Raw genomic sequence first — 56,873 nt, forward strand, 5'->3', positions numbered from 1 at the left:
GCATTCCATACTGTTCCAATGCTTTCTTGAGTTGTCTTTGCCATAAACTCGTTACCTGCCACAATAGGAACCCGGAACTTTCTTCGGCCTTTTCTACACTAAATGTATTGTCTGATGATTTCATTTTTAAGCATTTTAGAGGTGATAAAGATAAAATCATTTTGGTTGATTTCAAAGAAGCCAAAACGGAACGGATAACCCCATGATTTTTTATCAGTAATGAATTCCAGATTTTCGATAAGCGGAAGAATAGAAGTTTCCCGGCATTCAGAGAATTGGATGTTTCGTCGGAAAGGACTGAAATTTTCTGTCATTTGAAATGGGTATACTTCATCATCACTAACTTTGCCGACAGCTGTAAATACCTGACATTTTTCATTTCCCTGCATGGTGAATTTTGAAGAATAGATGAGAAGACAGTCGCCTTTTTTCATCCGTTTCAAAGGGCCTTGCTTTCCGTGACAGACTTGAATAAAGCCCCCATTAATGCCACGTATCGTGTGCTCTTTTGAGACAGCAGCTATCCAATATCTTGTTGTACTCATAATCTTGAGGCTGCATTTACCTGGTCCTGCATATCATTTGGCATAGTATCGGCTATTTTTTGAGCAACTATTTTGACCCAAAGGAAACTTAATAGACCTTTTACGGTTATTGTGCTTGTCATTTTGAGTCCGTTTTCCGTTTCTTCAAAAAGATGTTCCCCGTACATTTTGGCTAAAGGAAATTTTGTAAAGTCGGTAAAACTTCTGTTTTCAGTTGTTTCGACTAATTTAATTTTTACATTGGGACCTCCTTTAGGTCGGAGTATGAAATAATTCCCAGCTGTAAATGTGCCTTCCATTTTGGCAAATTCGATTCCCTTATCCCAAGTATGCCAATTGTTTACATTAGCAAAAAGCTGCCATATTTGCTCTTTTGTAACTTTTTTAGTAATGATAGAGTGTGATCTTGTCCACATAGATTTGTTTTTAATAATTCATATATAATAAGTGCAAATATAATATGTGCACTTATTATACGCAAATTATTTTTTAGCTAAAGAATGAACATCAAATACAATTAAATGAATATCAAAATGATTAATACCAAGGGGCTAATTTTGTCAGTTCATGATCTCTTATTTCTCTAAGATCCCGATCAGTATAAACAGGAATCCTCAAAATACAGGACAGGTTAGTTTCCAGGCTATTGGAAGAAATTTCAAAATCAAATCGAGGATTCGTGCCGGAAAGGAATTTTACTTCTTTAGTATTATTGATAAAATTAAATACTACATCCACTATTCCTATAAATCCAATATGGTTGGCAACCACATAGCGAAGCAGTATTGGAGAATCATCATATACATATGTATAACCTCTCGGGTCAGTCATGTCTCTTGCTAATTCTTTTTTCACTACTTCAATATCATGATTTTTTATTTGGTCTATGGAATCAAATTGCTTGAACTGCAGGTAAATGTCCGCTTTAAGAAGCGGGTATACTGATTTCATTTCATCTTCTTCGTCATCTCTATACAATCTTTGGTATTGGATATAACTTGCTGTTGCTTGATTGGTACTGTCATAATGAAATACAAATTCTGCAAAAAGATGATCAGTTTTTGTGTAGACTTTTAGAGTTCTGTCCATAAAGTAAAATGTAAAAAGGATTTGATATTTGTTTTTAGTATTATTTTATTTAATAATTGGGTTTAACGGAAGTATCTTAGTAATGCCATGATCTACTCTGGTTTGACAATCTTCAATGCTTCCGGAATATCTCATTTTTTTTGGTACACCAAAAGTAAAAATTCCTTTTCCTTTGGCCATTCTATCTAATTTTCGGAGCGCTCGTTGGGATAGTTTTTCATATAAAGGTTCTAATATGGTGCATTGTTCCTCCGTTCCGTATTCTAAGTCCCATTGGTCAGCATCAGTCCCTTTAATCAGTTCGTTTGAAAAATAAACCTTTTTTAGTCTGGGGAAGGCAAATTCAAAAACCTTTTTGGAACCTTCGTTTGCAAACACTGCAACTTCTTTGTTTCGGACAATAAAAATACGGATGAAACCGGCATCTAATCTGGAAAGCTGGTGCGTTACTATTTGAGCAACACCAATCCATTGTATCTCGTGTCCTTGCTTTTTTCTTTCATTGTCAAACCAGGAATAAAAATCTCTGATCTGGCTAATCGTTGTATATTTCAGGTTACTGTTAGTAATAGAAAGATTGAATAAATTAGCATTTTTCCAGGTTTCGTTTTGTCTTTTTCTGTCTTTTTTCAGCCAGCAGCCTTCTTGGAGAACCTGATTTCCTGTTTCTTTCTGATATGCTTTCAAGCTTTTCCATTCCTGTGCAACAACAGCGTTTGTATGCCATAAAAACAACAGCGCAACTAAGACTATTCTTTTATTTAATTGCAGCGATATTGGTTTGGAATGTAGTGTCAAACAGTTTATAATTAATTGGTTAGAAGTTGAGAGAGATTAGTTTTATAATTCTTTGCCAAAATCCGGCTGGATTAAATCGGATAGTTTTTTAGGAGCTACTTCACAATAAGCCGTTTTTAAAGCATCAATAAACAAATTAGGATGTACTCTTTTTAAATCGATATATGTCCAGCCTTGTTTTCCCCATTTGTTTGGAACAGGAAAAATAATGGTTTTATCGGAAACGGAAAAAACATCCTGATCAATTACAGAGAGTTTGATACAGACAAGATTATCTTTCGAATCAAAAGAGGCAAATATTTTTTTTCCTACTCGAAAGGAGGTTTTTTCAAAATGCGGCTGTTCTGAAGTTTCAGGGAATGAAAGGGCTATTTTTCTGAAGGTTTCTATTTCAATCATATTTTTATGAATACATTCCTAACGTAAATGTATTGAAAAAGAAAATGCAGTCAGCAATAAATTAAGGCTTTTGCTTTTTATTATTTTGCTCCAGAACCCGAATGATATGTGTAAAACTTCGATTGTCTGACCAGTCAAAATGGCTTGGAATCACGTGTTTTGGTTTTGAAAACCGCTGTATTACTTTTTTGTGTACTAGGTATCTACTCTTTTCTGAAATTCCTGTTATTATTCCCTGGTTTCGGTTTCTGTGATAACGGTTTTCTGTACTCCTTTTGAGGTGCTGCTTTAGGACTCTCTTTTAGAAAACTTGCTTCTTCCGTTTTGCTTGACGGTTCTATCAAAATGTTAAGTTCCTTAATTTCGGCATCGGTTAGTTCCCTGTAACGACCTACAGGAACATCCAGTGAGATATTAATAATTCGAATACGTTTTAATGCCGTCACTTCATAGCCTAAATATTCGCACATTCTGCGGATTTGACGATTCAGCCCCTGTGTTAAAGTGATGCGGAAAACAAATTTACTGATTTGTTCTACTTTACATTTTTTTGTTATAGTGTCCAAAATAGGAATTCCGCCACCCATTCGCTGTATAAAGCGATCGGTGATAGGTTTGTTTACGGTTACTGTATATTCCTTTTCGTGATTGTTTCGGGCACGGAGTATTTTATTTACGATGTCACCGTCATTGGTCATAAAAATTAGCCCTTCACTGGCCTTATCCAAACGCCCGATAGGAAAAATACGCTTCGGATAATTAATGTAATCTACAATATTATTTCGTACTTCAAGATTCGTTGTGCATTCAATCCCTACCGGTTTGTAAAAAGCAAGATAAACCGGTTTTTCTGTTTTTTCACGAACCAGCTTTCCGTCTACACGCACTTCATCGTCCGGAGATACTTTGGTTCCCATTTCAGGGACAATGCCGTTTATGGTAATACGACCTTCATCGAGCAGTTTGTCAGCTTCACGACGAGAGCAAAATCCTGTTTCGGAAAGGAATTTATTGATACGGGTTAAGTTTTCTTCCATGGGGCAAAAATACTATTAATTTGAAAAAGGATAATCACAAAACCTATGAAATATAATTTTTGCTTTTTATGGATTTTGAAATTCTAATATCCTTATATTTGGTAAGTTAAAAATAATATCGATGGTCAAAAAGCTACTTTCCCATATTCTGTTTTTCTTTTTTTTAGTAACTGTTCAGGCGCAAAATAAGATTTTACCGTCTCAATCGGTTTTAGATAATTCAAATCATGAATTGTATGTTTCTTTTTCGGAAGTCATTCATTTTGACCACGCAGATTATCTCAGAATACTTCTTACTGCCATTCCTGAGATGGAGGTAATAAATGAGGAATTCCATCCGCAGTTCGAAAAAGGTATTGCCATTACTGACGAACAACTGAATTTTATGGAAAACGAAGCAGTCAGGATTTCAAAAAGTGGGCAATCTGTCAGAAATTTGAGAAACATTTTAAAAATAAGAATCGATAACCCTACCAATGAACGTCTTCTGGATTTATCTGCAAAGCTGGAAAAACTTACTCAGGTGAAATACTGTAGTTTGCTTTCATCAACTCCTATCCAGCCGCCTGGAGATATTGCTCCCGTTACTACAAATTATGAACCGAGCCAAACGTATTTGCTGTCCAATCCGGGCGTAAACATGACGTATGCATGGGGAATGGGTTTAACAGGAGCCGGAATCAGGATTCGTGATGTAGAATATGGATTCAATAAAAACCATGAAGAATTAGTTGATGTCAATGCAACATTGGCAGCAGGAATGACCATATCTTCATCTGCCACAACTGAATTTACAGAACACGGAACTGCTGTGTTTGGAATTGTGTATGCCAATAAAGGTGCCTATGGAGTTTCAGGAATGGCTTATGGTGCTCAGGAAATGGTTCAGTTTCCGGAATGGCAGGAAATTGGTTATAATAGAATGAATGCTGTATCGCAAGCCATTGCGAATTCAGTGGCAGGAGATGTTATTATTTACGAAATGCAAACGGGCGGTCAAAGTGGTAATTATGTTCCGGCCGAATTTAATGCTGCTATTTGGGATCTGACCAAAGCTGCGACTGATGCAGGAATTATAATTGTTGCAGCAGCAGGTAACGGGAATCAGAATTTAGATGCCGCTTATTATGCTTCTTACAGGGACAGGGGAGATTCAGGAGCGATTATAGTTGGTGCCGGATCTCCTAATGTAAACCATCAGAAACTTTCGTACAGCACCTACGGAAACAGAGTGGATGTTCAAGGATGGGGAAGTAATGTAAGATCTTCTGGATATGGTGATTATAGCATTTTTGGAGGTGATTTTAACCAGCAATACACTGATTTTTCAGGAACCAGTTCTGCTACACCGATTGTTGCTTCCTGTGTTGTTGTCTTGCAGTCTTATTATCATGGATTGACAGGGAATTATCTGACTGGTATTCAAATGAGGGATTTATTGAAAGTAACAGGAATTTCGCAAGGTCCAGGAGGGCATATAGGTCCTTTGCCTGATATGCAGGCTGCCATACAACAGATTAATGTGATGTTAAGTACACCTGAAAACCTAATGGTTGTTTTTAATGTCTTTCCAAACCCTGTAAAGGATATGTTTACTATCAGTGTTCAGGAACAAGTTATGGTAACTGCTAAAGTTGAAGTTAGTAATGCTCTTGGTCAGAAGGTTTATTCTGCTGCAATTGTATCCGGAAATAATGAAGTTTCTTTAGCGGATTTTCAAAGCGGATTGTACTTTGTTAAAGTGATTGATGGTGAAAAAGTAGCTGTAAAAAAGATAATCAGACAATAATCGGAGCTTATTCGGTTTCAAATAAAAACTGATAGATATTCTGATACAGCTGATCATCGTGCATGCTGTGTCCTAATCCTTTGGTTTCTATAAATTGAGCTGTTTTCCAGGCTTTGGCAATTTTCTTTCCTTCGTTTATGGAAACCACATCGTCTTCTGAATCGTGAGCAATTAGTCCTTTAATGGAAAAAGTAGAAGCAAATTTTCTTCCTGAAAAATCTTCTATTCTCTCTTTAAAATTATTCAGATAATGTGCTTCTAACGTTTTTGTGATTTTTGTATTCAAACTTAACATAGTAATGTAGTTTTGAAGTAAAACCTTAAAATCACTTGGAGCTCCCAGAATCACCATTTTTTGTACTAAATCATTCGGATAAGCATAATGGTAATACAAACAGGTTTTGCCTCCTATGGAGTGCCCGATAATGTATTGCGGTTTGAATTTTTCTACAGCGATATGAATAAATTCTGCGTATTTGGGAATGCTGAATTCTTTGCCGCTTGATAATCCGTGAGCCGGCGCATCAATAGCTACAATAGTAGATCCTGATTTTTTTAGATAAGGAATAAAATTTTCCCAGCGGGAAGCATTGCTTTCCCATCCGTGAACAAGCAGAATTGTGATGGCATTTCCTTCCCATGTATACGACTGAAAAGTATGTTCGCCATCCTGAAACGTTTCTGTAAGTGTTTCTTTTAGAATTTGTGGAAGCTTGTCTTTAGATAATTTACCTGTTCTTGGTTCACTAAAAAACGCGTACGCAAGCTGCGAGGCTTTCTTCGGATATACAAAACTCAACAGATTGAGGTATAATCCAAGTAATTTAGCGAGAAAAAGGTAGAGTATCTTTTGCATATAAATTAAATAAAAAAGCTCCCAAATTTGGGAGCTTTAAGTTAACTATATTTTTGCAAATAATTGTTCCATTTTTTCTCTTTCTTCTTCAGCAAGAGCAGCATCAACTAAAATTCTTCCACTGTGCTCGTCAGTAATTACTTTTTTACGTGAAGCAATTTCCATTTGAGTTTGAGGAGGAATGGTAAAGAAAGAACCTGCGGAAGCACCTCTTTCAATAGAAACTACTGCTAATCCGTTTCTTACGCTTGAACGGATTCTGTTGTAAGCCAACAGTAAACGATCTTCAATTTGTCCTTGAAACTCTTCTGATTTTTCCGATAAGAATTGCTCTTCTTTCTCAGTTTCAGACATAATCGCGTCCAATTCAGATTTTTTATGTTTCAAGTGAGAAGATTTTGCTTCTAATTTTTCTTTAGATTGCGAAATCACTTCTTTTTTGTGCTCAATAGAAGCTTTCATTTCTTTAATGTGCTTTTCAGCCAGTTGAATTTCTAATTCCTGAAATTCCACTTCTTTTGTTAAAGAGTTGAATTCTCTATTATTACGAACACTTTCTTGTTGTTTTGTGTATTTTTTAATAGATTCTTTGTGACCTTCGATAGCATTTTTTTTCTCTTTAATTTGCTCTTCGATAGATTCTAAATCACTTTTCAATTTTTCTAAACGAGTGCTTAATCCAGCCACTTCATCTTCTAAGTCTTCCACTTCTAGTGGTAATTCCCCTCTTACATTTCTAATTTCATCGATTCTGGAATCGATTAATTGTAAATCATACAGCGCTCTTAACTTTTCTTCAACGCTCAATTCTTTTGTAGTAGCCATATTTTATAAGTACTTAACTGGGTTTGTATTTTCTTCAGATAAAATGATCCTGCTTGTCGGCAAGGAAGGTGCAAAATTAGCAATTTTTTTCGTAAGATAATCAACTATATAGTTTTTTGTAAATCTTTCACTTTCAAAATGTCCGATATCGGCTAAAAGCAATTGATTTTCGGCTTCGTAAAAGTTGTGGTATTTCAAATCGGCAGTCAGATAAGCGTCTGCTCCAGCTTGAATGGCATTTTTTATGGCGTAACTTCCGGAACCTCCAAGTACTGCCACTTTTTTTATAGGCTTTCCTAAGAAACGACTGTGACGGATACCGCCGCAAATCATTTTTTCTTTCACCATTTGCAGAAAATCACTTTCAGGCATTTCGGTTTCTAATTCGCCAATCATTCCCAACCCGATATTCTGGTGCAGGTTTTGCAAATCGTAGATTTCGTAAGCTACTTCTTCATATACATGACTGTTGAACAACGCTTTCAGGATGTTATTTTGCAGGTGTTTTTCAAAAACAACTTCAATTTTAATTTCATTGGTTGTCGTCAATTCGCCTTTATTTCCTACAGAAGGATTGCTGTTTTCATTCCCTTGATACGTACTGAAACCTTCTGAATTATAACTGCAATTGTTATAATTTCCTATAGTTCCGGCTCCGGCCTGTAGTACCGCATGACGAACTTTCTCAGCATTTTCAGGAACTGTATAGGTAACTAATTTTTGTATGAAATTTTGCTTAGGAACAAGGATTTTTGTGTTGATTAGACCCAAAGCAACACAGAAAATTTTATTAACTCCTTTTTGATGGTTGTCTAAAGCCGTGTGAACCGCGTAGATTGCAATATCGTTTTTAATAGCTTTGATGATAGCCCGTTCTACATAATTCTTTCCTGTAATTTTTTTTAATCCGGAAAATAAAATAGGATGGAAGCAAATAACCAGATTGCATTTTTTGATGATGGCTTCCTCAATTACATTTTCTAATGCATCGTGGCAAACCAGAACTCCGGTTGCTTCCGTAGTGGCATCGCCAACTAAAAGCCCAACGTTGTCAAAATCTTCGGCATAAGCCAAAGGAGCCATTTCTTCTACTATTGTAAGTATTTCTTTGATTCTCATTTTAAAAAGTATAATTGAAGGTTATCAAATAAAGAAGTAACCAAATTATGAATATTAGGAATTTTTCCTTCAAAGATAAAAATTAGTACTTTCGTAGTATGATTTTAATAAGAAAAATACTTTTCCCTTTCGCTATTTTGTATGGTTTCATTACCAGCACCCGTAATTTTCTTTATGACAAAGGATTCTTAAAATCCTATTCGTTTGATTTGCCAGTTATTGCTGTTGGAAATCTCAGTGTTGGCGGAACAGGAAAAACACCTCAAATTGAATATTTAATCCGGCTTTTATCTGAAAATTATAAAATTGCAACGTTAAGTCGTGGTTACAAACGGAAATCGGAAGGTTTTGTTTTGGCGGATGCCAATGCCAATGCGGAAATAATAGGAGATGAGCCTTTTCAATTTTACCGGAAATTCAAAAATATACAGGTTGCGGTTGATGCCGATAGAAGAAACGGGATTGAGCAATTACTTTCTCAATCGGAAAAACCGGATATTATTTTGCTTGACGATGCATTTCAGCACAGGAAAGTAAAAGCGGGATTTTACATCTTACTGACATCGTATGACGATTTGTTTTACAACGATTTTATGCTGCCTACCGGAAACCTTCGGGAGAGCAGGAGAGAAGCAAAAAGGGCCGATGTTATTATTGTAACCAAATGTCCAATCACCATTTCTGAAGCAGAACAAAAGAAAATACGAGATAAAATCGGTACAGGAAAACCGATTTTCTTTACCTACATTGATTATGATGATGCTGTGTTTTCAAATAATAAAATGCTAGATGTCAATGTTGTAAAAACGACTGATAAAATACTTTTGGCCGGAATTGCAAAACCGGAACCTTTTTTCGCATATTTGCAGGCTGCAAAAAACAATACGATGGTTTTTCCGGACCACCATAATTTTACGGATGAGGATATTGAATTGGTTAAAGAAAAAGCAGTAAATACCATGATAATAACCACGGAAAAAGATTTTGTCCGGCTTAGCGGAAAACTACCGGAAGAACAGTTATTTTATTTGCCGATAAAGAGTTCGTTTGTAAAAGGCGAAAATGATTTTAATAAAACAATTACAGATTATGTGGGAAAAGGTTCAGGAAACAGTTGATTTTATTTTAGAAAAAACCAATTTTACTCCGGAGTATGGTGTGATTTTAGGTTCAGGTTTGGGCGGGTTTACGAATGATATGGAAGTAGAGTATATCTTGCCTTACAATGAAATACCTAATTTCCCTGTTTCGACGGTTCAAGGACACAAAGGAGCTTTGGTTTTTGGAAACATTCAAGGAAAAAAAGTAGTGGCTATGCAAGGCCGTTTCCATTACTATGAAGGATATGATATGAAACAGGTTACTTTCCCTGTTCGTGTGATGAAGTGTCTTGGTATCGAAAAACTAATTGTTTCGAATGCTTCAGGAGGTGTGAATTCTGCTTATAAAGTAGGATCGATTGTCATTATCAAAGATCATATTAATTTTATGCCGGAGCATCCTTTAAGAGGTGCAAATGATGAACGTTTTGGGCCTCGTTTTGTAAATATGAGCGAGCCTTACAGTCGTAAAATGAGATTGAAAGCCAAGGAAATAGCTTCGGATTTAAATATTAATGTTGAAGAAGGAGTGTATCTGGGTTTGCAAGGGCCAACTTTTGAAACCCTTACAGAATACAGAATGGTTAAGATTTTAGGAGCGGATTGTGTAGGAATGTCAACAGTGCCTGAAGTTATTGTAGCGAGTCATATGAATTTAGAATGTTTTGGGATTTCCGTTATTACTGATATGGGTAATGAAGAAAGTATTGATACTATTACTCATGAAGAAGTACTTGAAGCCGCAAAAGAAGCTGAGCCACACGTTCGAAATTTAATTAAGGAGTTAATTAAACAATATTAGTTTCAACCAGCAAATTAGTCTCGATGATCTTGTAAAGATTGTCGGGATTAAAAGGTTTGGTAATCACGTCATTCATGCCAAAAGAAAGTAGCATTTCTCTGTTTTCATCTAATGAAATAGCTGTTAGCGCAATGATAGGTGTACGCTTGTCAAATTTCCTGATTTCTTCTGTAGCAATTGTTCCGTTTATTCCCGGCAAATGAACATCCATTAAAACCAAATCGTATTTGTTCAGTTTTAATTTAAGAATAGCATCTTCTCCTGTTTCACACAACTCACAAAGTATTTGTTTTTTTTCGAGAATCTTACGGGTAATCATTTGATTGATTTTATTGTCTTCTACTAATAAGATCTTTTTATTGATGAATATTTTTGGATTTTTGATGGCAAAATCATTGGATTTGGCGGTTTCTTCTCCTATTTTGAAATCTAAATTGAAAGAGAAAATGGATCCTGTTCCAATTTCGCTTGTAACATTTATTTTTCCGCCCATAAGCGAAACCAAGCGTTTTACAATGGTCAGTCCAAGTCCGGTTCCGCCATATTTTCTGTTAATCTCAACCGAACCTTGCGAGAAACTCTCGAAGATAGATTCCAGCTTGTCTTTCGGAATTCCAATACCGGTATCCTGAACTTCAAATTTTAGGCTGCAATTTTCATCGTTCTTGTATATTAACTTAGTATTTACCGTGATAGTTCCGTTTTCGGTAAATTTTAAAGCGTTGTTAATTAGGTTGATAAAAATCTGAGATAATTTTGTAGGATCGCCAATTAAATATTCGGGAACATCTTTGTCAAGATTTAATATGAAATCATTGTTGTTCTGACTTGCTTGTTCTCGTAGTGAACTTTGAATGTTATGCAGTAATTCTTTAATTGCAAAACTTATTTGTTCAATTTGAATGTTGTTCGATTCGATTCTGTTAATTTCAAGAATTTCATTAATATAAGTCAGCAGGTAAGTTCCTGAAAACTTCAAAGATTTTAAATATTCAATCTGACTTGCTTTCGGTTTGTCTTCCAGTAAAATATGTGAAATTCCGTTTATTGCATTTAGTGGTGTTCGTAATTCATGGCTTACTGTCGAAAGGAATTCGGATCTGGCTTTTGATGCTTTCTCAATACGTTCTTTAGCAATTTCGAGCTCGTTGTTTTTTTCACGGAGCAATTCGTTTGATTTGTTTCGGATGATATTGTTTTTATACAACGATAAACTTAAAAGCGATAGAATCGTAATCAGGGCAATGCTCAGGATATTGATAAGTTTTGAGAATTTTCCGGCCTTTTCCTGTTCTTTTTTTTCTTTGTCCAATTTTTCCATTGAACGCATTATTTCATCCACCTTTACTCTTTCAGATACAATGCTTCTGGTTTTGGATTTTGTAATGGATTGCAGTGAATCGCTTAGTTTGGTGTGAATTTTTAAGAAAGCAAGAGCATTTTTTGTTTCTGACAATTGATCATAAACTTCACTCATTTTCTTTGAGATCTTTGATTGCTGATCAAGGTCATTGTTTTCAATACTCAAATCATAAGCCCGTGTAAAGTAATTTAAAGCCAGATTATTGATCTTTCTTTTAACTTTAATTTGCCCTAATTGATATAATGCTTCCGACTGTAACTTGAAAGTATCTTTGCTTTTGGATAAATGAACTAATTCTTCCAAAGTTCTCTCGGCAACTGAATCTTCGTTTTTTTCTAAATACAATAAGGCTTTCTGAAGTTTTACCGTGTTCTTCGCATTTGTTAAATCGATACTTTCATAGACTGAAATCGATTTTTCAAAATAAGATTCAGCTCTTGAAAAATTTTCTTTCTGCATATAACACAAGCCTAAATTATAGTAACAAAGGCCTAATTTTGCACTTGGAGCGGCTGTGTTTAAAATAGATACTGAGCGAATTAATTTCTCAATGGCATCATTGTATTTTTTCAAATCAATATAGATGATTGCCAATGTAAAATAGCCATTGGCTACTGATATGTTGTTTTTGTGCTTTAAACCGTAGTTAATGGCCTTGTTCGCATTTTCTAATGCCTTGTCAAAAACTTTGTGGTTTTTATTATAGATTGCTGTTTCATTGTAAAAAAGGCAACTGTCTATTTTTGATACAAACATACCGCTCTCTTGAGAAAAAACAGTGAGTGTTGTAAAATAGAGTAAAACAAAAAATAAGCCTTTAAACATTTTTGGAAAATTCAATAAAAACAGCCTAAATATAATTATTTTTTGTCAATAAGTGTTATTAAGTCAATAATTCTGCTTGAGTAGCCTATCTCATTATCATACCACCCGACTACTTTTACCATTTTGTCAATGACCGATGTTAGTTGAGAATCGAATAAACAAGAATTTCTGTTCCCTAAAATATCAACCGAAACTATAGGGTCTTCGGTATAGGCTAAAATTCCTTTTAGCTGACCTTCAGCGGCTTTTTGAAACGCTAGATTTATTTCTTCGATAGAAACTTCGTGCTTTACATTGAAGGTGATATCAGTTAGTGAGCCATCCGGAACAGGGACACGAATGCCGCAACCACCAATTTTTCCTTCAAGTTCCGGGAAAATTTTAGTCAGGGCTTTGGCAGCTCCTGTTGTTGTAGGGACAATCGATTGCGAAGCACCACGAGCTCTGCGCAAATCTTTATGGGGCTGATCGTGTAAACTCTGGTCGGTAGTGTAAGAGTGAACTGTTGTGATATAAGCTTGTTCAATACCGCATAATTCCTCAATAACTTTTATCATTGGGGCCGCATTGTTTGTTGTACAGCTCGCATTGGAAATAATTAATTCGTTTCCGTCAAGAATATGCTCATTCACACCTAAAACCACAGTCTTGATGTTTTCTACTTCAGCTGGAGCAGATAAAATTATTTTTTTGGCACCGGCTCCAATATGCTGGAAAATGTCCTCATAAGTTTTGTATTTACCAGTCGATTCAACTGCGAAATCAACGTTCAGGGACTTCCAGTCGAGGTTTTTAATCTCTTTTTCATGAAAGAAACTATAAGGTTTTTCATCTACCAAAATTGAATCCTCATTGTAAGAAATCACATTTGGAAGGACACCATGGATGCTGTCGTATTTTAATAAATGCGCCATGGTTTTGTTATCTGCAATGTCATTAATGGCGACAACTTCAATTGAAGGATGATCTAACAATAATCGGAACAAATTTCTTCCGATTCTTCCAAAACCGTTGATGGCAATTCGTGTTTTTTTCAATTTCAATGGTAATTTTTAACAGCAATTTTCAATAGAAAGATGAGTTCCCTGAAGTTACTATCCTAAATTATAAAATGTGTTTTTGTGCATGATACGAAGAACGGACTAAAGCACCGCTTTCAACATGGCGGAAACCCATTTCTTTTCCTATTTTCTCGTATTTTTCAAATTGTTCAGGGGTAATATATTCCTTAACAGGCAGGTGTTTTTTACTTGGCTGTAAATATTGTCCAATGGTAACAATGTCAACATTAGCGTCGCGTAAATCCTGCATAGTTTGAATTACCTCTTCTTCTTTTTCTCCCAATCCAAGCATAATCCCAGATTTTGTACGACGTATACCTTGTTGTTTTAGGTAGCGTAATACTTCCAGGCTTCGGTCATATTTTGCCTGAATTCGGACTTCGCGGGTTAATCGGCGAACTGTTTCCATATTATGGGAAACGACTTCAGGGTTGGCTTCAACAATTCTGTCAATATTTCTTTCTGCACCTTGAAAATCAGGGATAAGTGTTTCAAGTGTAGTTTCGGGATTCATTCTTCGGATGGCTTTAATGGTTTCAATCCAGATAATTGAACCCATGTCTTTCAGATCATCTCTGTCTACACTGGTTATTACGGCATGCTTGATGTTCATAATTTTAATGGAACGTGCTACTTTTTCCGGTTCGTCCCAATCTACTGTTTCAGGTCGGCCGGTTTTCACACCGCAAAAGCCACAGGAACGGGTACATACATTTCCAAGAATCATAAACGTAGCGGTTCCTTCACCCCAACATTCACCCATATTCGGGCAACTTCCGGAAGTACAAATTGTGTTTAATTTATATTTGTCGACCAAGCCGCGTAATTCGGTATATTTTTGACCAATAGGAAGTTTTACTTTCAACCATTTTGGTTTTCCAGTAGGAAGGATGTTTGATTCTGTAACAGTTTCCATAAAATGCTGTTTTTGCAATGCAAAGATAAAGAAAGATTGATGATTAAAAGATTATTGAATTGAGTTTTATGAATTTTTTGACTTTTCGCTCTAATAGCAAAACAAAGTTACAGAGAGGTTAAATTTGTATCATTTGTATTCGTGTCAGAAGTTAAAATACAAGAGAAAACAGTTTGTTTATTTAATAATTTAATAAAAGATTCAATTTAACCAAAATTGGAATTTTAAATTAAATTTGTAGGAATATTAACCTATAAAATAAAATTATGAAAAAGACTATTCTTTATGTGTTTGCACTAACTGTTTTTGCCCTTGGACAGGTTTTTGGACAATCAACAACGGAACAAAATTTAAATTCAGGTATTCAATCTGCTGAAAAAATTAAGCAAGGTGTTGTGGCTGCTGATAAAGCAGTAAATCAGCTGGTAAAAGAAATTTCGGTAATTGGAAATCCAAATGCGGTTTTGTTTAATGATAAAATGTATGAGCAAGTGGCTTCAGTGCAAAATAATTCTGACGATGTTCTTTACTTTATGGATTTGGCAAAAAATGCTTCTGCTACTCCTTTTTCCACTCAGGAAATTGATGTGTTGACTTCGGATTTGGTAAGCCTGAATGATGATTTGATGTATCTTACCAGTCAAATTATTGATGTTTTAGACCATAACAATCCTAATGCAGCGCTTACTTATGTTCCTCAAGTTAGGAATGTTTTGACTGCTCAAAATGATAAAGCGGCTCAGGTTATTGTTAAAATTGAGTTGCTAAAGCAAGTTGTTAAACAATATGACGTTTGCATACAGACCGTGGATTATTTAGGGAATCCGGTGTCAGGATCTGATTTACACGGCTTCTACGCACAAAATTTAGCTACGGGAGAATATATTTATCCAACGAATCAAGATGGAAATTGTTTTGATAATTTACCTGCTGGAACTTATTTATTCGATTCGTATAATGGTTATTGGAGCGGAACTTCATCTGAAGAGGTGACTCTTTCAGATGGTTTGGTCAATTCGAATGGAGTTATAATTGTTAACCTTGTGTATTGGTCTGAATAATAGAATTAAATCAAAAAAAGGTGTTTGACAATCAAACACCTTTTTTTTATGGTCTTATCTTTTTACTGCATTTTAACTATAATTGGCAGAGAATAAGAAGTTCTTACCGGTTTTCCTTTGTAAATTCCGGGTTCCCATTTGGTTTTAATAGATTTTAAAACTCGGATGGCTTCTTTGTCTAATCCATACCCAGGGCTTCTTGGGACGTTAATGTTCGTTAGGCTTCCGTCTTTTTCAACTACAAAGAACACAATAACTTTTACTGTTCTTTCTTCTTCAATGGAAGGAGCTTCAAATTTATTTCCTACAATTTTTAAGAACTCGGCTATTCCACCAGGGAAATTTGGGTTTTTTTCTAACACCGCCGAGGGTAAAATAGCGATAGGATCTAATTCTGTTCCAGGATCATCCGTTGCTGGACCACCAGTGTTACCACCTGTTTGAGGTCCTGTTCCAGTTCCGGGAGTATCTGTGTTTGTTGATGGCGTTTTTGGCAAATCTTCATTTTTTGGAACTTCCGTTTGTGGAGCGTCTTCTTGTTTCACAACTACGGGAGTTACAAATTTAACAGGTGGTTTTGGGGCTGTATTTTTAACAGCTGTTTTAGGATGTGCAGGCTCCGATTTTTTTGGTGGGAGTACTACATCAACTACTGTTATAGGACCGTCAGTGTCAATTGGTTTTGTTACTATCGGTTTGTCGAATGAGCTTAAAATCATAGGCAACGAGGCTAGGCCGGCTAATAAAGCTAATGCGCTGAAGAAAGCCTTCATGGTTGTCTTTCCGTCTTCTTGGCGTAATTTGTAAGCTCCGTACTCTTTGTTTTTTCCTTCAAAAACCAACTCCAACCATTCGTTTTTGTTAATGTTCAATTTTGACATAATCTTTTTAGTTTTATAATTAATAATTTTCTCGGGTTCTGAATAAGAACAAGAAAAAACCGTGCCAAAATTTTGTTAAAACGAAAAATAAAGCAAAAAATTAATAAAATAATTAATTTTTATGCAATAGAAGATTGTAATAAATGAAAAATTAAGATTTTGAAATAATCTCTGCAAGTAGTTTTTTTGCTCTCAATAATTTGATTTTCACGTTATTAAGAGGTTCGTTGACTTCATCGGCAATTTCCTGATAACTCATTTCCTGAAAATAACGCATTTGAATCACTTCTTGGTAAGCGGGTTTCAATTCTTTGATAAATTGCAGTAATCGGGATAAATTTTGTTCCGTGATTAATTTATCTTCTGCGGAAGGAGAAGAATCGGCAACATTATAGGCAATATGATCTTCTTCGTCCGTGATGTCAATAAAAAGGGATGATTTTTTTTTCCGAAGCAAGTCAATATGAACATTTTTTGCAATAGCAATAAGCCATGTATTGAATTGGAATTCAGGATTGTATGTAGCTATTTTATCAAAAGCTTTCGAAAAAGTTTCAATGGTAATATCTTCGGCATCGGCTTCATTTTCCGTACGCTGCAGCATAAAACCATATACTTCGTTCCAATATTTATCGAGAAGAAAAGTGAAAGCAACCTGGTCGCCTAATTTTGCTTTTTCTATTTGTTTTCTTATTTCCAAGTGACTGGTTTTGAAAAAATATTTCTAAAAAACACATTTAACTGTGTGAATATAAGTATTATTTCTAAAATCGGATACCAATACATCACATCTTTTTCTTTTAGCTTCCCTGCCGAAAATCCCAGTGATAACCAACTAATCAAGTATCGGATAAAGATAAGGGCTAAAACAATGATCCATTGAAATTGAAAAGCCAATAAAACAATAGGTAATAATAAAAATAACAATTGAGACAAATAAAACAGCCCTAATTGCATTTTGTCGAATTTTTTATAATATTTTGCAGTCGAAGCATGTCTGCGCTTTTGCATGAACCAGCCTCCAAAAGTAGTTTTTGCTTTGGAATAAGTAAAACTTTCTTCGTTATAAGTAATTGCAGTTTTTTCTTTTGTAGCTGTTTCGTTGATAAATAAATCATCGTCTCCAGAACGGATTTTCATGTGATGAACAAAACCGTTTGCATTAAAAAACTCCTCTTTCTTATAAGCCAAATTTCTTCCGACACCCATATAAGGCTTGCCTAATTTTGCCCAGGAAAAATATTGTGTGGCAGTTAATAGCGTTTCAAAACGAATAATTTTATTCAAAAATCCATGCTCTTTCTCATAAGCACCATAACCTAAAACAATGGTTTTGTGTAATGTGAAATGTGAAGTCATTTCGTAAATCCAGTCAGGTGAATTTGGATAACAATCAGCATCAATAAAAAGTAAATATTCTTTTGTAGCTGCTTTGATTCCAAGTGTTAAAGCGAATTTTTTATTTCCCCAAAAGGCTTCGTTATTTTCTACTTTTACTAATTTTATATTGGAGTATTGCTTTTCAAACTGCTCAAAAACTTCCAATGTTTCATCTCTGGAAGCATCATCAATCAATATGATTTCAAAATTGGAATAGTTTTGGTTTGCCAGAAGCGGAATGAATTTTTTTACGTTTTCTTCTTCGTTTTTAGCACACACAATTACGGATACAGAAAGGTGTTTCGGAGTGTTTGTCTGAGGTTTTAGTAACGAGAATTTACCAAAAATCAGGCCGTAGTAAATCACTTGGATAAAAGTAATCGTGGTGAAAATGTAAAGTAAAATGAGTAAAAATTGCTCCATAAAACCAGTAAAAATTGATGGTGCAAATGTAGTTATTAATTGATAATCTACAATTGATAATTTATAATTATAAAATTATATATTATTTGTTTTTTCTCATCTCGTCGGCCATTTGTTTTGAATTTAAATCTCCTATGTTTTCTAATTCGGAAATGATATTATCGTAGTTCTTTTTATCTCTGTTTTGGGATAGTTTTTTTACAGCTTCCACTGATGTGATTTCAATTTCAAAAGCAATAATGCCACAAGCCTGCATCATGGTTTTTTTGGATAAATCTTCTACTCTGAGTGGGGTTTTGGATTTCTTCTCGTACTTGTCGACCAGTTTTTTTAAAGATCCAACTGCTTCGTCATGATTTAGGACTTTTACTTTTCCGTAAATATGAGCGGCTAAATAATTCCACGTTGGAACATTTTCGTGATCATACCAAGATGAAGAAACGTAAGTATGTGGTCCCGAAAAAATAGCTAAAACTTCGGCATTTTCTGAGAAACTTCCTGCTTGTGGATTTTCTTTGGAAACATGGCCAACAAGAATGTCTTTCCCAGCTTCGTTTTTATCCAGAATTAAAGGAATATGTGTAGCCCAAAGCTTCCCGTCAGTTTGATTCACCAAAATTGCAAAGCTGTTTTCGTGAATGAAATTTTGAATTTCTTCTTGGTTTTCGTTTTTATAAATGTCAGGAATATACATAAGCTGATTTGTAATGCTTGATTGCTTGTTTTTTATCTAAATCACATTCACTTCTGCTTCAATAGCGATTCCGTACTTTTCAAAGATGGTTTTTTGAATGTCTTTTGAAACGTTCAAAATTTCTTGGCCTGTGGCATTACCATAATTAACCAAAACCAGTGCTTGATTTTTATGAATTCCAGCATCACCAAAACGTTTTCCTTTAAAACCAGCTTGTTCAATTAACCAGCCAGCTGGGACTTTTACTTCTGTTTCGGAAACGTCATAATGTTTTATTTCAGGAAATTTTTCTTTCACTTCATTGAATAATGTTCTTGAAATGATTGGGTTTTTGAAGAAACTTCCGCTATTGCCTAATTCTTTCGGATCCGGTAATTTACTCTGACGGATGGCAATTACAGCATTACTCACATCTTTAAGACTTGGATTTGTTATGTTTTTGCTTTCCAGTTCTTTGATGATATCACCGTAAGAAGTGTTTATTTTATGATTGTTTTTTGTCAATTTAAAAATTACCGAAGTGATGATGTATTGGTCTTTCGCTTCGTGTTTAAAAATACTTTCACGATAACCGAAATTACAATCCTCTTTGGTAAATGTTCTCATTTCATGCGAAACAATATTCATAGCGTCGCAAGAAACAAAAGTGTCTTTCATTTCGGTGCCGTAAGCGCCAATATTCTGAACAGGCGTTGTGCCTACGTTTCCGGGAATCAGGGACATGTTTTCCAATCCGCCAAAATTCTGATTGATGGTCCAAAGAACAAATTCGTGCCAGTTTTCGCCAGCTTGGCTTTCTACCCAGACAAAATTATCGTCTTGCTTTAAAATCTCTTTTCCTTTTAAATCAACGTGAATCACAAGTGCATCAATATCCTGCGTTAAGAGCATATTGCTTCCGCCGCCTAAAACAAATTTTTTCTCGTTTGGATTTTCTTCCAAAACGGTTTTCAAATCTGCGAGGGAATGCACAGCTGCAAATTGTCTGGCTTTGGCTTCAATGCCAAAAGTGTTGTGTTTTTTTAAAGAAAAATTATGTTGAATCTGCATTTAGATATCAGAATTTAAAATTATTTATATTGAAATCAATCGTTGAAACGGAATTTTAGTCGTCAGTTTCTAAAGCGCGATTTAAAAATTCATTCAAAGGTTTTATAACGATTAGTTTCTGAGCGATTTTCTTTGAAAAATCTTTATCCAAAAACAAGGCGTCGTCAATTTTCTGCGAGCAGGTAAAACTCTTCAATTTCAAAAACTCAATCGCAGGATGATTCGGTTCATAACCTTTTGGGGCTTTTTTCAGAACACTGCTTTCGTCTCGTGTTATTTCTCCAAATTCCTTTTTGAATGTTGGATTAGTTACAATTCCATCAAGATCTTCATGAAAGAAAGCGATTTCCTTTCTTATTTTTTTTAATTCTTCAGTTTCAGGACACCAAACACCACCAGCGATAAAAGAACTTCCTTTTTCAAAATGGACGTAATATCCAGGGCTGTTTTTTCGGTTTTTATTAGTTGTCAGCCAAACACCCATGTTGGTTTTGTAAGGCGATTTGTCTTTTGAAAAACGGATGTCACGATTGATGCGAAAAGTACAGTTTTTAACCTCAAGTAAATCCAATGAAGTGTCTAAAGGTTTCATCTGTTCCAGAATCGATGCTATGAATTGATGGTAGTCTTTTTTGTAATTTTCATAGCACTTCTTGTTGGCATGCATCCATTCGGTATTGTTATTGGCTTTTAAATCGTCAATAAACTGAATCGCTTCTTTAGAAATCATATCTACAAGTGTTTTTTTAAATCTTCTTCCGAAATATAACCTGAATTTCTCCAGATTTCTTTTCCGTTCTCATATACTATAATTACTGGTAAACCATCTAATTTCATGGTGTCAACCAATGTTTTATTCTTGTCAGCGTCCAATCTGACTATTGTCATTTTACCTTTTAACTCTTCCTGCATCTTGATAAGATAAGGAGTCATTTTTTTGCATGGCGCACACCATTCGGCATAAAAATCAATCACCACTTTTTTATCGGATTTTAGCAACTCATTAAATTCCTGAGAGCACATACCAATGATTTTATCGCTTGGTTTGGCTCCGCCCTGTTCGCCTTCGGCTCGGGTGGCCATTCCTGCAGCATTCCATTTCATGATACCGCCGTCAAGATTGTAAATTTCTTTAAATCCTAATTCTTGTAACTTACTTGCGGCTTGTGCACTTCTTCCGCCCACTTTGCAGTATACAAAAACAGGTTTGTTCTTATCACATTTTTCGGCTTTTGTTGTGAAATCATCTCCGTTCCAATTTACGTTAGCAGCATTATCAATGTGTTCTGTAGTGTATTCTTCGGGAGTTCTTACATCTAATAATTGTGGATTTTCAGTTGATTTTAATTTTTCGGCAAAAGTCGTAACATCTACAGTTTTCAAACCCTGACCGTTGCAGCCAGTCATTAAAAAACAAATTAAAAAGAGTTGTATAAAGAATGATTTCATGTATTCTGAATTTTAAAGCTAATGTAAGGATTAAAGATTAAATATTTTATAACTCTGATGTGTTGATTTTACAATGTTTTCAGTTCTGTCTGCATGAGTGTCCGATATGAATAACTGTCCGAAATCGTCATTATTGACCATGGCTACGATTTTTTCCACGCGGGTTTCGTCCAGTTTATCGAAGATATCGTCAAAAAGCAAAATCGGTTTTTCACCACTCTGTTTTTTTACAAATTCAAATTGGGCAAGTTTTAATGCTATTAAAAAGGATTTTTGCTGTCCCTGAGAGCCAAACTTTTTGATGGGATAATGGCTGATATTGAATGATAAATCGTCTTTGTGAATCCCAGCACTTGTGTATTGTAGTGCTCTGTCTTTGCTGATGTTTTCCTTTAAAAGAGATAATAAATCCTGAGAATCTAATTGACTTTCGTATTCAAGCTGGACAGATTCTGAGGAATTGGAAATGTTTTGGTAAAAGGAATTGAAAATTGGAATAAAATCCTGAAGAAATTCTTTTCTTTTTTTGAAGATGTTTTGTCCGAAGGTGTTTAACTGTTCGTTGTAAATTTCTAATGTTTCTGTTTCAAAAACTCGGTTCACGGCAAAATATTTCAATAAAGCATTACGCTGAGCCAACACTTTTTGGTATTGAATTAATTCCTGTAAGTAGTGATTGTCCAATTGCGAAATCACGCTGTCAATAAACTTTCTTCTGGTTTCACTTCCTTCACGAATCAAATCGGCATCTGTTGGGGAAATGATAACCAAAGGGATAAAACCCAAATGATCTGAAAACTTCTCATAGATCTTTCCATTGCGTTTCAAGATTTTCTTTTGTCCTTTTTTTAGGCTGCAAAGAATATTTTCAGTTCGTCCCTGTTTTTCAAATTCGCCGTCAATAACAAAAAAATCTTCATCATGCTTGATATTTTGAACAGCAAGTGTGTTAAAATAGCTTTTTCCAAACGATAAATGATAAATTGCATCGAGGACATTTGTCTTGCCAATGCCGTTTTTTCCAACGAAACAGTTTATTTTATGCTCAAACTCAAAATCAGCTTCCTCGAAGTTTTTGAAATTAAATAATGAGATTTTTTTTAAGTACATAAAATACTGGTGATTGACTGTTTACAGCGATATGCAAACGGATATTTTTATTGTGGGCGCAAATTATTAAAAATATAGTGAAAACTTGTTTTGTTTTTCAATAAAAATTTTATTTTTGCACCTCACTAATTTAAATATAAATGGCGACTTATAATAAAAGAGGGTATAAAGCTCCAAAACCGGAAGGTGAGAAGTTAGAAAATGTAGATGATTTAGAACAAGACATCAACATTAATGAAAAAGACAGTGCAACAGCTACTGTGTTTAATAAACTTGACGAAACAGCTTCCAAAACAGAAGAGTTTATTGCGAGAAATCAAAATATCATTTTATCTGTAGTTGGAGGGATTGCACTTGTTGTTGCAGGCTATTTATTGTACAGCAAATTTGTTTCAGGACCAAAAGAAAACGAAGCAGCAAGCGACATGTTTCAGGCTCAGCAATATTTCAAACAGGCTGTTGAAGGAAATGTAGCTAACGATTCTTTATATAACTTAGCTTTAAATGGAGGAGAAGGAAAACAAGGTTTCCTTGATATAATCGAATCTCATTCAGGTACCGATGCTGGAAACTTAGCTGAATATTATGCTGGAATGGCTTTCTTAAACACCAAACAATTCCAAAAAGCTATCGATCATTTGGCAAAATTCAAGTCTGAAGATGCTTTCACAAATGCAATCGCGATTGGTGCAACAGGTGATGCTTACTCTGAATTGAAAAAACCGGAACAAGCATTAGAGTTTTATGTAAAAGCTGCTGAAAGCAACAAAAATGCATTAACAACTCCTCGTTTCTTGTTAAAAGCCGGACAAACTGCTTTGTCGTTAGGTAAGAAAGCAGATGCATTAAAATATTTCACTGATATTAAAGATAATTTCAATACAGCTCCGGAAGCTCAGAATGTTGAAGCTTTAATTGGATTAGCTCAATAATAATTTGGGATTCAAGAATTAGGATTATGGATTTTAAATTTCTAAATTCGTAGTTCAAAATTCCTAATTAAATTATGGCTACAGCAAATAAAAATTTATCAAATTACGATAAAAACACAATCCCAAACGCGAAAGACTTTCGGTTTGGGATTGTTGTTTCAGAATGGAACGATAAAATTACCGAAGGTTTGTACCATGGAGCAGAGGCAGCTTTGTTAGATTGCGGAACTACTCCTGAAAACATTATCCGCTGGAATGTACCAGGGAGCTTCGAATTGATTTACGGCGCCAAGAAAATGATTGAAACGCAAAATGTAGATTGCGTAATTACTATTGGATGTGTAATCAAAGGAGAAACTATGCATTTCGAATTTGTTTGCGAAGGCGTAACTCAAGGAATCAAAGACTTGAATGTTCTGTCCGACATCCCAACTATTTTTTGTCTGCTGACAGATAATACAGAACAGCAGTCTATCGACAGAAGCGGTGGAATACACGGAAACAAGGGAACAGAGGCAGCCATTGCCGCTATTAAAATGGCCTTTTTAAGACAGCAGGCCAACAGTCGTTTTCACTTCGATAATCAGAAATTATTAGAAGAACATCAATATCAAATTGAAGAAAGTAAAAAGAGACTGGAAAAATAAATCATAGAAAGTCTAAAATAATTTGCAGCCCATATTTTTTAAATTCGTTTAGAAAATATGGGCTGTTTCTATTGGGTTAATCCATTTTATGAAAATAATTGTAAGAATTTTATTGGTAATAAAATAAAATTATTCTCATATTTGTGTTAAAACAAATAAAACTATCTATGAAATTAACGTTTAACCGATTTTTAGTGCTGTTATTTGTACTAATATCACAATTAGTGTTAGCACAGGAAAAGAATGCGTCAGGTGTCGTTACAGACCCAAAAGGACTTCCCTTGCCTGGAGTTAATGTTGTCGTCAAAGGCACCAACAGAGGTGTTCAAACAGATTTTGACGGTAAGTTTAAAATTCAGGCTGCCCAAGGAGAAATGCTAGTGTTTAGCTTTATGGGCATGCAGACCAAAGAGGTAAGTGCTTCGGCAAACATGAATGTAAAATTGTCTGAGGACGCCTTGCAATTAGGTGAAGTCACAGTGACTACTGCTTTGGGTATTAAAAGAAAGCCCGATGAAATTACAACATCCAATCAGGTTGTCAAAACAAGAGAGCTGAATCAGGCTAGTAATCCTAATGCTATTCAAAGTTTAGCAGGAAAGGTTTCCGGTTTGCAGGTAACAACCACTTCTACAGGATTAAATCCCAATACAAGTATTGTACTGAGAGGAGCAAAATCAATATCAGGAAATAATGAAGCATTGGTTGTTATTGACAATATTGTTTCAAGTGCCTCTGTTCTTTCGGCGATTGATCCCAATACCATAGAATCCATAAACGTGGTTAAAGGAGCGAATGGAGCTGCGCTATATGGTGAAAGAGGAGCTACAGGTGTGATTATTGTAACTACAAAAAAGGGAACGAAATCTGAAAAAATGACTGTAGATGTTACTTCATCAGTAACAACAGAATCGATAGCTTATCTTCCGGAAACACAAAACAGGTATGGTCAAGGATGGCAAGGTGATTTTGACTGGACAGACCAAGGTTCCTGGGGTCCGGAATATGACGGCTCTACTCAGGTAATTGGTATCCCATTTCCTTTAGCTACTGATTGGAGATTTGGTGCTTATGAGCATATTGAAGACAATATAAAACCGTTTTTCGATACAGGTGTCAATTTACAAAACAGTATCACAATTGCTGGTGGAAATGTAGAGAGCGGTTATATTTCCTTAAATCTGAACAGACAGGATTTTAAAGGAGTTATTCCATCTGACGTAAGAGCAAAGAATTTTTTTAATTTAAGCGGAGGAAAGAAAATAGGGAAATTCATGTTATCCGGAATTGCAAGATATTCTAATGATAAAACGACAAGAGTGAACGGGGATACTTATCGTGAACTTTCAAATACACCTGGAAACATTCCTGTTCAAATGTTTAATTCGGGTGACAATGGAGACCACTGGACACTGTATGACGATAGCCCGTATTGGAGTTTGAAGAACGATAGAACCGATAGTAGCAGCAATGTGAATGAATTTATGGGTGAAGCACAATATTCACTTAACGATAACATCGGGTTTGTTTTAAGAAGTTCAGTTAGAAATACATCCGGGACTACAACGTCATTTACTAACGAGTATATTGATTTGTTGCAATTGACGGGAACAGACAGAAAAATCCGTTCATTTTACAGTCAGGCAAATTCAAACAGAAGAGTAATTTACACTGACTTCCTGGTTAATTTTGATTATAATCTGACAGAAAAAGTAAGTTTTAAATCGAATGTTGGTTTGAATGCTACAGATGAGAAATTCAATTCGGTGGGTTCATCCGGCCGTGATTTAAGCATTGCGGGTTATTATGATCTCGATAATATTTCAAATGTTCAAAACCCGCTAGAATCCAAGTCCAGACAAAGAACTGCAGGAATCTTTGGTCAGATTGATTTTGGTTATAATGATTATCTGTTCTTAAACTTAACGGGAAGAAACGATTGGAATTCGTCACTAAAAACATTATATAGAAAAAATACAAGTTTCTTTTATCCATCAGCAGGTATTGCGTTTATCCCAACTAAAGCTTTTGAAGGTTTGAAAGGAAATGTGCTGAACAAAGCAAAAATTTCTGCCAGTTATGTTAAGGTCGGAAACGCCAGTGCATTGGCTCCGCATGCCATTAACAATACTGGAGTAAGAGCACCTGGATATCCTTACTTTTTAACACCATTGAATTCTTTTATTTTAAATAATTCAATTGTAAGCAAGAATATTGAAAATGAGTTTGTAAAATCAGCAGAGTTTAATATCAACCTGGAATTTTTTAACAGACAGGTGCCTAGATTGACATTGGATGCAGCAGCAACGATTTCAAGAAATGAAAACCAATTGCTAAATACTACAGTGTCAAGCACAACAGGGGTAGGAGAGGCTTTAATCAACATTGGAGAAACAAGATCTAAAGCATTTGAAGTAGATTTAGGGTTTACGCCAGTTAAAACGGAAACCTTCGAATGGAATGGAAGGTTATCTTATTCTACATTCAAAACAATTGTAGAAAAAGTAACGGATGATTCTGATATTGTAGGATCCGGAACACCTGGGATTTACGCAGTAGAAGGTCAGGAATTTCCGTTAATCAGAGGATATGCCTATACAAGAGATGATCAGGGAAGAGTAGTTCTGGATTCTAATGGAGATCCTATAAAAAGCTCGCAATTACAGATTCTAGGCAAAACAACACCGGATTATATTTTGAACTTCTCAACAGAATTTAGATATAAAAATTTAAGTTTAAGTGCTGTGATGGATTACAGAACGGGACATGTTTTTTATTCTTCAGTAGCTGCAGGACTTAACGGTCAGGGAAGATCAATTGAATCTGCCGAAGGAGGAAGACAGCCTTTTATCTTTCCAAGTTCAACCATTGAAGGTTCTGGTGTGACCAACACAACAGTAACAACCGGAGGTGACGGATCTTATGCAGGTTATCAGGAATATATAACCGATAATTATGGGTATTTTGATGAAAACTTTGTTTTGGATGCTTCTGCATTCAAGCTGAGAGAAGTGGCATTAAATTACGAATTATCTAAAAAAACAATTTCAAGATTTGGTCTGAGTAAATTCAATGTCGGAATAAGCGGCAGAAATTTATTAACGGTATTACCGAAAGAAAACAGAAATTATAATGATCCTGAAACCGGAAACGGGATGGCCGGTTATAGTTTTACCCCTCCGACAAAATTTTATACCTTTAGTATTAATCTTGCATTCTAAAAATGAGTACGATGAAAAAAACAATAAGAAAAACAGTTTTACTTACGGCATCAATTGCAGTCATGCTATTTGTATCGTGCGAAGATTACATTGATGTGAATAAGGATCCGAATAATCCGGAAGTATCCGAATTAACTCCTGATAATATTTTGCCTGGAGCGCAAACGACTACAGCAACAACTTTTGGTACGAGAATGAATCAATTAGGAAATATCATGTCTGTAAGCTGGTCTGCTAATGCTACAGATTTTATAAGTCCTTTGGATGATGAATTCAGGTACAACTTTACTACTACGTTTTATGATGATATCTGGGATAATCTTTACCAGAGAACTGCTAATTTTTCTCATATTGAAAGATATGAAGATGGTAAGAATTGGGATTATCATAAGGCTATTTCTAAAGTATTAAAGAGTTTTTACTTCCAATATTTAGTGGATTTATATGGAGATCTTCCTTATACTGAAATCCACCGTGGAACCGAAATCCTTTTTCCTAAGTACGATGATGATATGGCAACATATCGTGTGCTGATTGCAGAATTAGATGAGGCAATCGACTTAATTGATAATACAGACGACACTACTGTGCGTTCTGTAGAAACATTTGATGTCATGATGCAAGGGAATATGCAAAAATGGAAACGTTTTGCAAACACATTAAAACTCCGTATTCTTTTAAGACAGTCTCAATTAGGTGATGCGCCAACACAAACTTATTTAACTCAGGAATTTAACAACCTGCAAAATTCAGGGGCGCAATTTTTAGCTGCTAATGAGAATGTGACAATAAATCCAGGGTATTTAAATTCTGATGGGAAACAGAATCCTTTTTATGCGATTTATGGCAGAGACCCACAAGGAGACCCAACATCGACATACAGATTGATTGGTCCGTCAAAATTTACTGCTGATTTCTTGCGAGGTTTGCTTCCGGGAAGAAGTGTAGCTGATCCTAGAAGATTGCGTTTGTTTCAATCCAGAACAGCAGGGTCAACAACAATTACGGGAGTATTGCAAGGCGCAAGCAGCGGAAGGCCTTCTTATTTAGGGCCGGGTATCATTAAGAATTCTAATCAGGATATGATTATTATGCAATCTGCAGAAAGTTTATTCTTGCAGGCAGAAGCAGTGCAAAGAGGATATCTTTCAGGTGATGCAAAAGCATTGTTCGAATCTGGCATCGGAGCTTCATTTACACTTTTACAAGTTCCAAACCCTCCATTCCCTTCTCCAGCAGCTATAGATTTATATATTACTGCAAGTTCGGGCGTGAATACAATAGGATGGAATGGCTCGGCAAATAAAATTGAAGCCATCATTACCCAAAAATGGATTGCTAATAATTGTATCAACGGTATTGAATCATGGATTGAGTTAACCAGAACAGGATTTCCATCCGGTTTGCCATTGCCATTAACAACAAATAGCGCTACAAAACCAATCCGATTGTTATATCCTGCTTCTGAATATTCAGGTAACACAAACAATGTTCCAAATCAGACAACAGCAGATGCGTTTAACAGTCCTGTGTTTTGGGATAATTAATCTAGATTCTCTTAACAGAAAATTGAATTAAAAAGAAGAAAAATGAAAAAATATAATATTAAAAATATAGGAAAATCAGCGGCACTGTCATTGTCTGTGCTATTCTTATTTTCATGTGAAAAAGAGGATGATTTATTGGCAAGAGACGGAAAACCGACAGTGACGATAGACCAAAAAGATATTGTTGTAACAGAAGGGGATCCTATAACATTGGATTTCAAATTGAGTTATGCCATTCCGACTGAAACGCATATCAGAATCGAAGTTGCCGGAGGTACTGCGACAGATGAAGATGATTTTGTATTCGATTTAGATACTATGGAAGACGCTGGCGGAGGTTTTTTCGGAGGAAACGGTTATTTTTTTGTTATCGATCCGGATGAAACAACAGCTTCTCTTGATATCGAAACAATAGCAGATGCCATGCCGGAAGGAATGGAAACGGTAACACTTAAATTTTACAGTGCCAGCCAGGGAAGAGCAGTTATTGATCAGACAGTCAATGTGAAAATTAACGATTAACAATTTAGATTATAAATAAAAGAGCTGTCCGAAAAGAGATTTAGGACAGCTTTTTTTGTGTTTTTATGTTTTATGTTTTTTAATTTTTGAATAAACGAAAGAAATAAGCCGATATACAATAGATAGTTTTTAATTTTTAAGATTATCTTGGCTATTAAAACCAAAACCTTTTCCTTAAATTTGTGAACTTTGGTTGTCCTGCATCAGCGATAGCCAAATAAGAATAACCAGATAACCACAAACAAATTAATGTTAAGCATAATTCAATTACTTCCTGATCACGTTGCGAATCAGATTGCCGCAGGTGAAGTTGTTCAACGGCCCGCTTCGGTAGTCAAAGAGCTACTGGAAAATGCCATTGATGCTGGAGCAAGTGATATTAAGCTAATCTGTAAAGAGGCTGGTAAAACGCTCGTTCAGGTTATCGATAACGGAAAAGGGATGAGTGTAACCGATGCACGTATGTGCTTCGAACGTCATGCTACTTCTAAAATCCGTAAAGCAGAAGATTTATTTGATTTACACACGAAAGGCTTTCGAGGCGAAGCACTGGCTTCCATAGCGGCTATTGCTCATGTGGAATTGAAAACCAGACAAGACCAAGAAGAACTGGGAGTACATATTGTTATAGAAGGAGGCAAGTTTATGGCACAGGAACCTTCCGTTCTGCCTAAAGGAACCTCATTTTCAGTCAAAAATTTATTTTTTAATATTCCGGCACGCCGTAACTTTTTGAAATCGGATGTAGTCGAATTGCGTCATATTATTGATGAATTCCAACGCGTTGCTTTGGCACACAGCAACATTCATTTTACGTTGTACCACAATGGAAGTGAATTGTTTAATTTGCCTCAATCCAATTTACGCCAGCGTATTGTAAATGTTTTTGCAGGTAAAACCAACGAAAAATTAGTGCCTATTCAGGAAACTACAGAAATTCTGTCCATACAGGGTTTTATAGGGAAACCGGAATTTGCCAAAAAGAACCGAGGCGAGCAATTCTTTTTCGTCAATGACAGATTTATTAAAAGTGGTTACCTGCACCATGCAGTGATGTCTGCCTATGAAGGTTTGCTGCGTGATGGTTCACAGCCAAGTTATTTCCTTTATTTAACGGTGCCAACGCATACGATTGATATTAATATTCATCCCACGAAAACGGAAATTAAGTTTGATGACGAACATGCTTTGTATGCCATTTTACGTTCCGCAACAAAACATAGTTTGGGTCAGTTTAATGTGGCACCTATTTTGGATTTCGAAAGGGATTTCAACCTTGACACACCTTACAGTTATCAAAATAAAGAAGCGGAAACACCTACAATACAGGTTGATAGTAATTTTAACCCGTTTCAGGAAGAGAAAAGAAATATCGGAGGTTCTTCCTTTGGCTTTAAGCCGAAAAAAGAAGCCCAGCCACATTGGGAAAGCCTGTATGTGGGACTGAAAGAGAACTTTGAACAGGAAGAAACACATTTCGAATCGGAAGCTGTAACAAGTTCTCTGTTTTCAGATAATGAAGTAGAAAAAGCACCTACGTCCACCTATCAGATCCATAAAAAATACATTGTGAGCCCAATCAAATCAGGAATGCTCATTATTGATCAGCAACGGGCACATCAGCGTATTTTGTACGAACAATTTCTAAAAAACATTACCATTCATCAGGCTAGCAGTCAACAGCTTTTATTTCCATTAACGCTTTATTTTTCCGGGAATGAAATGGCAATACTACAGGAATTGAAGCAATCATTGGAAAGTACCGGTTTTATCTTTGAGGCTATTAATCCGGATTCTGTAGTGATCTCCGGTTTACCGGTTACAGTTGCGGAAAGTGAAGTAGCTATTGTTTTGGAACAATTGGTTTCTGATTTACAGGACGAAATTCCGGAAAGCAGCTTCAGTCAGATGGACAGTATGGCAAAATCTATGGCTCGAAGCTTGGCTGTAAAAACAGGAACCTATCTTACCGAAAAAGAACAGGAAAATATGGTCAACAGTTTATTTGCCTGCAAAGAAAATTCGGTTTCACCATTTAATAAACCTACTTTTATCACGTTAAGTGTGGAAGATTTAGATAAAAAATTCAGTATATGATCAATAATATGACTCCGGCAGTTAAGCAATTGCTTATCATTAATATTTTATTTTTCTTAGGTAGCTGGGCAGTGCCCGATGCAAAGCATTATCTGTCTTTGTATTACTTTGAAAATACTAATTTCAAATTCTGGCAGCCTATCACGCATATGTTTATGCACGAAGGGATTATGCATATTGCTTTCAATATGTTTGCGCTGGTTTCTTTCGGTTCTATTTTAGAGCATTTTTGGGGCTGGAAACGGTTTTTATTCTTTTATTTATCATGCGGAATAGGTGCTTTTTTAGTTCATACCGGAGTAAATTATTACCAGATTCATGCTGTTTTAGATAGTTTGTCAGGGCTAAATTTATCTAAAGCCGATGCTTTAACCATTCTGAATACAAACATGAGACAAGTGTTTGATGAGCAAGGTCAAATGGTAGCCAGTAATGTAAAAACAATTTTAGAGAAGGCACATTGCACTCAAGAACAGTTTAATGTTTTATCTCAGGCGATATCCAATTTTCAAACACCTGCATTGGGCGCTTCCGGAGCTATTTATGGACTTTTAATAGCTTTTGCATTTATGTTTCCGGATGCTGAATTGTCATTGTTGTTTATTCCGATTCCTGTTAAAGCCAAATATTTTGTGCCTATATATATGTTTTTATATGATGGATTTTTTGGGATTTTCAGCACTTCTATGTTAGGATTCAGTTCCGGTGTTGCCCATTTTGCGCATATCGGCGGAGCTTTAACGGGTCTGTTGCTCATGCTGTACTGGAGAAACAAAAAATTCGACCACAAACGCTGGAATTAAACAATAATAAAAAGTAAGATGAACATACTTGACGACTTAAAAATGCAATACAAAATAGGAGATATGACTACCAGATTGATTTTCTGGAATATCATCTTGTTTGCTGTTCCCGAAGTGGTTTTTTCTTTACTGAAACTTTTCAATTTCCATATTTCATACCATGATTATGTCGGGCTTACCAATAATCCTGCTGATTTATTGCTGAAGCCTTGGACAATAATCTCTTATTCATTTTTTCACGCCAACTTTTTTCATCTTCTTTTCAATATGCTGATGCTGAATTTTGCCGGAAAGTTGTTTACGACCTTCTTTACCCAAAAACAATTGTTGGGTCTGTATATTATGGGAGGTATTTTAGGCGGCATTATTTACATGGCAAGCTATTGGTTTTTACCCGTATTAGCTGGTCAAAGCACATTGTTGGTTGGAGCTTCCGCATCTGTCATGGCCATTTTGATTGCCACTGTAACCTATCAGCCTTACATGAACCTTCGTTTGGCCTTAATCGGAAATGTCAAACTTTGGCACATTGCAATAGTGTTCCTGTTTCTTGATTTAATCCAGCTGCCTCTCGAAAATACCGGAGGACATCTGTCGCATCTTGGCGGAGCATTATTTGGTTTTATATATATTAAGGCATTACAAAACGGAACAGATCTGGCCAGCGGATTAAACGGCATGCTCGATTGGTTCACAATGCTATTTTCTCCCAAAAAATCTACCCCTTTTACAAAAGTACACCGAAACCCCAAATCGGCTAACCCTACTAAAACTACTGGTAAAATTGTAACAAAAGACAAAACCCAGCAACAAATTGACGAAATCTTGGACAAGATAAGCAAGTCCGGTTACGACAGCTTGACGGCAGATGAGAAGGAATTTCTCTTCAAAGCCGGCAAGTAATGTTTTAATTTCTGATAAAATACCGTTAATTTGTACTGATATTCAGTAAAGTAAAGAATAATGAAGAACCTTTCCTGGTTTAATAAACTCGCCTTTTTCTGTAATATAGTACTTACTGTATTGACTTTCCTTGCCTATGTTTTGCCATTTTTGGCACCAACATGGTTTCCTTTTTTGTCGGTACTCACCCTTATTTTGCCTTTATTTTTAATACTCAACGCCCTGTTTTTTATCTATTGGGCCATCCAGTTCAAGCGCCAGATGATTTTATCCGGGCTCGTCCTGCTTATGGGAATCACCTTTATCAATAAATTCTATAAATTCTCTTCAAAAAACGTAGAAGCATCCGATAAAGATTTTGTTGTCATGAGCTACAATGTCCGCTTGCTCAACCTTTTCAACTGGATTCCAAGGGACAACGTTGCACAGGATATTCTCCATTTTGTTAACGAAAACAACCCGGATGTACTCTGCATTCAGGAATATTCCACTTCGGCTTCAGCCAAGATCGATTTGAAAATTTACCCATACCGTGCTATTTTCATGAAAGGAGATAAAATAAAAACAGGAAACGCCATTTTCTCAAAATTTCCCATTGTAAATGAAGGAAAAATAGAATTCCCAAAGTCCAATAACGATGCTATTTTTGCCGATATCAAAATAGGGAAAGACCTCGTTCGGATCTATAACATCCACCTACAGTCCATCAAAATTTCTCCGGATGTCAACGAGATCTCAGAAAACGTAGAAGGAATCAACCAGCAAAAATCGCAGCAGATTTTTAAACGCATCAGCGAAGCTTTCAAAAAACAGCAAGAGCAGGCAGAGATTATCATGCAACACAAAAAAACGTGCAAATATCCGCTGGTAATTTGCGGTGATATGAATAACAGCGCTTTTTCATACGTGTACAGAGGAATTAAGGGCGATTTGCAGGATTGTTTCGAACAAGCCGGAAAAGGATTTGGGCAAACCTATAATTTCAGGTATTACCCGGCCCGTATCGATTATATTTTTGCAGGCAACAATATGAGAGTCAAAAGCTTCACTAACTTTCCTGATTTTGTCAATTCAGATCACCTGCCTGTAATGACCAGATTAGCTATCGAATAAAGTATTGGGCGTTCCCTCCGTAAAACTCCGGGCGGGCTATCCGTTGCAATCTGCTGCTTCCGGATTGTTGAGCAATCCCTAAGCAACAGGATTTCCACTACTATCCCTAACGCAAACACTGCATGAATCGCATTTGTCGGATAACAGATGATTTCGGTAAATTCACTTTTTTCCTTCTGTAATTAGCAAAACGACTCGTACTTTAGCAAAAGGAAACTGGCAAAATAGTAAGGGAATAGATATGTTAAAGTGTTTGATTTTTTAAATAATCCAAAGCAAAACGGCCTTCATTAAACAATAAATCAAGAATGCTTAAATTATTTAGGTAACCGTTTTTTTCTTCAAATACCTGAGTATAAGGCTCAAAGGAATTGGTATCTTTTTTTCCATTGACCAAACCACGGAAATCGGTAAAGCCATCGGCCTCATGAAAATATTCTATGGTCTTTTGTTGCTCAAAACGGAAACCAAGGCATTTGGATATTACTTCAATGGTTTCGTAGTTTAAATCCATCAAGAAAGTATGCTTTTTAGTAAAAATAGGAGCAATGGTATCTTCGTAGTATTCAAAAAACGGAGAAGTTCTATACGCAGCCTCTAACGATTTGAAATGCTGTTTCTGCCAATCAAAAGCAGTCTCTAATCGCACGTCTCTGGTCTTCTGATGTGCCTCTTTAGGATGTTTAACCGGAATGTTCAGCAGTTGGATTCCATTCGGACTGTAAATATACATCCTGTTCCTGTTGGTTTGTTTCTGGAAGTTGTCTTCCATCTCAAAAGTGATCGATTCTGCTTTTGCCATCGCCACAAAATGACTTATAGATGGAAAATATGTCGGATGTAATAAAATGTCCATGTCTGTTTCGAATAATTGAATCTATAAAATTAATCGTTTTTAATTCTCTTCTGTCTAAAATAATCAACCCCAAACCATATTGCTAAAAGAAGTAGAAAATACTTGAAATACGAAACCGGTTGTCCGTTTCCGCCAACAGTAGAGAACAATCTGTTCCAACGGATTTTTTTTATGGGGCTCGACCAGGTAAGATTCGGGTCAATACTCCACCAGATAAAAACGGGTTTTCCCACTACATGGTCATAAGGGACAAATCCCCAAAAACGGCTGTCCTCCGAATTATGGTGGTTGTCTCCCATCATCCAGTAATAATCCTGCTGGAAGGTATAGTTAATGGCTGGCTTGCCGTTAACAAATATCTGACCTCCTTTTTCCTCCAGTGTGTTATGCTCGTATTCCGTAATCAGTCTTCTGTAAAACGGCAGCATTTCTTTGTTCAAAAGCACGGTCTTTCCCTCTTTCGGTATATATATCGGGCCAAAATTATCCTGATTCCAAGTCTGATTGTGTGGAAACATCCTTGGGTCTGTTTTAGTGCTGTTGTTTTTTACAATTGATTTTATAAATGGGTTTTTCCTTAATCTTTCTGCAGACTTTTCTGTTACTGCTGTAAAAAGATATTCGTTTGAACGACCTGTAGCAAGGATTCTGTCCGTAATCTGTAAATCTTCCGTGATGTATTTCGGATCTAAAGCTGAACCATCAGTAACCACAGTATAAGAATATTGCAGTTTGGCTCTTTCAGGGAAAATTAGTTTTTTATTGTCAATATACACATCCCCATTTTTGATGGAAAGATTATCACCCGGAACACCCACACATCGTTTTACGTAATTGGTTCGTTTGTCTAATGGCTTGTCAATATGCCTTTGCAGGGGATCATGGAATTTGTATACCGTATCCAGCGGCCAGTTAAAAACGACAATGTCATTTCTCTTAATCTCCTGAAGTCCCGGAAATCGGAACGATGGTAATTGTGGCCAGCTTAAGTACGATTTGGTTCCTACAAATAGAATGCTGTCATGAACCATAGGCAAAGCAATTGCTGTTTCTGGTGTTCTCGCTCCATAATTGTATTTACTCACAAAAAGAAAATCACCAATCAATAATGTTTTTTCTAATGAGGAAGAAGGAATATTAAACGGCTGTATAACATACGTATGAACTAAGGTTGCTACAACAATCGCATAAAGCGCAGAGCTGATTGTGTCTCCTGTTTTGGTTGCAGCCACTAAACTCCGGTCTCTTATGTAAGCTACATTTTCAAAATAATTGATATAATAAATATAAAGACCAAGAGTGATAACACTAAGAAGCGTGTCTTTTGTAGTGTTTTTGCTAAAACTTCTCAAGGTTTCCACCCAAACTACAATAAACATAATCAAATTGACTATAGGGACAAATAACAAAGCGGTCCACCAGGTAGGACGATTGATGATTTTCATTAAAACAATCGCATTGTAAATAGGAACACCTGCTTCCCATGATTTTCTGCCTGCTTTCTCGTATAGTTTCCATGTTCCCAAATAATGTACAATTTGAAGTACAAGGAAAAATATAAACCATTGTAATAGTGTCATCTTTAAAAAAGTTTAATCGTTTGCGCTTTTAATCACTGGCGCGATTCTTTAGTTGTAGCGCTTAAAAAGAATAATCTGAAAATTATTTTCCTAAATTTAAAACATCTTTCATCGTAAAAACGCCTTTTTTGTCTTGAAGCCACTCTGCAGCGATTACGGCACCAAATGCAAAGCCTTCTCGATTGTGTGCAGTATGTTTTATTTCAATCTGATCTACTTCAGAATCGTAAAAAATGCTATGTGTTCCAGGAACATTTTCTACCCTCTTTGCATCGATATAAATTTCGTTTGCTTCGGGTTTTTCCATGGTCCAGCTGTTATAATCGGAATTCTCCATAATCCCTTTGGCTAATGAAATAGCAGTTCCGCTTGGCGCATCCAGTTTCTGCAAATGATGAATTTCTTCAATCGAAACATTGTATTGCTTTAAGCCGGACATCATTTTGGCTAAATAATCATTCAATTCAAAGAAAATATTCACTCCCAGACTAAAATTGGATCCGTAAATAAAGCTACCGTTTTTTGCATGGCAAAGCGCTGTCATTTCATCATAATGTTCTAACCAGCCCGTGGTTCCGCACACTACAGGAATAGTGGCATTCAAACATGCTGAAATATTACTGACCGCACTGTCTGGAACACTAAAATCGATAGCTACATCAGCCTCTGAAAGTCCGTCATAAGTATCAGTACTTGATTTTCGTAACACAATTTCATGTCCGCGTTCTAAAGCAATTCGTTCAATTACTTTACCCATTTTGCCATATCCTAAAAGCGCAATTTTCATTATTCCTTGTTTTTGAATTTATCTGCTAACCTAAAAATAGGTATTTCTGCCTTTTTATCTAAAATTGATAATTTAAAGTTAGCGCCAGATTTTGTTTGTAAGTGAATTCGTTTTGTTGAATTTCAGGTCTTACTGTCAATTTTCCGTTTACGTTAAATTGCTGTAAGTGTGCATCAACATTAGCATCAATGATATTTAAAATATACAATCCTGTAGTTATTAATAAAGATAAGTCTTTATTTCTCTGGTGAAATTTTTGCGCGTCTACCAATCGTGATTCCGATAGGATTCCCTGAAACTGATCGGTGCTGGCATCACCTAAAAGAATACGCTGTTTGTAAGCATCACGGTACTCGTTATACTTCTTTTTGTTCCAAGCATAAGCATAGATACCTGTTCCCATTGCCGCATAAACAATGGGGATTTTCCAGTATTTTTTATTGTATGCCTGACCTAACCCCGGTAAAAGAGCTGAAAAAAAAGCAGCTTTGGCAGGAGCCAAAGGGTTAATTTCGGTATGAACGGTGTCAGTGGCTATCAGTTTTAATTCCTCTTGACTAAATCCGGAAAAATTCCCGGAAACGGTACAAAAAAGTAATATGTAGAGCCAATTCTTCACTAACCTTTTATCAGTTTGATTATACGATTGAAGTCTTCTTCAGATTGGAAAGGGATCGTGATTTTTCCTTTACCGTTTCCGGCAACTTTAACATCTACTTTAGCACCAAAATAATCATTGATTGATTTTACTTCTGAGTCATCAATATCAAAAGATGATACTGATTTTGCTGCTGAATCTGTTTTTGGTTTTGCCCCTTCCTGATAGTTTTTCACTAAAGCTTCCGTTTCACGTACTGATAGGTTCTGACTTACGATCTTTTGGTATATATCCGTCTGAACATCATGGCTTTCCACGTTGATGATAGCACGTCCATGACCCATCGAGATAAATCCGTCACGTATTCCTGTTTGAATAATTGGGTCTAATTTTAATAAACGCAGGTAATTAGCGACTGTTGAACGTTTTTTACCCACACGGTCACTCATTTGCTCTTGGGTTAATTGAATTTCGTCAATTAAACGCTGGTATGATAAAGCGATTTCAATAGGGTCAAGATCATGACGTTGAATGTTTTCAACCAAAGCCATAGTCAAAGATTCATTGTCATCGGCTAAACGGATGTAAGCAGGAACAGTAGTTAAACCCACAATTTTAGAAGCACGCAAACGACGTTCCCCAGAAATTAACTGGTATTTGTTAAAGTCCATTTTACGAACCGTAATAGGCTGAATTACTCCTAACTCACGGATAGAAGTAGCTAATTCCTGTAATGATTCTTCGTTAAAATTTGTTCTTGGCTGAAAAGGATTGATTTCGATAGCTTCTATTTCAAGCTCGATGATGTTTCCTACAACTTTGTCTGCATTTTTATCGGTTACTGATTTAATATCATTTTCAGGATCTTTCAGTAAAGCTGACAGTCCTCTTCCCATTGCTTGTTTTTTCACCGCTTGTGCCATATATCAATTAGCTGTTTTTTTTAATAATTTCTTCTGCAAGTTGTAGGTAATTTGTTGCCCCTTTACTGGTTGCATCATAATTGATAATGCTTTCGCCATAACTTGGAGCCTCACTCAACTTGATATTTCTTTGTATTACAGTTTCAAAAACCATATTGTTAAAGTGTTTCTGTACTTCTTCAACTACTTGGTTTGACAATCGCAAACGAGAATCATACATGGTTAACAATAAACCTTCGATATCTAATTCAGGATTGTGTATTTTTTGGACACTTTTAATGGTGTTTAATAGTTTGCCCAAACCTTCCAAAGCAAAATATTCGCATTGAATAGGAATCACAACGCTGTCTGCTGCGGTCAGTGCGTTTAATGTTAATAAACCCAATGATGGTGCACAATCGATGATGATATAATCGTATTTGTCTTTAACGGAAGCTAATGTCTGTTTCAACATATACTCTCTGTTTTCTTTGTCGACTAATTCGATTTCGATCGCCACCAAATCAATATGAGCTGCTATCAGATCCACGTTAGGAGCTGTAGTTTTTAAGATAGCTTCTTCCGGTTTGTGGCTATGTTCCAGAATTTGGTAAGTTCCTATTTCGATACTGTCAATATCAATCCCTAGTCCTGAACTGGCATTCGCCTGTGGGTCAGCATCTATTAATAAGACCTTTTTCTCTAAAACACCCAGTGATGCAGCTAAGTTTATTGAAGTTGTTGTTTTTCCAACACCACCTTTTTGATTAGCGATTGCGATGATTTTGCCCATTTGATTTTTGAAATTTTGAGCCGTAAAAATACAATTATTTATGGGTTTTGAAAATCTTATTTGTTAACAATTGTGTAAACTTTGCATTCCCGCCACAGATAGAAGGATTGAGCTGCCGGAATACGGAAATCAGAAACTGTTTTATACCTTTTTTGATTAAAAAAAGAATCGAAACAAAAAAAGCTAGACTAAATTTCTTTAATCTAGCCTTTTTCTATCAACTAGTAACTAAAATTTTATGTACAAAAAACGGTACCCACATATTATTTATTCCCTTTCGATTTGATCATCATTTCGAGCATATCCCATAATTCTTCAGGAACAGCTTCCAATAAATTAAATTGTCCTGCTCCCTGCAACCATTCACCTCCGTCAATAGTTACCACTTCACCGTTGATATAGGCTGAAAAATCAGAAACCAGATAGGCGGCTAAATTGGCCAATTCCTGATGGTCTCCTACACGTTTCAATGGTACTTTTTTGGCTAAATCAAATTTTTCTTTTAAATCTCCCGGCAATAATCTGTCCCAAGCTCCTTTAGTAGGAAATGGACCCGGAGCAATGGCGTTCATACGAATTCCGTATTTTGCCCATTCTACCGCTAAACTTCTGGTCATGGCCAAAACGCCTGCTTTTGCTGTAGCACTAGGCACAACATAGGCAGAACCTGTCCATGCGTATGTAGTAACGATATTTAAGACATTACAGTTGGTTTGTTTGGCATCAATCCAGTGTTTACCAAAAGCCAGTGTACAGTTTTTTGACCCTTTCAAAACAATGTCTATAATGGTATCCCAAGCATTTGCAGATAATCTTTCAGTAGGAGAGATGAAGTTTCCAGCTGCATTGTTCAGTAAAACATCTACTTTTCCGTAGGCTTTTAAAACTTCAGCCAACATGGCTTCAACCTGATCATAATGACGGACATCACATTGTATTGGTAAACATTTTCCTCCTGTTTCAGTTTCTAATTCTGTCGCAGTTGTTTTAAGTTTTTCTAAATCGCGGGAAGTGATGGCTACTTTGGCCCCTAATTCCAGAAAATATTTGGTCATAGCTTTACCTAAGCCGCTTCCACCTCCAGTTACTACAATAACTTTGTCTGAAAGTGCATTATCGCGAAGCATTTTTGCGGAAAAATTCATAGTTTATTATTTTTTAGAAAAGTAAAAGTAATTAAAATATTTGGTATGCATGCATAATAAAAAAAATATGTTCGATATTGTTATTTTGAGATTTTAATTGGTAGTGATTAAATGCGTGCCGTTAGTAATAAAACAGAAAAAATGCAATTTAAATTAATTTAAAAATACAAAATTAACTTGCAGAATAACAAGGTATTATTGTTGGTTACCAAAGTAATATGGAAAAATAAATACAAGGCTTCCCAACCTTTCTATGTTAATTACTCTCTTACTAAGAGTAACGGAATCTGAAAACAAAATAAAGAAACTATGAAAAACGTACGCCTTGTTATTTTATTCTTATTGAGCCATTTTGCCTATGCTCAAAGCCCGCAGTTGAATGTGAAAGGAGCAGATTCTGTTCGTGTCAAAATGAGCCAGCTGCTGGTTAGTGTGAAAGTAGTGGGAAATATTGCCTATACGACCGCTGAAATGCATTTTACTAATTCAGGAACGCAGCAAATGGAAGGAGAGCTGTTGTTTCCGCTGCCCGAAGGCGTTTCTGTTTCCCGCTATGCTATTGATATAAACGGCAAGATTCGTGAGGCTGTTCCGGTAAATAAAAACAAAGGACAGCAAGTATTTGAAGCTATTGAACACAGGAGAGTAGATCCGGGATTGCTCGAAAAAGTAGCAGGGAATAATTTCAGAACACGGATTTATCCGATACTTCCTAACCAGGAAAGAATTGTAATTATAGGCTACGAACAAGAGTTGTCAGGGTTTGATAAAAGCAATTTAATGTATCAGTTGGTTAGCAGGTTTCCGCAAAAACTAGAGAAATTTGAGGTAGAGATTACGGTTTTGGGAGCTGCTTCAAAACCAATAATTAATAATGAGACAAACGAAGTTTCTTTATTTGAAAAATTTGAAACTACTGCATGGAATAATTCATTCTATACCTCCATTAAAAAAACAAATTATCAGCCATCGGAAAAAGTAGCAATCAAGATTCCTATTCAGCAGGAAATCCCAGGTGTTGTAGTGCAATCTATAAATGAACAGTATTATTTTTATGCCAATATGATCATTGAGAAAAATAAAATCCATAAGAGAAACCCCAATTCCATCGGATTGATTTGGGATAACTCATTGAGTTGCAAAAACAGGGATTTAAAGAAGGAACTTCAATTATTAGAAGATTATTTTAAAGAGATAAAAAATACGCAGGTAACACTCTATTTTTTAAATTATACTTTCGAAAAAGACCGAACTTTTACCATAACAAATGGAAATTGGTCAGAGTTGAGAACCCTATTGGAAACTACTTTATACGATGGTGGAAGTCGTTTCTCAAAAATTAAATTGTCAAATCACGATGAATGCTTGTTTTTTACTGACGGACTTTCTTCCTTGAGTGACAACCAAATAGAAAAAGTAAATAAACCTGTTTATACAATAACTTCGGTGCCATCGTCAGATTTTGCCTTCCTGAATTATACTGCCTTAAAAACGGGTGGAAGCTTTATCAATCTGAATCGGTTAGATGCAGCAAATGCATTGGATCAGTTATTATTTCAAAACCTGAAGTTTTTAGGGGTTAAAGATAATTATACAGTAACCGAATTGTATCCTATGTTGGGAACTCCGGTTTCAGGGAATTTCAGTATCTCTGGAATTTCACTAAAAAACCAAAATGAGGTTGTGCTGCTTTTTGGTTATGGAGATCATGCCGTTTTGGAAAAAAAGCTGGTTATTGATGCTAAAAATCAAAAGGCAAACGATGTGAATATAGAAAAACTTTGGGCACAGAAGAAAATTGCCAATTTGGAAGTTCAATACCAGAAAAATGCAGAAGAAATTGAAATCTTAGGGAAAAAGTACGGTATAATAACTCCAAACACGTCTCTTATTGTTTTAGAGGATATACATGATTATATTCAATATGACATAGTTCCTCCGGCAGAATTAAGAACCGAGTTTGACCGAATTATGAAAGAGCAAAGAGCATCTGCACTGGCCAAAACACACAGCAATTGGGAAAATATTGAAGATTATCGTAAGACATTAGAACAATGGTGGAATAAAAACACAAAATATGTAAAACCAAAAGAGATCAAAAAACCTAAAAGAATAAAAAACAGAACAGTAGCAGAGCAACACCACAGACAAGAAGACAGGCCAGTCGAAATAAGAGAAGACAATCCAAGGGAACAAACAAGTACAGTGGCAACTGTTAGAGGAGAAATCAGGGATGCTTCAGGCCCACTGCCGGGAGTGAATGTAATGGTGAAAGGGACTACCAGAGGGACACAGACTAATTTTGATGGGACGTATTCAATTAGTGCTAATCGGGGAGATGTTATTCAAACTTCTTTTCTGGGAATGAATGACAAAGAATTTACCGTGAGAGGAAGCGGTGTTTATAATGTATTTATGGTTGAAAATAATGCTCAATTATCCGAAGTTGTTGTTCAGGCATATGGAACCAGTAGAGGAAGAGAAGACATAGATGAAGAGGAAAGCGATAGAAAAATGGAATCGGTATCGTATTCGACACAATCGGTTAAAACTGAAGAAATTTCGGGAAACCGTAACCTGGTTCAACCGATGGCAGCAAGAGTGGAAGGACTTGCCATAAGAGGTGTTGCATCAATAGCTAATGGTAATGTTACAGACACTATTTCAAACAGTCAGTGGAGTTCAGGATTTATAGCAACTGGTGGCACGAAAGTCAATTCCTGGAGTCCGGACAGAGTATATCTGAAAGCATTGGATGCCGCACCTCTGGACAGAAAGTACAGTTTATATCTGCAATTGCGGGAAGAAAACTTGAGAAACCCTAATTTTTATTTTGATGTAGCCAATTACTTTTACAATGCAGGTGATAAGCCAAAAGGGATATTGATTTTAAGTAATATTGCTGATTTAGGACTGGAAAATCATCAATTGTATAAGTCATTGACCTATCAATTACGTCAGTGGGAAGCGTATGAAGATGCTCTGTTTACAGCTAAACAAGTCGCAAAATGGAGAGAGCAGGAGCCACAAAGTCACCGAGATTTAGCTTTGACACTGGAAGATAATAAGGAATACCAAGCCGCTTTCGACGAATTAATCAAAGCATTGGAAACCAATTATTTCGGTGAAATGAGTGGGCAATATGAAGGAGTAGAAGATATTATCCTGATGGATATTAACCGAATGATTGCCGAACATAGCAGCATTAAAACTGGTAAATTAGATGCTAAGTATGTAAAGAAAATGCCGGTAGCAGTCAGAATTATTCTGAATTGGAATCAGATGGATACGGATATCGATTTACACATTATTGAGCCAACAGGAGAAGAGTGTTTTTACGGGCACAGAGATACACAGGCCGGAGCAAGGTTTTCTAAAGATTTTACCCAAGGTTATGGTCCGGAACAATATTTATTACGCAATGCAGTGAAGGGAACATTCATTGTCAAAACCAATTATTATGGAGAAAGTGCCCTTACTGAAAATGGACCAACTACGGTAATGGTTGAAATTTATACCACCAGAAGTAATGGTACTGTTGAAAGGAAATTACAAACCATTCAATTGGGAACAATAAAAGAAAGGCAAAATCTGGCTGAAATAGTTATTGATTAGAACAGAAGTCTAAAAAAGAAAGGCGCAGATTAACTTCTGTGCCTTTCTTTTTTTAATTTTTTTAGTGTTTTATCTTTTCTTTTTTAACGCTGTTAAGATGGCTTCGCCAACAGCATGAGCAGAAGTAGGGTTTTGACCGGTTATAACTCTTTGGTCAGTCACAACATGTTCTTGCCAAAGTCCGGATTTCTCAAATTTTGCACCACGTTCTATTAATTTGGTTTCAAGCGGAAACGGAACTATTTTTTCTAACCCGACCGCTATTTCTTCTTCATTGGTAAAAGCATTGATTTTTTTTCCATCAACTAAATAGGTTCCATTATTGAGCTTAATGTTGACCAATCCGGCCGGACCATGACAAACAGCACTTACGATGCCATTGTTTTCGTATATTTTTGCTGCAATCTTTGCTAATTCCGTATTGTCTGCCAAGTCCCACATCGCTCCATGACCACCAGCATAGAATATGGCAACATACTGTTCTGTTTTTACTTCGGAAGGTTTCATAGTATGCTCTATTTTATTTCGATAATCAACATCTTCCCAAAACTTTTTATTAATGGGATCTTTCAGATCAAAGCCATCAACCGGAGCTTTACCTCCTTTAGGGCTTACAAAATCAATTTCATAACCTGTATTGCGCAGTACTTCCCAAGGATGCGAAACTTCTCCTAAATAATAGCCGGTTGGTTCTCCTGTATCTCCTTTTTTGTCGTGGCTCGTTACCACAAATAATATTTTTCCGTTCATTTTATTTGAATTTTTAGTTTGTGCTGTTGCTTGATTTTCTACGGAAAAAATAACGCAACCTACAATAGCCATTAGTCCTGATAAGAATGCTTTTTTCATTTTCAGATTGTTTAAATGTTGTTAAACAAAATTACAAACAAGTTGTGAAGGGATATAGGAACTATATCACCATTTTTGTGTGATGTACATCACGGGAATGGGGGAATTAATAATGCAACTGTTTGTTAATATATTGATTAGTAGTTTATTAACAATCGATCTGTTTGTCGAATATCTTTTGTTCTTTGGTTTCGGTAAATCCGATTTGTTGGTAAAAGATATGGGATTCTTTTCTTTTTGTATTGCAGCGTACTCTTATTTTCTGGCATTCTTTTGATTTAGCCCAAGTATTAATTTTACCAATTAACAATTGACCAATTCCTTTTCTGCGATGATTTTCATCAATAACCAGCCCGCCAATTTCAACAAAAAAATCAGATTCTACCTGCAAGGAATGGAAGGCGTGAATCCATCCTATTACGACATTGTTTTCCTCAGCAACAAATACGCAATTATCGTTGTTTGCCAATATTGCCTCAAGTCTTTTCTTTATTTGGATTTCATTGGTTTCATACCCTAACTGTCTGGAAAGTTCCACTATAAACAAACTGTCATTTACCTTGGCATTTCGTATCGATAGATCCATTTTTGATGCTGGTTTAGTCTTATTAAAAGAAAAAATTAATATGTTTTCTGTGTTTGTGAAACCCATTTCGGAGCGTCGTTTATATCTTGTCTCAGCAATAAATTTAATTGCCCCACATGATGTTGCACATGACGCATATTGTAAAGTAACATTTCGAAAATACTATAATTTCTGTATTCATTTATAAATCGTTGTTTTGCCTTTTCTTCGGTTAAACCATCAATTAAATCGAAACATTTTTTACGGGCAAATTCCAAATAATCCAGCAATTCTTTTTTGCTGTACACTTTGTCAGGATAAGCACCATCGGGATCAAATTCGGATAATGTAAAAGGAGATGGAGGCATAAAATTTTCAGGCTCCTCAGACAAATAGTAATCCAGATAAAATATCGTATGATAAGACGAATACCAGTATTTGATGTGCGAATTCCATAAATCTTCTGGGCAGATTGTAATAGCATTTCCGAGCATATCGATGGTCGCTCCGAATTGTTTCCATAATGATTCCCGTAATGATGCGTCCATAGGGTTTGAGGAATTGGATTTTGGTTATGCCAATTGGGTAAATTTAAGAAAAAGTAGGCAAGAAAACAGAGCCTTTAGTATTTAATCGAAGACCAATATACCCAGGCTATGAAAAACAGCTGCAAAGGAATTCGGAACCACAGGTAATTTGGCCCCGGGCCATCAAGAGTCCCTTTTTGATAATCGATATGTTTTATGGCCGCATAAATATTAGCGGGAAGCATGATAATAAAAAACAGTAAGAGTATCCATGCGGCATAGATTCTGGCAGGAGAGATAAGCAATCCTATCCCTAGAAAGATCTCCAAAACTCCTGTGAAATAAACAAGTTCTTTTTTGAAAGGAAGAGCATCAGGAATCATCATGGTCATTCCTTTTGTGAAGGCAAAGTGTCCTATGGCCGTAAAAAACAGCATCACGCACATAGCAATCCTTGCGGATAGTGGCAATACATATTGGTCAAAGAGGAGTTTCTGACTCAAGAAAGCCACAAAGAAAGTAACAAGCAGAACAAATAATGGTTTCATGGTATAGTTATTAAAAAAACTTCTTTGGATAAGTTCGGAGAAAAAAATGCTCAATCTGAATTAGGAAAGAGAATGAATCAGTTTTCCAGGTCTTTGCTTTTAAGATTTCTCTTCTCTGTTTTATTGAATTTATCAAGATCAGGAGAAGCATTTACCTTTGACAGGAAAGAAACTGTTCCTGTAGTATTATATTTGTTTGTTGCTAAAGCTACTCCGCAAAAAAGCCCAATAACAGCTATTAGTATTCCGAAAATCAATCCTATTGTATTTTGAAAATTGTAATATAGGATGCAGCCTAATCCTAATCCGATTAAGGTAGGGGAAATGGCGATTTGAAACCAGCCTATAATTTCTGTTATTTTTTCAATTATTCGGATCATGTAATGCAATTTGGTTTTACCTGTAATAGAATTGATGTAAATCCCTGGCGTTTTGGCCGGAGAAGAAATCAGTTTGTCAAAAGTATTGATTAAACTTTAATCTGCAAACGTTACAATCAGGTTTTAGATTTTAGCCGGCTCAACGTTTCCTGAGAAACATTAATATAAGAAGCTACTATTTTATTGGGTAATCGCCTTACCACAGTCGGATTAATTTTAAGCAACTGGTTGTATCTTTCCAAAGCATCCAGTGTAGTAAATGACATAAGCCTGTTGGTATTGTTTACATATGCTTTTTCCAAGTACTTGCAGTAAAATTGCCTCCATTGCGGAATAATTTCCATGAGATGTCTAAAGTCCTGATGATTGATATATAAAAGCTCAGATTGTTCTATGGACTGAATATATTCGGTAGAAGGCAGTTCAGTTATGAAGCTGACCAAAGCAGTGGCAAACTGATTTTCGAAAGCAATATACCTTGTGGTATCTTTTCCTTCTTCATTTACAAAAAAGATCCTTAAACAGCCTTTGCCAACGAAGAATGTTCGTTGACTAACCTGTCCTTGCGACAGTAAAAAATCATTTTTCTTTTGATTTATCGGCTTAAAATAAGAGAGAATTATTGTCAAATCTTCTTCTGTAACTTCGATGATCTTTTTAATGTAATCAGAAAGCTGTTGTTTTATCATATGTGACGGTATAGTCCTTTATAAATTTACGGTAATAAATAATATCCTCAATAGATACGACTGCTATGTCGTGCCGAGCTGCAAAAAGACTTATTTCCGGCTGTTTGGCCATAGAGCCATCAGGATTCATTAATTCGCACAGTACAGCTTGCGGATGTAATTGGGCTAATTTCATTAAATCAATGCTTCCTTCCGTATGCCCATTTCGTTCCAAGACTCCGTTGTCTTTGGCTCGTAAAGGAAAGACATGACCTGGCCTTGCTAAATCTATAGGTTGTGCATCCTTATTAGAGGCTACTTGTATGGTTCGGATTCTGTCCAAGGCTGAAACTCCTGTTGTTACCCCTTTTTTTGCTTCTATAGAAATAGTAAAAGGTGTTTGAAAATGACTTGTGTTTTCAGTCACCATATAAGTCAAATCTAGCGAATCGGCTTTTTTATTAGTCAGACAAAGACAAATAATTCCGCTGCATTCCCGGATCATAAGAGCCATATCGGCAACAGTCATACTTTGAGCAGGAAAAACAAGATCAGCTTCGTTTTCCCTATTCTCATTGTCCGTAAGTAAAATTCCTTTACCGTTTTGAAGCTGTCTGATAGCATTTTCTACACGTACTTTACTGCTATTCTCTAATTGAGTTTGTAGGTTTGCTGGATTGACTTTCATTTGGGAAGAATTACTTTTTCGGCAAATTTTCTTGCGCTGGGAATAATCATAAAGGCGGCAGCATAGGCAACAGGAAGCATAACGCTCCAGGCTTTTAAGAATTTCAGAAACCAGTCTTCTCCAAAGCCGTAATTTCGAATGAGCCCTACAAAGGCCATAATGAGAGTCATTGGGATAACCACAAACAATGTGTTGATGTACTTAAAATGTTTTCTTTTCATTTTTCAAATCATTTAAAAATTAATAACGATGCAAAGATGCAATGGCGATTAATTTTAAAGTTTGATATAAGTCATTAAATAGAGTTGAGGTAATAATTAGGATGGCTTTTTTACATATTTCTTTCCACAATTATTTCACCTTGGTATTTAGCATCAACAATCAGTAGTAATAACGGTTGAGTGGAGTAAGATTGCTTTTCGCCTTCTTGTACATCGTAGTTCAAAATGATGGCGTTGTCTTTTTGTTTTAAAGTAACGGCAGAAAGTTTAGTTTCCAAATCTGTAACAGGATTTACAATTGCAATGACATATTGCTTAGTAAAATCGATTGATGTGGGTTTACCGTCTTCTTTCATTGTTCTAGCTATACCAAAGATAGCGTCAAATGCCGCCTGTGTGCTTATTTTTGGATTGGTTAGCTGGTCTTCTTTGAAGGTGTTTTTGACAAAATAATTTTTAGCCTCTGTAAAAGGAACATCAGCCGCAACATTAGATACTGCAACAGTTTCAACAGTGTTTTTCGGTTTTTTTTCTGTACTGCTTTTTTCTGTTTTAGGGTTGCAGGAAGCAATTGTCAGGCTAGAGACCATTGCTGCGGTTAAAATTGTTTTTTTCATTTGTCAGAGGTTTTGATATTTTACTTTTTGGATACGTTTTGTTTTTCCAGAATAAAAATAAACATAAAAAACGTAATTAAAATAATAATGAATTGAAAATCGTAATGCGCTGTGATGTCTTTTAAATAAAAGGGTTTTGAGTTAAGGAGCAGTTATAGGCATTTTAAAATTAGATTATTAAAATTGTATTGAATATATTTGGCAAACCAAAAAAAAACAACTGATTATGAATAACTTAACTCGTTTTTTAGCATTGCTTACCTGTACCTGTGTTTTTGGGCAAGGAAAAGTCGCTGAAAAAGTGCAGGCATTGCATCTCTCCAAGACCAATTTTGCCAGTATTTCTCCTTTTCAGGCGAGTACTGATAATCCAAGTACCAAAATCCAAAATACCGTAGCGGAAGCTCAGCTGGCAACCATTAAATTTTCTGTTGTCAATGATGTAGTATCGAAAGCGTATGAAACTATAGAAGTTGAAATTCCATACCATGGCAAAAATATAAAAGTGGAACTTTATAAAGTGAATCTTTTTGCTCAGGGTTTTCATGCTGATACTGATAAACAAAAAAATATTCCTTATACACCAGGGGTGCATTATCGCGGAATTATTAAAGACGAGCCTAATTCGTTAGTGTCTTTTAATTTTTTTCATGATGAAATTAATGCCATTGTTTCCAGTCACAACTTGAGCAATCTTGTCATTGGGAAAATTGATGAAACCGGAAATACAGCAAATTATATCATTTACGAAGATCAGAAAATGAAAGTTGCCAATGATGCCGAATGTAAAACTTCGGATGTTATTGATAAAGATGTTGAAGAGCAATTACGAGAAATACAATCTCCTTTAAGCGTTAAATGTGTGACAACGTATTTTGAAATTGATAATAACCTTTATGTTTCAAACGGAAGTAATACCGGAAATACACTAAACTGGATGACTTCTGTTTTTAATAATATGCAAACGTTATATAATAATGACGGAGTTACGGTAACATTGCAATCAACGTATATTTGGACGACAGCTGATCCGTATAATGGAATTGGAACAACTTCAGGGGCTTATTTGTATAAGTTTAAAGAAGTTCGTCCGGCTTTTGATGGCGATGTCGGACAATTGGTGGGAATAGATCCCGGAGGAATGGGTGGAGTTTCTATGGGAATTGGAAAACTTTGCACTGCAGATAATTATGTGTATTCCGATGTATATTTAAGTTATTCAAGCGTTCCGACTTACTCATGGACTGTTCAGGTAATAACGCATGAGTTCGGGCATAATGTGGGATCACGCCACACGCACGCCTGTGCCTGGAACGGAAATAATACGGCTATTGACAATTGCGCACCTTATGCCATAGGCGCGACAGCCGAAGGTTATTCCTGTATGACGACACCAGCTACCATTCCAAGCGGAGCTGAAGGTGGGTCGATTATGAGTTATTGTCACTTAGTGGGAGGTGTTGGAATTAATCTTAGTAACGGTTTTGGGCCTCAGCCTGCAGCCGCCATTTTAAATTTTGTCAATTCCAGAACCTGTTTGAGTGCTGATTGCACTAATTTATGTATTAATGGTGTAGCTTCAATAAATCCTGTCTTCAATGCTAATAATACCAGCGCAACAGTTACTTGGAATGATGTTACTGCCGAAAGTTCATGGCAGGTTGCTGTCTTGCCTTTTGCAAGTAATGCTCCTGTATGGAATTCGGTTACTACTAACAGTTACACCGCCAATGGACTTTCTCCGAATACTTACTATAAGTTTAGGGTGAAACCTGATTGCGGTAGTATGACGCCAACAACGAAAGAGTATATCTTTCTGACACCAGCTAATTATTGTAGTGGTATTACGCTTACCGATACTGGTGGTGTTGTAGGAAAGTATGGTAATAACCAACAATTTGTTCGGACGATTGTCCCTAATCTTCCAAATCAGAAAATAAAATTAGAGTTTTCAGCTTTCTCTTTGGAACAGGATTATGACTATTTGTATGTGTATGATGGTTCCAGCACAGGAGCTGATTCATTTGAACCGAATGGATATACTGGAGCCAGTATTCCGGGGCCATTTGAATCTACAGCAGCGGATGGAGCTCTAACAATTCGTTTTTTCTCTGATGGAGGAGAGACTGATTTAGGTTGGGTAGCAACAACCTCCTGTCTGGCTAGTTTAGGAGTTGAAGAGCATAGTTATATTGATTATGCCTATTATCCAAACCCAGCAAACGGAATTGTAACCATTAATTCCAAAAACTATATTTCAGGAGTAACAGTTTATAATATCGAAGGAAGATTACTGTATTCATCAGAAGTAAATGGCTTGACAACACAGGTTGATCTAGCCGGATTTTCTGCAGGAACTTATTTCTTTAAGATGAAAGTAGAAAATCAAATAGTAAACTTTAAGGTCGTTAAATTATAACAGAATAAAGAACCCGCTAACATTAATTAGCGGGTTTTTTTATTTAATATATGAACAATCTCTTCTTGCGTTGGGGTATATGTATTCTTTTTTGAGTACACATTTCAGAAGATTTTGCCGGAGGTTTTATTAGTAATTGAAAGTTTAATTTAGAGTTGAATTGCTTTATTTCGGGTTTTTAATTGATGCGCTATTTCCCAAAACAGAATGGATAGGATAATGTTGCTTAAAATAGCTGTGAGAATTCCATAGGGATCGGCATTTGGGAAGAATTCAGCAGCGCCAATTTGAACAGCCGAGTATAGACTTAAAGAAGCTATAAATAAAGCAATGGTTATATTTAGGATGGGTTTCAGTTTCAAAGTGATAAAAGCGTTAAGAGTATTCAGTAGGAAAAAACCAGCTCCAAGGGTTAAAAGAACACTGTCTACATGCAATGCTTCGTCAAGCTTTATAAACAATTCAGTACAAAGCAAATACAGAACAATCAAAACAATATAATTTAGGATTCGGAATTTAATTTTCATGGGTGCTTGGTTTGGAGTAAATTCTGAAACAAATTCTATGCCAATCGGTACATTTTTCGGGATACATTTTTGCTTCCATCGTTAAGGGGATACCCAATCACTTTGATTAATTCAGGAAAAGCAATATCAGCAGTTTACTTTTAATGCGATTTGGGCTTCAATATTTACTTTTACATTCTCCCATTCTTCTTGTAAAATACTGTAAAAAGACGTATTTCTTGGTATTCCGTTAGGCTCTATCTTATCATTTCTTAAAATCCCTTCAAATACTCCTCCAATTTTTTCAATGGCTCTTCTGGAACGCAGGTTATTGTCTTTTGCTCTAAACTGAACCCTGTTAGCTTGTAACGTTTCGAAACAATGCTGCAGTAATACCAATTTACATTCCAGGTTGATTGCTGTTCCCCAAAATTCTTTCATAATCCAGGTAACGCCTATTTCCAGTTTTTTATCATTGGGATAGATGTCAAGCAATCGTGTCGTCCCTATAATCTGATTGGTAAGGTTATAAACAATGACAAAAGGATACACAGAACCGTTATTTCTTTCCTCCAAAGCTTTGTTGAAATTGGGATAAAAAATCTCCTCAACCGAATAATCAACAGAAGTAAGTTCCCATATTTCTTTATTGGAAGCGGCAAGGAATAATTGGTCTAAATGCTCTTTTTCCAAAGGAAGCAATGTTATTTCATTGCCTTTTAATACTAAAGGATGCTGAATCCAATGGTTTTTCATGTGTTTTTATGGGTAAAGTTAAATTTCGCTTGGAATATAGGGTCCGCCTGTTTCTCCCCATCCCCAAGTAGGCATAGGTTCGTTTGTGTTCATAGGATTTTCGGTTAGTTGCGAATTGATAACAGCCAGTCTAGTGCCCCATTCAATATAACCTACAAAAGCAGAACGGAATTCGGAATCGCTTTTCAAGCCTATTTCGTCTGCAGTCTGAAGCAAAAGATGTACCCAACGCTGGCGTTTTTCTTCGGTCAGCATTTTACCGATATGTTTCCCAATCATAATGGTATGACTACCATTATCCTGTGTTGTGTAAAGGTTGTCGCCACCAAAAACCTCAGCAACAAAATGCGCCACCTGTTGTACATGATCCGGTGACATGTTTTGAAAGACTTCGCCTAATAAATCATCTTTAAGTACCTTAGTATAGAACTTTCTGAAAAGTGTTTCAAAGGTTTGATGGTCGCCTGCCCATTCAAATAAAGTAGGTATTTTGCTCATCTTTAGTTTTTTTGCAGTGTTTTCAATAATTAGCAGGAGGTTTTTCACTCCTGCGCAAATTTAAGAAAAAGAATAGGAGTATGAATTTTTTTCTTTTAAAGTAAAGTCAATCACTTAGAAGAATATTGAATAAATAAAAATAATGCTCCTAATTATTATGGTTTAATAATCTGTCCGGTACTGGCGCCAAAAATACTTTTACGGAAACCAAATTCCAGCTCTTTCATCGTTACAGGGATTTCACCTGGAAAGTAGGGGAAATAATCAGGTGAGTTTTCTATAACCGTTGGACTTACGGCATTAATTCGAATACCATTTTCCAATTCAATGGATGCTGCGAGGACAAAAGCTTCAACCGCGCCATTAGCAGCCGATGCATTAGCAAAGTTTTTCTGTGGGTCACGTGCCAGGACTCCTGTAGTTAGTGTGAAAGAGCCTTTGGGATTGATGTAGTGTTGCCCAATAAGCACTAAATTGATTTGTCCCATCATTTTGCCTTCAACACCCTTTCTGAATTCTTTATCAGTTAAAGTTTTCAATGGGCCAACATACGTCGGACCGGCAGTTGAAATCAATGCATCAAAAGGACCAGCCTGTTTGAACATGTTTTCAATAGATTCAGTTGAGGTGATATCTGTTGGGATATCGCCTTCATTTGTAGCTACTTTGATAATTTCATGTTCTTTTCCCAAAGCGCTTACTAAATATTTTCCCATGGTGCCTGTTGCACCCACAATAATGATTTTCATATGCTGTAAAATTTAATTGTTTTCTTTTGTCTTTTTTGATTTCCTGAAGTTCGGGATAATTTTTGTGTTTACAAACAGTTGGTTTAGGTACAGCGGATTTTACGGAACGCTTCCTCAATAATTATTCCTTCCAGTTTGACGTTATTGTCTGAATTTTAATGAAATGCCAGAGAAAATAAGAAGCAATTAAAAAAGACGGCTTGAAAGTAATTTCAGTCCGTCTTTTTAGGTTTTATCTTTTATAATAGGCAATTATACTCGCTTTTGCCAATGTATTATTCCAAAGGTAGAAACCAACAACCGCCGGATTTGTATTTTCAGTAAGCCCTAATTTTTCGGTTTTTAAAGCATAAACGGTGATGATGTATTGATGTAATCCGTGACCTTCGGGAGGACAAGGACCGCCAAAACCCTTAATTCCGTAATCGGTTACACTTTGAATTGCTCCTTTGGGAAATAAATCAGGTTTGCTATTTCCTGCGTTGGCTGCTAATTCGTTTGCGTTTGCAGGAATGTCAAATACAACCCAATGCCAAAACCCGCTTCCCGTTGGCGCATCAGGGTCATACATTGTTATTGCATAACTTTTGGTTCCTTCAGGAGCGTTTTTCCAGGATAGTTGAGGTGACTGGTTATTCCCAGAACAGCCAAAGCCATTGAATTCCTGCATTTTTGTTAATTCTCCTCCTAAATCTTTACTGGATAATGTAAATGTTTTTTGTCCGAAAAGGGTGCTTGAAAAAATTAAAGACAGTACTAAGATTAAACTTGCTTTTTTCATTATAATTTAAATGTTTAAGGCAAATTTAGATTGACAAAGACTAAGGGATTATAGCACAATGTTCAAAAACTATCGCTAAAAGCTCAATTTTTCTGATGGAGTTTCGGTGTAACGCCGTATTTTGATTTATAGGCCTGAATAAAACTGGACAAATTTTCGTAGCCGACTTCAAAATAGATTTCAGAGGGACTTTTTTGCGCTGCATTAAGCAAATAATATGCATATTCCAGCCTTTTATTTTGGAACCATTTCATAGGAGATTCAGAATACTGTTTTTCAAACTCTCTTTTGAAGGTAGACACACTCATATCGCACAAAAAGGCAAGTTCTTTTAATGTTAACTTATTCAATTGATTGCTTTCAACGGTGCGGGTAAATTTTTGTGCCACATTACTGCTGCTTGTGATTAATGAATGGAGAAAATTAGTACCGTGTATTTCTATCAGATAAAGCATTATTTCCTCGAATTTAACTTCTAATAACTTCTTCTGTGTGTTTTTTGAAAGTTTGGAAATATCCGATAAACTGTTTGCAAACCGCTTGATAAATTCATCGTATCCGAATGAGAAAACAGCGTTATGGCTAGTGGATCCAATGCTGTTTAGTTCAAACTTTCTAATGAATTTTAAGGTAATTTCATTTGAAAAAAATAAAAGTACGCTTCTGTAACTTTTTATGTCGGAAAGTTTTTCAGTCATTAAGCAATGTCCTGATTTCATGATTAGAAATTTGGAATTGTTGATTGATAAAGAAGAGTTGTCGAAAACGACTTCTTTTGTGCCTTCAATTAAAAAACTGAATGTATTTTGGTTTAGAACTATCTGCTGTTTGGAAATCTCCTGAGAACTGCGATAGTCGAAAACCTTTACAGATTGTGAAGATTCCAGAGGCAGTTCGTCGGGAAGTTTAATTATGTTCATTCTGTTTTGTTTACTGCTTCAAAATATACTTCGCTCAGGTATTGGTTAATGGAATCAATAGGGTATTTTGCTTCCTTGAATCGATTGAGTTGAGGATGATTTTTATAGCCCTTGGTTTTTCCCTCCAGAACATGTTTAGCCAATAATGTTTCTCTCCATAACGCGACCAGTGCTTTTGTATCAAGGTATTTTGGATGTAGTGACCAAATTCTCATTTGTTTTTTATCTTAATTTAATAGGGTTTATGAGAGGCTGTAATTAATTTTTCCATTCTACGTAATTGGAGAGACCATTGTTATCCCAATCTATTTTTAAGGAGTCTTTAGTTACGTTTTTGATTATACCAACAGATACAAAGTCATTGTAAAAAACTTTAATGGTGTCTTCGTTAATGATATAAGGCATATCTGCGTTGCCGTCATAATCTACAACATAAAAAGATTTTTTAGACAAATCAAAGTCAGCATGAGGACCTTCAGGGTCGCTTGTCCAAATTCTATATAATAATTTTAAATCAAATTTCGATTTAATCACCCTGCTTTGTTTTG

59 protein-coding genes (1 of these 59 running past the window's edge) are annotated in these 56,873 nt (G+C 35.9%); 15 read left to right on the forward strand and 44 right to left on the reverse strand.

Annotated features, from left to right (window positions below; translation table 11 throughout):
* Nucleotides 1-98 precede the first annotated feature (98 nt).
* The 6 genes from ACRDEC_RS11390 to rluF form a co-directional block, all read right to left on the reverse strand.
* Nucleotides 99-545, reverse strand: coding sequence for an EVE domain-containing protein (locus ACRDEC_RS11390; RefSeq protein ID WP_431498470.1), 447 nt, complete (start codon nt 543-545; stop codon nt 99-101).
* On the reverse strand, nt 542-961 hold the full coding sequence (locus ACRDEC_RS11395; protein ID WP_431498471.1) for an SRPBCC family protein: 420 nt from the start codon (nt 959-961) through the stop codon (nt 542-544). Before ACRDEC_RS11395 ends, ACRDEC_RS11390 begins: the two co-directional genes overlap by 4 nt.
* Before the next feature lie 121 nt (nt 962-1,082).
* Nucleotides 1,083-1,634: a hypothetical protein gene (locus ACRDEC_RS11400; RefSeq protein WP_431498472.1), complete on the reverse strand. Its 552-nt coding sequence runs from the start codon at nt 1,632-1,634 to the stop codon at nt 1,083-1,085.
* Between the two features lie 45 nt (nt 1,635-1,679).
* A complete protein-coding gene (locus ACRDEC_RS11405) occupies nt 1,680-2,432 on the reverse strand; it encodes a hypothetical protein (protein ID WP_431498473.1) in 753 nt (250 codons plus the stop codon).
* A 42-nt stretch (nt 2,433-2,474) separates the two neighbouring features.
* On the reverse strand, nt 2,475-2,831 hold the full coding sequence (locus tag ACRDEC_RS11410) for an MmcQ/YjbR family DNA-binding protein (RefSeq protein WP_431498474.1): 357 nt from the start codon (nt 2,829-2,831) through the stop codon (nt 2,475-2,477).
* Nucleotides 2,832-3,034: 203 nt separating this feature from the next.
* The gene (rluF, locus tag ACRDEC_RS11415) at nt 3,035-3,868 is read right to left on the reverse strand and encodes a 23S rRNA pseudouridine(2604) synthase RluF (protein ID WP_431498475.1); all 834 of its coding nucleotides are present in this window, start codon (nt 3,866-3,868) and stop codon (nt 3,035-3,037) included.
* A 121-nt stretch (nt 3,869-3,989) separates the two neighbouring features.
* On the opposite strand from rluF, the gene ACRDEC_RS11420 reads away from it, so the two are divergent.
* Nucleotides 3,990-5,657, forward strand: coding sequence for a S8/S53 family peptidase (locus tag ACRDEC_RS11420; RefSeq protein WP_431498476.1), 1,668 nt, complete (start codon nt 3,990-3,992; stop codon nt 5,655-5,657).
* Between the two features lie 7 nt (nt 5,658-5,664).
* Here the strand turns inward: ACRDEC_RS11420 and ACRDEC_RS11425 are convergent, their stop codons facing one another.
* From ACRDEC_RS11425 to ACRDEC_RS11435, 3 genes are read right to left on the reverse strand one after another with little or no spacing between them, the layout of a single operon-like run.
* Nucleotides 5,665-6,513, reverse strand: a complete 849-nt coding sequence (locus ACRDEC_RS11425) for an alpha/beta fold hydrolase (protein WP_431498477.1) — start codon at nt 6,511-6,513, stop codon at nt 5,665-5,667.
* A 45-nt stretch (nt 6,514-6,558) separates the two neighbouring features.
* The gene (locus tag ACRDEC_RS11430) at nt 6,559-7,338 is read right to left on the reverse strand and encodes a zinc ribbon domain-containing protein (RefSeq protein ID WP_431498478.1); all 780 of its coding nucleotides are present in this window, start codon (nt 7,336-7,338) and stop codon (nt 6,559-6,561) included.
* A gap of 3 nt (nt 7,339-7,341) precedes the next feature.
* Nucleotides 7,342-8,457, reverse strand: coding sequence for a Nif3-like dinuclear metal center hexameric protein (locus ACRDEC_RS11435; protein ID WP_431498479.1), 1,116 nt, complete (start codon nt 8,455-8,457; stop codon nt 7,342-7,344).
* A gap of 98 nt (nt 8,458-8,555) precedes the next feature.
* Here ACRDEC_RS11435 and lpxK point away from each other — a divergent pair, with 98 nt between their 5' ends.
* Together lpxK and ACRDEC_RS11445 are read left to right on the forward strand one after the other, a co-directional pair.
* Nucleotides 8,556-9,575 carry a tetraacyldisaccharide 4'-kinase gene (gene lpxK / locus ACRDEC_RS11440; RefSeq protein ID WP_431498480.1) on the forward strand — a complete coding sequence of 340 codons (1,020 nt, stop codon included), beginning with the start codon at nt 8,556-8,558 and terminating at the stop codon, nt 9,573-9,575.
* A complete protein-coding gene (locus ACRDEC_RS11445) occupies nt 9,547-10,359 on the forward strand; it encodes a purine-nucleoside phosphorylase (protein WP_431498481.1) in 813 nt (270 codons plus the stop codon). Before lpxK ends, ACRDEC_RS11445 begins: the two co-directional genes overlap by 29 nt.
* On the opposite strand, the gene ACRDEC_RS11450 is transcribed toward ACRDEC_RS11445, so the two are convergent.
* From ACRDEC_RS11450 to lipA, 3 genes are all read right to left on the reverse strand, one after another.
* On the reverse strand, nt 10,346-12,478 hold the full coding sequence (locus tag ACRDEC_RS11450) for an ATP-binding protein (RefSeq protein WP_431498482.1): 2,133 nt from the start codon (nt 12,476-12,478) through the stop codon (nt 10,346-10,348). The two genes, ACRDEC_RS11445 and ACRDEC_RS11450, sit on opposite strands and share 14 nt — an antisense overlap.
* 104 nt (nt 12,479-12,582) lie before the next feature.
* Complete coding sequence (gap, locus tag ACRDEC_RS11455; RefSeq protein ID WP_431498483.1) at nt 12,583-13,590, reverse strand: type I glyceraldehyde-3-phosphate dehydrogenase; 1,008 nt, start codon at nt 13,588-13,590, stop codon at nt 12,583-12,585.
* Between the two features lie 61 nt (nt 13,591-13,651).
* Nucleotides 13,652-14,524, reverse strand: a complete 873-nt coding sequence (gene lipA / locus ACRDEC_RS11460) for a lipoyl synthase (RefSeq protein WP_431498484.1) — start codon at nt 14,522-14,524, stop codon at nt 13,652-13,654.
* A gap of 266 nt (nt 14,525-14,790) precedes the next feature.
* On the opposite strand from lipA, the gene ACRDEC_RS11465 reads away from it, so the two are divergent.
* Nucleotides 14,791-15,585 carry a hypothetical protein gene (locus tag ACRDEC_RS11465; RefSeq protein ID WP_431498485.1) on the forward strand — a complete coding sequence of 265 codons (795 nt, stop codon included), beginning with the start codon at nt 14,791-14,793 and terminating at the stop codon, nt 15,583-15,585.
* Nucleotides 15,586-15,647: 62 nt separating this feature from the next.
* On the opposite strand, the gene ACRDEC_RS11470 is transcribed toward ACRDEC_RS11465, so the two are convergent.
* The 8 genes from ACRDEC_RS11470 to recF all read right to left on the reverse strand — a co-directional run bounded on the left by ACRDEC_RS11470 (nt 15,648) and on the right by recF (nt 22,572).
* Nucleotides 15,648-16,466, reverse strand: a complete 819-nt coding sequence (locus ACRDEC_RS11470; RefSeq protein WP_431498486.1) for an energy transducer TonB — start codon at nt 16,464-16,466, stop codon at nt 15,648-15,650.
* Between the two features lie 151 nt (nt 16,467-16,617).
* A complete protein-coding gene (locus ACRDEC_RS11475; RefSeq protein ID WP_431498487.1) occupies nt 16,618-17,166 on the reverse strand; it encodes an RNA polymerase sigma factor in 549 nt (182 codons plus the stop codon).
* On the reverse strand, nt 17,157-18,269 hold the full coding sequence (locus ACRDEC_RS11480; RefSeq protein WP_431498488.1) for a glycosyltransferase: 1,113 nt from the start codon (nt 18,267-18,269) through the stop codon (nt 17,157-17,159). Before ACRDEC_RS11480 ends, ACRDEC_RS11475 begins: the two co-directional genes overlap by 10 nt.
* An 82-nt stretch (nt 18,270-18,351) precedes the next feature.
* On the reverse strand, nt 18,352-18,963 hold the full coding sequence (locus ACRDEC_RS11485) for an FMN-binding negative transcriptional regulator (protein WP_431498489.1): 612 nt from the start codon (nt 18,961-18,963) through the stop codon (nt 18,352-18,354).
* Nucleotides 18,964-18,999: 36 nt separating this feature from the next.
* Nucleotides 19,000-20,013 (reverse strand): UDP-N-acetylmuramate dehydrogenase, encoded by a 1,014-nt coding sequence (gene murB / locus ACRDEC_RS11490; protein WP_431498490.1) that lies wholly within the window; start codon nt 20,011-20,013, stop codon nt 19,000-19,002.
* 55 nt (nt 20,014-20,068) lie between these two features.
* A complete protein-coding gene (locus tag ACRDEC_RS11495; RefSeq protein ID WP_431498491.1) occupies nt 20,069-20,743 on the reverse strand; it encodes a DUF2461 domain-containing protein in 675 nt (224 codons plus the stop codon).
* Nucleotides 20,744-20,745: 2 nt separating this feature from the next.
* A complete protein-coding gene (locus ACRDEC_RS11500) occupies nt 20,746-21,462 on the reverse strand; it encodes a thioredoxin domain-containing protein (RefSeq protein WP_431498492.1) in 717 nt (238 codons plus the stop codon).
* A 30-nt stretch (nt 21,463-21,492) separates the two neighbouring features.
* Nucleotides 21,493-22,572 carry a DNA replication/repair protein RecF gene (gene recF, locus ACRDEC_RS11505; protein WP_431498493.1) on the reverse strand — a complete coding sequence of 360 codons (1,080 nt, stop codon included), beginning with the start codon at nt 22,570-22,572 and terminating at the stop codon, nt 21,493-21,495.
* A gap of 140 nt (nt 22,573-22,712) precedes the next feature.
* Between recF and ACRDEC_RS11510 the strand changes: the two genes are divergently transcribed.
* The 9 genes from ACRDEC_RS11510 to ACRDEC_RS11550 all read left to right on the forward strand — a co-directional run bounded on the left by ACRDEC_RS11510 (nt 22,713) and on the right by ACRDEC_RS11550 (nt 34,357).
* Nucleotides 22,713-23,504: a tetratricopeptide repeat protein gene (locus ACRDEC_RS11510; RefSeq protein ID WP_431498494.1), complete on the forward strand. Its 792-nt coding sequence runs from the start codon at nt 22,713-22,715 to the stop codon at nt 23,502-23,504.
* A gap of 74 nt (nt 23,505-23,578) precedes the next feature.
* The gene (ribH, locus tag ACRDEC_RS11515) at nt 23,579-24,151 is read left to right on the forward strand and encodes a 6,7-dimethyl-8-ribityllumazine synthase (RefSeq protein WP_431498495.1); all 573 of its coding nucleotides are present in this window, start codon (nt 23,579-23,581) and stop codon (nt 24,149-24,151) included.
* A gap of 167 nt (nt 24,152-24,318) precedes the next feature.
* Entirely contained in the window at nt 24,319-27,372 is a 3,054-nt protein-coding gene (locus tag ACRDEC_RS11520) for a SusC/RagA family TonB-linked outer membrane protein (protein WP_431498496.1), read from the forward strand.
* Nucleotides 27,373-27,383: 11 nt separating this feature from the next.
* Nucleotides 27,384-28,919 (forward strand): SusD/RagB family nutrient-binding outer membrane lipoprotein, encoded by a 1,536-nt coding sequence (locus ACRDEC_RS11525; protein WP_431498497.1) that lies wholly within the window; start codon nt 27,384-27,386, stop codon nt 28,917-28,919.
* A gap of 42 nt (nt 28,920-28,961) precedes the next feature.
* Complete coding sequence (locus ACRDEC_RS11530; protein WP_431498498.1) at nt 28,962-29,441, forward strand: hypothetical protein; 480 nt, start codon at nt 28,962-28,964, stop codon at nt 29,439-29,441.
* Nucleotides 29,442-29,690: 249 nt separating this feature from the next.
* The gene (mutL, locus tag ACRDEC_RS11535; RefSeq protein ID WP_431498499.1) at nt 29,691-31,538 is read left to right on the forward strand and encodes a DNA mismatch repair endonuclease MutL; all 1,848 of its coding nucleotides are present in this window, start codon (nt 29,691-29,693) and stop codon (nt 31,536-31,538) included.
* On the forward strand, nt 31,535-32,341 hold the full coding sequence (locus tag ACRDEC_RS11540; protein ID WP_431498500.1) for a rhomboid family intramembrane serine protease: 807 nt from the start codon (nt 31,535-31,537) through the stop codon (nt 32,339-32,341). The genes mutL and ACRDEC_RS11540 overlap by 4 nt, the downstream gene beginning before the upstream one ends.
* Nucleotides 32,342-32,359: 18 nt before the next feature.
* The gene (locus tag ACRDEC_RS11545) at nt 32,360-33,244 is read left to right on the forward strand and encodes a rhomboid family intramembrane serine protease (protein WP_431498501.1); all 885 of its coding nucleotides are present in this window, start codon (nt 32,360-32,362) and stop codon (nt 33,242-33,244) included.
* A 60-nt stretch (nt 33,245-33,304) separates the two neighbouring features.
* Nucleotides 33,305-34,357: an endonuclease/exonuclease/phosphatase family protein gene (locus tag ACRDEC_RS11550; RefSeq protein WP_431498502.1), complete on the forward strand. Its 1,053-nt coding sequence runs from the start codon at nt 33,305-33,307 to the stop codon at nt 34,355-34,357.
* Between the two features lie 244 nt (nt 34,358-34,601).
* Here the strand turns inward: ACRDEC_RS11550 and ACRDEC_RS11555 are convergent, their stop codons facing one another.
* From ACRDEC_RS11555 to ACRDEC_RS11585, 7 genes are all read right to left on the reverse strand, one after another.
* Nucleotides 34,602-35,213 carry a WbqC family protein gene (locus ACRDEC_RS11555; protein WP_431498503.1) on the reverse strand — a complete coding sequence of 204 codons (612 nt, stop codon included), beginning with the start codon at nt 35,211-35,213 and terminating at the stop codon, nt 34,602-34,604.
* A 29-nt stretch (nt 35,214-35,242) separates the two neighbouring features.
* Nucleotides 35,243-36,793, reverse strand: a complete 1,551-nt coding sequence (gene lepB, locus ACRDEC_RS11560; protein WP_431498504.1) for a signal peptidase I — start codon at nt 36,791-36,793, stop codon at nt 35,243-35,245.
* 82 nt (nt 36,794-36,875) lie between these two features.
* Nucleotides 36,876-37,580: a 4-hydroxy-tetrahydrodipicolinate reductase gene (gene dapB / locus ACRDEC_RS11565; RefSeq protein ID WP_431498505.1), complete on the reverse strand. Its 705-nt coding sequence runs from the start codon at nt 37,578-37,580 to the stop codon at nt 36,876-36,878.
* A gap of 58 nt (nt 37,581-37,638) precedes the next feature.
* Nucleotides 37,639-38,199: a DUF5683 domain-containing protein gene (locus ACRDEC_RS11570; RefSeq protein WP_431498506.1), complete on the reverse strand. Its 561-nt coding sequence runs from the start codon at nt 38,197-38,199 to the stop codon at nt 37,639-37,641.
* Nucleotides 38,199-39,101, reverse strand: coding sequence for a ParB/RepB/Spo0J family partition protein (locus ACRDEC_RS11575; protein ID WP_431498507.1), 903 nt, complete (start codon nt 39,099-39,101; stop codon nt 38,199-38,201). The genes ACRDEC_RS11570 and ACRDEC_RS11575 overlap by 1 nt, the downstream gene beginning before the upstream one ends.
* A gap of 7 nt (nt 39,102-39,108) precedes the next feature.
* Nucleotides 39,109-39,873 carry a ParA family protein gene (locus tag ACRDEC_RS11580; protein ID WP_431498508.1) on the reverse strand — a complete coding sequence of 255 codons (765 nt, stop codon included), beginning with the start codon at nt 39,871-39,873 and terminating at the stop codon, nt 39,109-39,111.
* A 263-nt stretch (nt 39,874-40,136) separates the two neighbouring features.
* Nucleotides 40,137-41,018 carry an SDR family oxidoreductase gene (locus ACRDEC_RS11585; protein ID WP_431498509.1) on the reverse strand — a complete coding sequence of 294 codons (882 nt, stop codon included), beginning with the start codon at nt 41,016-41,018 and terminating at the stop codon, nt 40,137-40,139.
* A 309-nt stretch (nt 41,019-41,327) separates the two neighbouring features.
* Between ACRDEC_RS11585 and ACRDEC_RS11590 the strand changes: the two genes are divergently transcribed.
* A complete protein-coding gene (locus ACRDEC_RS11590; protein ID WP_431498510.1) occupies nt 41,328-44,633 on the forward strand; it encodes a VIT domain-containing protein in 3,306 nt (1,101 codons plus the stop codon).
* Nucleotides 44,634-44,702: 69 nt separating this feature from the next.
* On the opposite strand, the gene ACRDEC_RS11595 is transcribed toward ACRDEC_RS11590, so the two are convergent.
* From ACRDEC_RS11595 to ACRDEC_RS11635, 9 genes are all read right to left on the reverse strand, one after another.
* Nucleotides 44,703-45,482, reverse strand: a complete 780-nt coding sequence (locus ACRDEC_RS11595) for a type 1 glutamine amidotransferase domain-containing protein (protein ID WP_431498511.1) — start codon at nt 45,480-45,482, stop codon at nt 44,703-44,705.
* A gap of 148 nt (nt 45,483-45,630) precedes the next feature.
* On the reverse strand, nt 45,631-46,068 hold the full coding sequence (locus ACRDEC_RS11600; protein WP_431498512.1) for a GNAT family N-acetyltransferase: 438 nt from the start codon (nt 46,066-46,068) through the stop codon (nt 45,631-45,633).
* Between the two features lie 35 nt (nt 46,069-46,103).
* Entirely contained in the window at nt 46,104-46,595 is a 492-nt protein-coding gene (locus ACRDEC_RS11605) for a DinB family protein (protein ID WP_431498513.1), read from the reverse strand.
* 74 nt (nt 46,596-46,669) lie between these two features.
* Entirely contained in the window at nt 46,670-47,122 is a 453-nt protein-coding gene (locus ACRDEC_RS11610; RefSeq protein WP_431498514.1) for a DoxX family protein, read from the reverse strand.
* Between the two features lie 77 nt (nt 47,123-47,199).
* Nucleotides 47,200-47,502: a hypothetical protein gene (locus ACRDEC_RS11615; protein ID WP_431498515.1), complete on the reverse strand. Its 303-nt coding sequence runs from the start codon at nt 47,500-47,502 to the stop codon at nt 47,200-47,202.
* Between the two features lie 116 nt (nt 47,503-47,618).
* On the reverse strand, nt 47,619-48,191 hold the full coding sequence (locus tag ACRDEC_RS11620; protein ID WP_431498516.1) for a Crp/Fnr family transcriptional regulator: 573 nt from the start codon (nt 48,189-48,191) through the stop codon (nt 47,619-47,621).
* Nucleotides 48,169-48,858, reverse strand: coding sequence for a 3,4-dihydroxy-2-butanone-4-phosphate synthase (ribB, locus tag ACRDEC_RS11625; protein ID WP_431498517.1), 690 nt, complete (start codon nt 48,856-48,858; stop codon nt 48,169-48,171). The genes ACRDEC_RS11620 and ribB overlap by 23 nt, the downstream gene beginning before the upstream one ends.
* Entirely contained in the window at nt 48,855-49,079 is a 225-nt protein-coding gene (locus ACRDEC_RS11630) for a DUF2798 domain-containing protein (RefSeq protein ID WP_431498518.1), read from the reverse strand. Before ACRDEC_RS11630 ends, ribB begins: the two co-directional genes overlap by 4 nt.
* A gap of 110 nt (nt 49,080-49,189) precedes the next feature.
* Nucleotides 49,190-49,696, reverse strand: a complete 507-nt coding sequence (locus ACRDEC_RS11635; RefSeq protein ID WP_431498519.1) for a hypothetical protein — start codon at nt 49,694-49,696, stop codon at nt 49,190-49,192.
* Nucleotides 49,697-49,922: 226 nt separating this feature from the next.
* Between ACRDEC_RS11635 and ACRDEC_RS11640 the strand changes: the two genes are divergently transcribed.
* The gene (locus tag ACRDEC_RS11640) at nt 49,923-52,115 is read left to right on the forward strand and encodes a M12 family metallo-peptidase (RefSeq protein WP_431498520.1); all 2,193 of its coding nucleotides are present in this window, start codon (nt 49,923-49,925) and stop codon (nt 52,113-52,115) included.
* A 149-nt stretch (nt 52,116-52,264) separates the two neighbouring features.
* Here ACRDEC_RS11640 and ACRDEC_RS11645 read toward each other — a convergent pair whose 3' ends face one another.
* From ACRDEC_RS11645 to ACRDEC_RS11680, 8 genes are all read right to left on the reverse strand, one after another.
* Entirely contained in the window at nt 52,265-52,642 is a 378-nt protein-coding gene (locus ACRDEC_RS11645; protein ID WP_431498521.1) for a hypothetical protein, read from the reverse strand.
* 126 nt (nt 52,643-52,768) lie between these two features.
* Nucleotides 52,769-53,377 carry a GNAT family N-acetyltransferase gene (locus tag ACRDEC_RS11650; protein ID WP_431498522.1) on the reverse strand — a complete coding sequence of 203 codons (609 nt, stop codon included), beginning with the start codon at nt 53,375-53,377 and terminating at the stop codon, nt 52,769-52,771.
* Between the two features lie 18 nt (nt 53,378-53,395).
* On the reverse strand, nt 53,396-53,875 hold the full coding sequence (locus ACRDEC_RS11655; RefSeq protein ID WP_431498523.1) for a group II truncated hemoglobin: 480 nt from the start codon (nt 53,873-53,875) through the stop codon (nt 53,396-53,398).
* A 155-nt stretch (nt 53,876-54,030) separates the two neighbouring features.
* Entirely contained in the window at nt 54,031-54,624 is a 594-nt protein-coding gene (locus ACRDEC_RS11660; RefSeq protein ID WP_431498524.1) for a short chain dehydrogenase, read from the reverse strand.
* A 232-nt stretch (nt 54,625-54,856) separates the two neighbouring features.
* The gene (locus tag ACRDEC_RS11665) at nt 54,857-55,405 is read right to left on the reverse strand and encodes a YbhB/YbcL family Raf kinase inhibitor-like protein (RefSeq protein ID WP_431498525.1); all 549 of its coding nucleotides are present in this window, start codon (nt 55,403-55,405) and stop codon (nt 54,857-54,859) included.
* An 83-nt stretch (nt 55,406-55,488) separates the two neighbouring features.
* The gene (locus tag ACRDEC_RS11670; protein WP_431498526.1) at nt 55,489-56,325 is read right to left on the reverse strand and encodes a helix-turn-helix domain-containing protein; all 837 of its coding nucleotides are present in this window, start codon (nt 56,323-56,325) and stop codon (nt 55,489-55,491) included.
* Entirely contained in the window at nt 56,322-56,540 is a 219-nt protein-coding gene (locus ACRDEC_RS11675) for a pyrimidine dimer DNA glycosylase/endonuclease V (protein ID WP_431498527.1), read from the reverse strand. The genes ACRDEC_RS11670 and ACRDEC_RS11675 overlap by 4 nt, the downstream gene beginning before the upstream one ends.
* Nucleotides 56,541-56,583: 43 nt before the next feature.
* Nucleotides 56,584-56,873 carry the 3' portion of a hypothetical protein gene (locus tag ACRDEC_RS11680; protein ID WP_431498528.1) on the reverse strand. 175 nt of this gene lie beyond the right edge of the window, so 290 of the gene's 465 nt are visible here — the last part of the coding sequence; its start codon lies beyond the right edge, outside the window; it ends in the stop codon at nt 56,584-56,586.

This window comes from Flavobacterium sp., assembly GCF_050696275.1.
In the GTDB taxonomy this organism is placed as follows: Bacteria; Bacteroidota; Bacteroidia; order Flavobacteriales; family Flavobacteriaceae; genus Flavobacterium.

What these genes read in the sequence shown, in the direction of transcription:
- ACRDEC_RS11390 (WP_431498470.1), bottom strand. Translation starts at nt 545, where the DNA reads ATGAGTACAACAAGATATTGGATAGCTGCTGTCTCAAAAGAGCACACG.
- ACRDEC_RS11395 (WP_431498471.1), bottom strand. Translation starts at nt 961, where the DNA reads ATGTGGACAAGATCACACTCTATCATTACTAAAAAAGTTACAAAAGAG.
- ACRDEC_RS11400 (WP_431498472.1), bottom strand. Translation starts at nt 1,634, where the DNA reads ATGGACAGAACTCTAAAAGTCTACACAAAAACTGATCATCTTTTTGCA.
- ACRDEC_RS11410 (WP_431498474.1), bottom strand. Translation starts at nt 2,831, where the DNA reads ATGATTGAAATAGAAACCTTCAGAAAAATAGCCCTTTCATTCCCTGAA.
- rluF (WP_431498475.1), bottom strand. Translation starts at nt 3,868, where the DNA reads ATGGAAGAAAACTTAACCCGTATCAATAAATTCCTTTCCGAAACAGGA.
- ACRDEC_RS11420 (WP_431498476.1), top strand. Translation starts at nt 3,990, where the DNA reads ATGGTCAAAAAGCTACTTTCCCATATTCTGTTTTTCTTTTTTTTAGTA.
- ACRDEC_RS11425 (WP_431498477.1), bottom strand. Translation starts at nt 6,513, where the DNA reads ATGCAAAAGATACTCTACCTTTTTCTCGCTAAATTACTTGGATTATAC.
- ACRDEC_RS11430 (WP_431498478.1), bottom strand. Translation starts at nt 7,338, where the DNA reads ATGGCTACTACAAAAGAATTGAGCGTTGAAGAAAAGTTAAGAGCGCTG.
- ACRDEC_RS11435 (WP_431498479.1), bottom strand. Translation starts at nt 8,457, where the DNA reads ATGAGAATCAAAGAAATACTTACAATAGTAGAAGAAATGGCTCCTTTG.
- lpxK (WP_431498480.1), top strand. Translation starts at nt 8,556, where the DNA reads ATGATTTTAATAAGAAAAATACTTTTCCCTTTCGCTATTTTGTATGGT.
- ACRDEC_RS11445 (WP_431498481.1), top strand. Translation starts at nt 9,547, where the DNA reads ATGTGGGAAAAGGTTCAGGAAACAGTTGATTTTATTTTAGAAAAAACC.
- ACRDEC_RS11450 (WP_431498482.1), bottom strand. Translation starts at nt 12,478, where the DNA reads ATGTTTGTATCAAAAATAGACAGTTGCCTTTTTTACAATGAAACAGCA.
- lipA (WP_431498484.1), bottom strand. Translation starts at nt 14,524, where the DNA reads ATGGAAACTGTTACAGAATCAAACATCCTTCCTACTGGAAAACCAAAA.
- ACRDEC_RS11465 (WP_431498485.1), top strand. Translation starts at nt 14,791, where the DNA reads ATGAAAAAGACTATTCTTTATGTGTTTGCACTAACTGTTTTTGCCCTT.
- ACRDEC_RS11470 (WP_431498486.1), bottom strand. Translation starts at nt 16,466, where the DNA reads ATGTCAAAATTGAACATTAACAAAAACGAATGGTTGGAGTTGGTTTTT.
- ACRDEC_RS11480 (WP_431498488.1), bottom strand. Translation starts at nt 18,269, where the DNA reads ATGGAGCAATTTTTACTCATTTTACTTTACATTTTCACCACGATTACT.
- ACRDEC_RS11485 (WP_431498489.1), bottom strand. Translation starts at nt 18,963, where the DNA reads ATGTATATTCCTGACATTTATAAAAACGAAAACCAAGAAGAAATTCAA.
- murB (WP_431498490.1), bottom strand. Translation starts at nt 20,013, where the DNA reads ATGCAGATTCAACATAATTTTTCTTTAAAAAAACACAACACTTTTGGC.
- ACRDEC_RS11495 (WP_431498491.1), bottom strand. Translation starts at nt 20,743, where the DNA reads ATGATTTCTAAAGAAGCGATTCAGTTTATTGACGATTTAAAAGCCAAT.
- ACRDEC_RS11500 (WP_431498492.1), bottom strand. Translation starts at nt 21,462, where the DNA reads ATGAAATCATTCTTTATACAACTCTTTTTAATTTGTTTTTTAATGACT.
- recF (WP_431498493.1), bottom strand. Translation starts at nt 22,572, where the DNA reads ATGTACTTAAAAAAAATCTCATTATTTAATTTCAAAAACTTCGAGGAA.
- ACRDEC_RS11510 (WP_431498494.1), top strand. Translation starts at nt 22,713, where the DNA reads ATGGCGACTTATAATAAAAGAGGGTATAAAGCTCCAAAACCGGAAGGT.
- ribH (WP_431498495.1), top strand. Translation starts at nt 23,579, where the DNA reads ATGGCTACAGCAAATAAAAATTTATCAAATTACGATAAAAACACAATC.
- ACRDEC_RS11520 (WP_431498496.1), top strand. Translation starts at nt 24,319, where the DNA reads ATGAAATTAACGTTTAACCGATTTTTAGTGCTGTTATTTGTACTAATA.
- ACRDEC_RS11525 (WP_431498497.1), top strand. Translation starts at nt 27,384, where the DNA reads ATGAAAAAAACAATAAGAAAAACAGTTTTACTTACGGCATCAATTGCA.
- ACRDEC_RS11530 (WP_431498498.1), top strand. Translation starts at nt 28,962, where the DNA reads ATGAAAAAATATAATATTAAAAATATAGGAAAATCAGCGGCACTGTCA.
- mutL (WP_431498499.1), top strand. Translation starts at nt 29,691, where the DNA reads ATGTTAAGCATAATTCAATTACTTCCTGATCACGTTGCGAATCAGATT.
- ACRDEC_RS11540 (WP_431498500.1), top strand. Translation starts at nt 31,535, where the DNA reads ATGATCAATAATATGACTCCGGCAGTTAAGCAATTGCTTATCATTAAT.
- ACRDEC_RS11545 (WP_431498501.1), top strand. Translation starts at nt 32,360, where the DNA reads ATGAACATACTTGACGACTTAAAAATGCAATACAAAATAGGAGATATG.
- ACRDEC_RS11550 (WP_431498502.1), top strand. Translation starts at nt 33,305, where the DNA reads ATGAAGAACCTTTCCTGGTTTAATAAACTCGCCTTTTTCTGTAATATA.
- ACRDEC_RS11555 (WP_431498503.1), bottom strand. Translation starts at nt 35,213, where the DNA reads ATGGACATTTTATTACATCCGACATATTTTCCATCTATAAGTCATTTT.
- lepB (WP_431498504.1), bottom strand. Translation starts at nt 36,793, where the DNA reads ATGACACTATTACAATGGTTTATATTTTTCCTTGTACTTCAAATTGTA.
- dapB (WP_431498505.1), bottom strand. Translation starts at nt 37,580, where the DNA reads ATGAAAATTGCGCTTTTAGGATATGGCAAAATGGGTAAAGTAATTGAA.
- ACRDEC_RS11575 (WP_431498507.1), bottom strand. Translation starts at nt 39,101, where the DNA reads ATGGCACAAGCGGTGAAAAAACAAGCAATGGGAAGAGGACTGTCAGCT.
- ACRDEC_RS11580 (WP_431498508.1), bottom strand. Translation starts at nt 39,873, where the DNA reads ATGGGCAAAATCATCGCAATCGCTAATCAAAAAGGTGGTGTTGGAAAA.
- ACRDEC_RS11585 (WP_431498509.1), bottom strand. Translation starts at nt 41,018, where the DNA reads ATGAATTTTTCCGCAAAAATGCTTCGCGATAATGCACTTTCAGACAAA.
- ACRDEC_RS11590 (WP_431498510.1), top strand. Translation starts at nt 41,328, where the DNA reads ATGAAAAACGTACGCCTTGTTATTTTATTCTTATTGAGCCATTTTGCC.
- ACRDEC_RS11595 (WP_431498511.1), bottom strand. Translation starts at nt 45,482, where the DNA reads ATGAAAAAAGCATTCTTATCAGGACTAATGGCTATTGTAGGTTGCGTT.
- ACRDEC_RS11600 (WP_431498512.1), bottom strand. Translation starts at nt 46,068, where the DNA reads ATGGATCTATCGATACGAAATGCCAAGGTAAATGACAGTTTGTTTATA.
- ACRDEC_RS11605 (WP_431498513.1), bottom strand. Translation starts at nt 46,595, where the DNA reads ATGGACGCATCATTACGGGAATCATTATGGAAACAATTCGGAGCGACC.
- ACRDEC_RS11610 (WP_431498514.1), bottom strand. Translation starts at nt 47,122, where the DNA reads ATGAAACCATTATTTGTTCTGCTTGTTACTTTCTTTGTGGCTTTCTTG.
- ACRDEC_RS11615 (WP_431498515.1), bottom strand. Translation starts at nt 47,502, where the DNA reads ATGATCCGAATAATTGAAAAAATAACAGAAATTATAGGCTGGTTTCAA.
- ACRDEC_RS11620 (WP_431498516.1), bottom strand. Translation starts at nt 48,191, where the DNA reads ATGATAAAACAACAGCTTTCTGATTACATTAAAAAGATCATCGAAGTT.
- ribB (WP_431498517.1), bottom strand. Translation starts at nt 48,858, where the DNA reads ATGAAAGTCAATCCAGCAAACCTACAAACTCAATTAGAGAATAGCAGT.
- ACRDEC_RS11630 (WP_431498518.1), bottom strand. Translation starts at nt 49,079, where the DNA reads ATGAAAAGAAAACATTTTAAGTACATCAACACATTGTTTGTGGTTATC.
- ACRDEC_RS11635 (WP_431498519.1), bottom strand. Translation starts at nt 49,696, where the DNA reads ATGAAAAAAACAATTTTAACCGCAGCAATGGTCTCTAGCCTGACAATT.
- ACRDEC_RS11640 (WP_431498520.1), top strand. Translation starts at nt 49,923, where the DNA reads ATGAATAACTTAACTCGTTTTTTAGCATTGCTTACCTGTACCTGTGTT.
- ACRDEC_RS11645 (WP_431498521.1), bottom strand. Translation starts at nt 52,642, where the DNA reads ATGAAAATTAAATTCCGAATCCTAAATTATATTGTTTTGATTGTTCTG.
- ACRDEC_RS11650 (WP_431498522.1), bottom strand. Translation starts at nt 53,377, where the DNA reads ATGAAAAACCATTGGATTCAGCATCCTTTAGTATTAAAAGGCAATGAA.
- ACRDEC_RS11655 (WP_431498523.1), bottom strand. Translation starts at nt 53,875, where the DNA reads ATGAGCAAAATACCTACTTTATTTGAATGGGCAGGCGACCATCAAACC.
- ACRDEC_RS11660 (WP_431498524.1), bottom strand. Translation starts at nt 54,624, where the DNA reads ATGAAAATCATTATTGTGGGTGCAACAGGCACCATGGGAAAATATTTA.
- ACRDEC_RS11665 (WP_431498525.1), bottom strand. Translation starts at nt 55,405, where the DNA reads ATGAAAAAAGCAAGTTTAATCTTAGTACTGTCTTTAATTTTTTCAAGC.
- ACRDEC_RS11670 (WP_431498526.1), bottom strand. Translation starts at nt 56,325, where the DNA reads ATGAACATAATTAAACTTCCCGACGAACTGCCTCTGGAATCTTCACAA.
- ACRDEC_RS11675 (WP_431498527.1), bottom strand. Translation starts at nt 56,540, where the DNA reads ATGAGAATTTGGTCACTACATCCAAAATACCTTGATACAAAAGCACTG.